This is a genomic window from Streptomyces sp. NPDC049040, assembly GCF_043197715.1.
In the GTDB taxonomy this organism is placed as follows: domain Bacteria; phylum Actinomycetota; class Actinomycetes; order Streptomycetales; family Streptomycetaceae; genus Actinacidiphila.
Genome location: NZ_JBICTO010000002.1, coordinates 455937 through 510836, shown reverse-complemented (window position 1 = coordinate 510836; position 54900 = coordinate 455937). Strand labels below are relative to the sequence as shown.

Annotated in this window: 53 protein-coding genes and 2 pseudogenes; 27 read left to right on the top strand and 28 right to left on the bottom strand. The window is 72.1% G+C overall.

The genetic code is table 11. The features are described from left to right. Positions 1-72: 72 nt before the first annotated feature. From ACGFMP_RS07150 to ACGFMP_RS07125, 6 genes are all read right to left on the bottom strand, one after another. Entirely contained in the window at positions 73-222 is a 150-nt protein-coding gene (locus tag ACGFMP_RS07150) for a hypothetical protein (protein WP_393670839.1), read from the bottom strand. A gap of 146 nt (positions 223-368) precedes the next feature. Next, complete coding sequence (dnaG, locus tag ACGFMP_RS07145; protein WP_393670837.1) at positions 369-2300, bottom strand: DNA primase; 1932 nt, start codon at positions 2298-2300, stop codon at positions 369-371. A 38-nt stretch (positions 2301-2338) separates the two neighbouring features. After that, the gene (locus ACGFMP_RS07140; RefSeq protein ID WP_393670835.1) at positions 2339-2809 is read right to left on the bottom strand and encodes a GNAT family N-acetyltransferase; all 471 of its coding nucleotides are present in this window, start codon (positions 2807-2809) and stop codon (positions 2339-2341) included. A gap of 18 nt (positions 2810-2827) precedes the next feature. Further along, positions 2828-4090 carry an NAD(P)/FAD-dependent oxidoreductase gene (locus ACGFMP_RS07135; protein WP_393670834.1) on the bottom strand — a complete coding sequence of 421 codons (1263 nt, stop codon included), beginning with the start codon at positions 4088-4090 and terminating at the stop codon, positions 2828-2830. 271 nt (positions 4091-4361) lie between these two features. Then, positions 4362-5666, bottom strand: a complete 1305-nt coding sequence (locus ACGFMP_RS07130; RefSeq protein ID WP_393670832.1) for a deoxyguanosinetriphosphate triphosphohydrolase — start codon at positions 5664-5666, stop codon at positions 4362-4364. A 55-nt stretch (positions 5667-5721) separates the two neighbouring features. Further along, the gene (locus ACGFMP_RS07125; protein ID WP_393670831.1) at positions 5722-6528 is read right to left on the bottom strand and encodes a sirohydrochlorin chelatase; all 807 of its coding nucleotides are present in this window, start codon (positions 6526-6528) and stop codon (positions 5722-5724) included. A gap of 277 nt (positions 6529-6805) precedes the next feature. Here ACGFMP_RS07125 and ACGFMP_RS07120 point away from each other — a divergent pair, with 277 nt between their 5' ends. The 3 genes from ACGFMP_RS07120 (at position 6806) to ACGFMP_RS07110 (ending at position 9375) form a co-directional block, all read left to right on the top strand. Continuing rightward, on the top strand, positions 6806-7474 hold the full coding sequence (locus ACGFMP_RS07120; RefSeq protein ID WP_393670829.1) for a vancomycin high temperature exclusion protein: 669 nt from the start codon (positions 6806-6808) through the stop codon (positions 7472-7474). A gap of 783 nt (positions 7475-8257) precedes the next feature. Then, positions 8258-8881: a GntR family transcriptional regulator gene (locus ACGFMP_RS07115; protein WP_393670827.1), complete on the top strand. Its 624-nt coding sequence runs from the start codon at positions 8258-8260 to the stop codon at positions 8879-8881. Positions 8882-8895: 14 nt separating this feature from the next. After that, complete coding sequence (locus tag ACGFMP_RS07110; protein ID WP_393670825.1) at positions 8896-9375, top strand: OsmC family protein; 480 nt, start codon at positions 8896-8898, stop codon at positions 9373-9375. Between the two features lie 13 nt (positions 9376-9388). On the opposite strand, the gene ACGFMP_RS07105 is transcribed toward ACGFMP_RS07110, so the two are convergent. Beyond that, positions 9389-10309, bottom strand: a complete 921-nt coding sequence (locus ACGFMP_RS07105; protein ID WP_393670823.1) for a GlxA family transcriptional regulator — start codon at positions 10307-10309, stop codon at positions 9389-9391. After that, positions 10306-10902, bottom strand: coding sequence for a cysteine hydrolase family protein (locus tag ACGFMP_RS07100; RefSeq protein WP_393670822.1), 597 nt, complete (start codon positions 10900-10902; stop codon positions 10306-10308). Before ACGFMP_RS07100 ends, ACGFMP_RS07105 begins: the two co-directional genes overlap by 4 nt. 207 nt (positions 10903-11109) lie before the next feature. Here ACGFMP_RS07100 and nirB point away from each other — a divergent pair, with 207 nt between their 5' ends. Next, complete coding sequence (gene nirB / locus ACGFMP_RS07095) at positions 11110-13704, top strand: nitrite reductase large subunit NirB (RefSeq protein ID WP_393670821.1); 2595 nt, start codon at positions 11110-11112, stop codon at positions 13702-13704. After that, positions 13701-14087: a nitrite reductase small subunit NirD gene (nirD, locus tag ACGFMP_RS07090; protein ID WP_393670819.1), complete on the top strand. Its 387-nt coding sequence runs from the start codon at positions 13701-13703 to the stop codon at positions 14085-14087. Before nirB ends, nirD begins: the two co-directional genes overlap by 4 nt. A 20-nt stretch (positions 14088-14107) precedes the next feature. On the opposite strand, the gene ACGFMP_RS07085 is transcribed toward nirD, so the two are convergent. Together ACGFMP_RS07085 and ACGFMP_RS07080 are read right to left on the bottom strand one after the other, a co-directional pair. Continuing rightward, positions 14108-15217: an endo-1,4-beta-xylanase gene (locus ACGFMP_RS07085; protein WP_393670818.1), complete on the bottom strand. Its 1110-nt coding sequence runs from the start codon at positions 15215-15217 to the stop codon at positions 14108-14110. A 120-nt stretch (positions 15218-15337) separates the two neighbouring features. After that, positions 15338-16438, bottom strand: coding sequence for a LacI family DNA-binding transcriptional regulator (locus ACGFMP_RS07080; protein WP_393670817.1), 1101 nt, complete (start codon positions 16436-16438; stop codon positions 15338-15340). A 322-nt stretch (positions 16439-16760) separates the two neighbouring features. Between ACGFMP_RS07080 and ACGFMP_RS07075 the strand changes: the two genes are divergently transcribed. The 6 genes and pseudogenes from ACGFMP_RS07075 to ACGFMP_RS07050 all read left to right on the top strand — a co-directional run bounded on the left by ACGFMP_RS07075 (position 16761) and on the right by ACGFMP_RS07050 (position 20886). Continuing rightward, positions 16761-17990: an LPXTG cell wall anchor domain-containing protein gene (locus ACGFMP_RS07075; protein WP_393670816.1), complete on the top strand. Its 1230-nt coding sequence runs from the start codon at positions 16761-16763 to the stop codon at positions 17988-17990. Between the two features lie 279 nt (positions 17991-18269). After that, positions 18270-18596, top strand: coding sequence for an N-acetylmuramoyl-L-alanine amidase (locus ACGFMP_RS07070; RefSeq protein ID WP_393670814.1), 327 nt, complete (start codon positions 18270-18272; stop codon positions 18594-18596). Between the two features lie 48 nt (positions 18597-18644). Further along, positions 18645-18815, top strand: a pseudogene (locus ACGFMP_RS07065) (N-acetylmuramoyl-L-alanine amidase); the annotation flags it as partial. Positions 18816-18857: 42 nt separating this feature from the next. Further along, positions 18858-19235, top strand: coding sequence for a peptidoglycan-binding protein (locus ACGFMP_RS07060; protein ID WP_393671360.1), 378 nt, complete (start codon positions 18858-18860; stop codon positions 19233-19235). Positions 19236-19351: 116 nt separating this feature from the next. Next, complete coding sequence (locus ACGFMP_RS07055; protein ID WP_393670813.1) at positions 19352-19915, top strand: hypothetical protein; 564 nt, start codon at positions 19352-19354, stop codon at positions 19913-19915. A gap of 476 nt (positions 19916-20391) precedes the next feature. After that, positions 20392-20886 (top strand): hypothetical protein, encoded by a 495-nt coding sequence (locus tag ACGFMP_RS07050; protein ID WP_393670811.1) that lies wholly within the window; start codon positions 20392-20394, stop codon positions 20884-20886. Positions 20887-21118: 232 nt separating this feature from the next. On the opposite strand, the gene ACGFMP_RS07045 is transcribed toward ACGFMP_RS07050, so the two are convergent. The 3 genes and pseudogenes from ACGFMP_RS07045 to ACGFMP_RS07035 form a co-directional block, all read right to left on the bottom strand. Then, positions 21119-21616, bottom strand: a complete 498-nt coding sequence (locus ACGFMP_RS07045; RefSeq protein WP_393670809.1) for a tyrosine-type recombinase/integrase — start codon at positions 21614-21616, stop codon at positions 21119-21121. 2 nt (positions 21617-21618) lie between these two features. Further along, entirely contained in the window at positions 21619-21780 is a 162-nt protein-coding gene (locus tag ACGFMP_RS07040) for a hypothetical protein (RefSeq protein ID WP_393670808.1), read from the bottom strand. Between the two features lie 26 nt (positions 21781-21806). Continuing rightward, positions 21807-22229 (bottom strand): annotated as a pseudogene (locus ACGFMP_RS07035) (transposase); the annotation flags it as partial. Between the two features lie 197 nt (positions 22230-22426). Here ACGFMP_RS07035 and ACGFMP_RS07030 point away from each other — a divergent pair. Then, positions 22427-23295, top strand: a protein-coding gene (locus ACGFMP_RS07030; protein WP_393670806.1) for an IS5 family transposase whose coding sequence is annotated in 2 segments (ribosomal slippage) — positions 22427-23210 and positions 23210-23295 — 870 coding nt in all. Because the reading frame shifts where the segments join, the coding sequence is not laid out codon by codon here. Between the two features lie 73 nt (positions 23296-23368). Continuing rightward, positions 23369-23698 (top strand): hypothetical protein, encoded by a 330-nt coding sequence (locus tag ACGFMP_RS07025; RefSeq protein ID WP_393670805.1) that lies wholly within the window; start codon positions 23369-23371, stop codon positions 23696-23698. 8 nt (positions 23699-23706) lie between these two features. Here the strand turns inward: ACGFMP_RS07025 and ACGFMP_RS07020 are convergent, their stop codons facing one another. From ACGFMP_RS07020 to ACGFMP_RS07010, 3 genes are read right to left on the bottom strand one after another with little or no spacing between them, the layout of a single operon-like run. Beyond that, on the bottom strand, positions 23707-23961 hold the full coding sequence (locus ACGFMP_RS07020) for a hypothetical protein (RefSeq protein WP_393670804.1): 255 nt from the start codon (positions 23959-23961) through the stop codon (positions 23707-23709). A gap of 53 nt (positions 23962-24014) precedes the next feature. Further along, positions 24015-24542: a GNAT family N-acetyltransferase gene (locus ACGFMP_RS07015; protein WP_393670802.1), complete on the bottom strand. Its 528-nt coding sequence runs from the start codon at positions 24540-24542 to the stop codon at positions 24015-24017. Next, positions 24539-25804, bottom strand: coding sequence for an XRE family transcriptional regulator (locus ACGFMP_RS07010; RefSeq protein ID WP_393670801.1), 1266 nt, complete (start codon positions 25802-25804; stop codon positions 24539-24541). Before ACGFMP_RS07010 ends, ACGFMP_RS07015 begins: the two co-directional genes overlap by 4 nt. A 253-nt stretch (positions 25805-26057) precedes the next feature. Between ACGFMP_RS07010 and ACGFMP_RS07005 the strand changes: the two genes are divergently transcribed. The 4 genes from ACGFMP_RS07005 to ACGFMP_RS06990 are packed head-to-tail and all read left to right on the top strand — an operon-like array spanning position 26058 to position 28309. Further along, positions 26058-26423, top strand: a complete 366-nt coding sequence (locus tag ACGFMP_RS07005) for an ATP-binding protein (protein ID WP_393670800.1) — start codon at positions 26058-26060, stop codon at positions 26421-26423. Next, entirely contained in the window at positions 26420-26611 is a 192-nt protein-coding gene (locus ACGFMP_RS07000; RefSeq protein WP_393670798.1) for a hypothetical protein, read from the top strand. The genes ACGFMP_RS07005 and ACGFMP_RS07000 overlap by 4 nt, the downstream gene beginning before the upstream one ends. Positions 26612-26629: 18 nt before the next feature. Continuing rightward, the gene (locus ACGFMP_RS06995) at positions 26630-27751 is read left to right on the top strand and encodes an adenosylhomocysteinase (RefSeq protein ID WP_393670796.1); all 1122 of its coding nucleotides are present in this window, start codon (positions 26630-26632) and stop codon (positions 27749-27751) included. A 9-nt stretch (positions 27752-27760) separates the two neighbouring features. Next, entirely contained in the window at positions 27761-28309 is a 549-nt protein-coding gene (locus ACGFMP_RS06990) for an NUDIX hydrolase (RefSeq protein WP_393670795.1), read from the top strand. Between the two features lie 219 nt (positions 28310-28528). Here the strand turns inward: ACGFMP_RS06990 and ppdK are convergent, their stop codons facing one another. Beyond that, positions 28529-31240, bottom strand: a complete 2712-nt coding sequence (gene ppdK, locus ACGFMP_RS06985) for a pyruvate, phosphate dikinase (RefSeq protein ID WP_393670793.1) — start codon at positions 31238-31240, stop codon at positions 28529-28531. A gap of 417 nt (positions 31241-31657) precedes the next feature. Further along, positions 31658-32821, bottom strand: coding sequence for a tRNA dihydrouridine synthase DusB (gene dusB, locus ACGFMP_RS06980; protein ID WP_393670791.1), 1164 nt, complete (start codon positions 32819-32821; stop codon positions 31658-31660). Positions 32822-33179: 358 nt separating this feature from the next. Between dusB and ACGFMP_RS06975 the strand changes: the two genes are divergently transcribed. Then, positions 33180-34598 carry an MFS transporter gene (locus ACGFMP_RS06975; protein WP_393670789.1) on the top strand — a complete coding sequence of 473 codons (1419 nt, stop codon included), beginning with the start codon at positions 33180-33182 and terminating at the stop codon, positions 34596-34598. Continuing rightward, positions 34595-35218 carry a MarR family winged helix-turn-helix transcriptional regulator gene (locus tag ACGFMP_RS06970; RefSeq protein ID WP_393670787.1) on the top strand — a complete coding sequence of 208 codons (624 nt, stop codon included), beginning with the start codon at positions 34595-34597 and terminating at the stop codon, positions 35216-35218. The genes ACGFMP_RS06975 and ACGFMP_RS06970 overlap by 4 nt, the downstream gene beginning before the upstream one ends. Positions 35219-35277: 59 nt before the next feature. On the opposite strand, the gene ACGFMP_RS06965 is transcribed toward ACGFMP_RS06970, so the two are convergent. Next, positions 35278-35877 carry a TetR/AcrR family transcriptional regulator gene (locus ACGFMP_RS06965; protein ID WP_393670786.1) on the bottom strand — a complete coding sequence of 200 codons (600 nt, stop codon included), beginning with the start codon at positions 35875-35877 and terminating at the stop codon, positions 35278-35280. A 28-nt stretch (positions 35878-35905) separates the two neighbouring features. Next, a complete protein-coding gene (locus ACGFMP_RS06960; RefSeq protein ID WP_393670785.1) occupies positions 35906-36796 on the bottom strand; it encodes a helix-turn-helix transcriptional regulator in 891 nt (296 codons plus the stop codon). A 112-nt stretch (positions 36797-36908) separates the two neighbouring features. On the opposite strand from ACGFMP_RS06960, the gene ACGFMP_RS06955 reads away from it, so the two are divergent. Together ACGFMP_RS06955 and ACGFMP_RS06950 are read left to right on the top strand one after the other, a co-directional pair. Next, positions 36909-38435: an MFS transporter gene (locus ACGFMP_RS06955; RefSeq protein WP_393671358.1), complete on the top strand. Its 1527-nt coding sequence runs from the start codon at positions 36909-36911 to the stop codon at positions 38433-38435. A 104-nt stretch (positions 38436-38539) separates the two neighbouring features. Next, on the top strand, positions 38540-38959 hold the full coding sequence (locus ACGFMP_RS06950; RefSeq protein ID WP_393670784.1) for a hypothetical protein: 420 nt from the start codon (positions 38540-38542) through the stop codon (positions 38957-38959). On the opposite strand, the gene ACGFMP_RS06945 is transcribed toward ACGFMP_RS06950, so the two are convergent. Continuing rightward, positions 38929-40311, bottom strand: coding sequence for a glycine--tRNA ligase (locus ACGFMP_RS06945; protein ID WP_393670783.1), 1383 nt, complete (start codon positions 40309-40311; stop codon positions 38929-38931). The two genes, ACGFMP_RS06950 and ACGFMP_RS06945, sit on opposite strands and share 31 nt — an antisense overlap. 161 nt (positions 40312-40472) lie before the next feature. Between ACGFMP_RS06945 and ACGFMP_RS06940 the strand changes: the two genes are divergently transcribed. Genes ACGFMP_RS06940 through ACGFMP_RS06925 form a run of 4 tightly spaced genes read left to right on the top strand, consistent with a single transcriptional unit; the run spans position 40473 to position 43495 of the window. Beyond that, positions 40473-41453 carry a metal ABC transporter substrate-binding protein gene (locus ACGFMP_RS06940; RefSeq protein ID WP_393670782.1) on the top strand — a complete coding sequence of 327 codons (981 nt, stop codon included), beginning with the start codon at positions 40473-40475 and terminating at the stop codon, positions 41451-41453. Continuing rightward, on the top strand, positions 41453-42214 hold the full coding sequence (locus tag ACGFMP_RS06935) for a metal ABC transporter ATP-binding protein (protein WP_393670781.1): 762 nt from the start codon (positions 41453-41455) through the stop codon (positions 42212-42214). The genes ACGFMP_RS06940 and ACGFMP_RS06935 overlap by 1 nt, the downstream gene beginning before the upstream one ends. Next, the gene (locus ACGFMP_RS06930) at positions 42202-43047 is read left to right on the top strand and encodes a metal ABC transporter permease (protein WP_393670780.1); all 846 of its coding nucleotides are present in this window, start codon (positions 42202-42204) and stop codon (positions 43045-43047) included. Before ACGFMP_RS06935 ends, ACGFMP_RS06930 begins: the two co-directional genes overlap by 13 nt. A gap of 22 nt (positions 43048-43069) precedes the next feature. Further along, positions 43070-43495, top strand: coding sequence for a Fur family transcriptional regulator (locus ACGFMP_RS06925; RefSeq protein ID WP_393671357.1), 426 nt, complete (start codon positions 43070-43072; stop codon positions 43493-43495). Between the two features lie 267 nt (positions 43496-43762). Here the strand turns inward: ACGFMP_RS06925 and ACGFMP_RS06920 are convergent, their stop codons facing one another. From ACGFMP_RS06920 to leuA, 7 genes are all read right to left on the bottom strand, one after another. Beyond that, complete coding sequence (locus ACGFMP_RS06920; RefSeq protein ID WP_393670778.1) at positions 43763-44578, bottom strand: isoprenyl transferase; 816 nt, start codon at positions 44576-44578, stop codon at positions 43763-43765. A gap of 13 nt (positions 44579-44591) precedes the next feature. After that, positions 44592-45338 (bottom strand): DNA repair protein RecO, encoded by a 747-nt coding sequence (recO, locus tag ACGFMP_RS06915; protein WP_393670777.1) that lies wholly within the window; start codon positions 45336-45338, stop codon positions 44592-44594. A 59-nt stretch (positions 45339-45397) separates the two neighbouring features. Next, positions 45398-46093 carry a response regulator gene (locus ACGFMP_RS06910; RefSeq protein ID WP_393670776.1) on the bottom strand — a complete coding sequence of 232 codons (696 nt, stop codon included), beginning with the start codon at positions 46091-46093 and terminating at the stop codon, positions 45398-45400. Further along, positions 46090-47988: a sensor histidine kinase gene (locus ACGFMP_RS06905; protein WP_393670775.1), complete on the bottom strand. Its 1899-nt coding sequence runs from the start codon at positions 47986-47988 to the stop codon at positions 46090-46092. The genes ACGFMP_RS06910 and ACGFMP_RS06905 overlap by 4 nt, the downstream gene beginning before the upstream one ends. Before the next feature lie 94 nt (positions 47989-48082). Continuing rightward, on the bottom strand, positions 48083-50203 hold the full coding sequence (locus ACGFMP_RS06900) for an MMPL family transporter (RefSeq protein WP_393670774.1): 2121 nt from the start codon (positions 50201-50203) through the stop codon (positions 48083-48085). 169 nt (positions 50204-50372) lie between these two features. Next, entirely contained in the window at positions 50373-51080 is a 708-nt protein-coding gene (locus ACGFMP_RS06895) for a TerB family tellurite resistance protein (RefSeq protein WP_393670773.1), read from the bottom strand. Between the two features lie 192 nt (positions 51081-51272). Next, entirely contained in the window at positions 51273-53036 is a 1764-nt protein-coding gene (gene leuA / locus ACGFMP_RS06890) for a 2-isopropylmalate synthase (RefSeq protein WP_393670772.1), read from the bottom strand. 304 nt (positions 53037-53340) lie between these two features. Here leuA and ACGFMP_RS06885 point away from each other — a divergent pair, with 304 nt between their 5' ends. Next, entirely contained in the window at positions 53341-54459 is a 1119-nt protein-coding gene (locus ACGFMP_RS06885) for a M4 family metallopeptidase (RefSeq protein ID WP_393670771.1), read from the top strand. Positions 54460-54467: 8 nt separating this feature from the next. After that, the gene (locus tag ACGFMP_RS06880) at positions 54468-54731 is read left to right on the top strand and encodes a protealysin inhibitor emfourin (protein WP_393671356.1); all 264 of its coding nucleotides are present in this window, start codon (positions 54468-54470) and stop codon (positions 54729-54731) included. Positions 54732-54900: the final 169 nt, after the last annotated feature.

The window sequence follows — 54900 nt, the reverse complement described above, 5'->3', positions numbered from 1 at the left end:
GCTGCTTTTTCGTTTTTCGTTACGCTTCGCGTTCGCCCCGACACGCTCACCCCAGGGCATCCCACCCGGCGTCTACAGGGCGCGTGGAACCGATGTCAGGGCGGCGACGGCGAGACCGGCCGCCACCCACGGGTGGCCGGTGACGCCGGCGAAGACCGCGACAGGGACCAGCATCACCAGGGAGACGCGGGTCAGGACCCGGGCCCACTGATTACTCGACATGACGATCGCACCCATCCCGCAGCGCTCGCCGTTCCGGAGGCAGGACTGCCGGCGGACACCCCCGGCGTGAAGAGCGGCCGGCGTCAGTCTGGCACCCGCGGTGGGGCCGGTGCCGACGAACGGGGAACTCCCCCGCACCGGGCGGCCTACAGCGCCGCCGCGCCCTGCTCGCGGAGCCGCTGGCCGTACTGCTGGAGCGCCCACAGCTCGCCGAGCGCCGCCGTCACCTCGGGTGCGTCCGGCGGGACTCCCTGGGCGGTCAGCCGGGCCTGGGTGGCGTGCACCTGGGCGACCCGGCGCTCGACTGCCAGCATCCGGACCCGGACCAGCACCTCGCCCGCGTAGAACTCCGGCGCCTTGTGCATCACGGGCTCGACCGCGAGTTCGGTCACCATCATCCGCACGGTGTCGTCGGGCGCGGCCTCGCGCACCCGGACCAGGAACTCCGCGTCGGCCATCTCCACCCCGCCGACCGCGGCGATCACCCGGCGCACCTCCACGTAGGGCGGCCCGGTGAACTCGTCCTCGCCGTAGGCGTCGAAGGCCGGGGAGACCAGCGCCGGATACTGGAGTGCCAGCTTCAGCAGCTCGCGCTCCACCCGGTGGGCCGGGCTGCGCAGGTCCAGGCGGGGCCCGCGCGGCGCGTTCTGCTGCGGGGTGTCGCCGGGGCGGCGCTCGGTCCTCGCGTCCGGTCGCCTGGCGTAGTCGGGGCGGCCCGCGGTGCTGCCGCCGCCCGCCGCACGGGCGCGGGCCATCGCCCGCACCCGGCGGATCATCGACTGCTCCTCGGCCTGGCTGCCGATGCCCGCCATGCCGACCAGCCGGATCGCGTAACGGTCCCGCAGCGCCTGGTTCTTGATCGCCGCGACCACGGGGACGGCCGCGTCGACGGCCGCGACCCGGCCCTCGTCGGTGTCCAGGTTGTAGCGCGACACGATGGAGCGCAGCGCGAACGCGAACAGCGGGGTGCGCCCGTCGATCAGCCGCTGCACCGCCGCGTCGCCCTCGGCGAGCCGCAGTTCGCAGGGGTCCATGCCGCCCGGGGTCACCGCGATCGACGTCTCGGCGGCGAACTTCTGGTCGTCCTCGAACGCCCGCAGCGCCGCCTTCTGCCCGGCCTCGTCACCGTCGAAGGTGAAGACCACCTCGGAGGTGGCGTTGTCCATCAGCAGGCGGCGCAGGATCTTGATGTGGTCGCCGCCGAAGGAGGTGCCGCAGGTCGCGATGGCGGTGGTGACGCCGGCCAGATGGCAGGCCATCACATCGGTGTAGCCCTCCACGACGACCGCGCGCCCGGTCCTGGCGATCTCCTTCTTGGCCAGGTCGATGCCGTACAGCACCTGGGACTTGCGGTAGAGCGGGGTCTCCGAGGTGTTCAGGTACTTCGGCCCCTGGTCGTCCTCGCGCAGCTTGCGGGCGCCGAAGCCGATCACCTCGCCGGTGATGTCCCTGATCGGCCAGATCAGCCGGCCGCGGAAGCGGTCGATGGCCCCGCCGCGGCGGCTCTCCAGCGCGAGCCCCGCGGTGATCAGCTCCTTGTCGGAGAAGCCCTTGCCGCGCAGGAACCGCACCAGGTGGTCCCATCCTGCGGGCGAGTAACCGACCCCGAAATGCTCGGCGGCGGCCTGGTCGAAGCCGCGGGCGGCCAGGAACTTCCGCCCGATCTCGGCCTCGGCGCCGCCCAGTTGCTCCACGAAGAAGGCGGCGGCGGCCCGGTGCGCCTCGACCAGCCGGATCCGCTCGCCCTGCTGGCGGCCGGGGACGTGGCCGCCCTCCTCGTACCGCAGGGTGATCCCGGCCTGGCCGGCGAGCCGCTCGACGGCCTCGGTGAAGGACAGGTGGTCGACCTTCATCACGAAGGCCAGGGTGTCGCCGCCCTCGCCGCAGCCGAAGCAGTGGAAGAGGCCCTTGGAGGGGCTGACCTGGAAGGACGGGGACTTCTCGTCGTGGAAGGGGCACAGGCCCTTGAGGTTGCCGCCGCCCGCGTTCTTGAGCTGGAGGTATTCGGAGACGACGGCGTCGATCGGGACGGCGTCCCGTACCGCCTTCACGTCGTCGTCCCTGATCCTGCCTGCCACCCGTGAAGTCTACGGCTCGGCTCGGACAGCTTCCGACGTCACGGTCGGGTGCGGTCGGCCCGGTCCAGGTCCTTGGTGACGAAGACGTAGTGCGGGCCGCTCGGCTCGATGACGAATTCCTCGCCGCTGACGGTGAAACCCAGGTGCCGGTAGAAGCCGGTGGCCGAGGTGCGGCCGTTGCACCAGGCCAGCGCGGCGCCGCGGGCCGCGCACTCGCGCAGCCCCGCGGTGAGCGCGGCGGCGCCGAAGCCCTCGCCCCGCACCTCGGGCGCGCTGCCCATGCCACGGAAGCGGTACGCGGGCGCGGCCTCGCCGGGGAGGGCGTCAGGGAAGAAGGTGGCGCAGCCCTGGACGGTGCCGGACTCGTCGTAGGCGGCGATGTGGAAGGTCTCCGGCCGGGCGTCCTCCGGGTACACGGCCGTCTCCCGCGGCAGCCCGGTCCGCAGCACCGCCCACCGCAGGGCGAATATCTCCTCGACGGGTACGACGGCGGTGCGCGAAACGGGCATGTCGGGTGTCCTTCCTGGTCAGTCCAGGAACGAGGTTAGCGGGACCGAGGGGTCGGACAGCGCGTCGGGGTCGAGGCTGCGGCCGGAGCGGATCAGCTGCTGGATCGGCTCCGTGACGTCCCAGACGTTGACGTTCATCCCGGCGAGCACCCGGCCCTCGTGCAGCCAGAAGGCGATGAACTCCCGCTTTCCGACGTCGCCGCGGCACACCACCTGGTCGTAGGAGCCGGGAACGGCGTGCCCCGAGTACTCCATGCCCAGGTCGTACTGGTCGGAGAAGAAGTACGGGATCCGGTCGTAGGAGACCTGGCGGCCGAGCATGGCGCGGGCGGCCGCGGGGCCGCTGTTCAGGGCGGTGGCCCAGTGCTCGACCCGCAGCCTGCCCCCGAGCAGCGGGTGCTCGGCGTTGGCGACGTCGCCGGCCGCGAAGATGTGCGGGTCCGAGGTGCGCAGGCCAGCGTCCACCGCGATGCCGTCGCCCTCCTCCCGCGGGACCAGCGTCAGCCCCGCGACCTCGGCCAGCGCGGTGCGCGGGGCCGCGCCGATCGCGGCCAGCACGTCGTGCGCCGGGTGCTCCTGGCCGTCGTCGGTGAGGGCGGCCAGCACCATGCCGTCCTGGCCGGTGATCTCGGTCAGCTTCGCGCCGAAGTGGAAGCGGACGCCGTGCTCGGCGTGCAGGTCGGTGAAGACGGCGCCCAGCTCGGGCCCCAGCACCTTGTACAGCGGCGTCGGGTCCGGTGCCACGATCGTCACCTCTGCGCCGTAGCCGCGGGCCGCGGCGGCCACCTCCAGGCCGATCCAGCCCGCCCCTGCGATCACCAGGTGGCCGTTCTCGCGGCCGAGGCTCTTCAGCACGTGCTTGAGCCGGTCCGCGTGCGCGAGGCGCCGCAGGTGGTGCACCCCGGCCAGGTCGGTGCCCGGGATGTCGAGCCGGCGCGGCTCGGAACCGGTCGCGAGCAGCAGCTTGTCGTAGATCAGGGTGGAGCCGTCGCCGAGGGTGATCGTGCGGGTGTCCTTGTCCAGGTGCACCACGGGCTGCCCGAGGTGCAGCTCGACGTCGTGCTCCGCGTACCAGCCGGGTTCCTGCACGAAGGCGGAGTCGCGTTCCGCACTGCCCGTCAGATACCCCTTGGACAGCGGGGGCCGTTCGTACGGGTGGTCGCGTTCGTCGCCGATCAGTATCACCCGGCCGGTGAAACCCTCGGAGCGTAGGGTCTCCGCGGCCTTCGCCCCGGCGAGCCCCGCTCCGACGATCACGAAGGTCTGGTGTGCGTCCACCACTGTGCGCCTCCCCTGCCGGTCGTTCCTTATACGCGAGCGTCCCTTACGGCGGGGCCGTCGGGAAGGGCGCCGCGCCGTACGAATATGCCGGACGCCTCCTCCGGCACCCGCCGGTGGCTCTCATCGCGTCCAAGCGGGCGGCCCGGCGGACGCCCCGCCGGCACCCCGCGGAGGGTGCTCCGCACGGCACTCCTGACGCCGCTTCGGGCTTCCCCGGGCCCACCCGGCTCCCCCGGCTCCCCCGGCCTCCCCGGGCTTCCCAGCGCGGCGGTCAGCGGGTCAGGCGGGCGTGCAGCCCCGTCGCCGCGGCGTCGGTCAGCGATGCGATCTGGTCGACGATGGCGCGGCGCCGCCCGCGGTCGTCGTCCGCCGCGGCGAAGATCACCGCGAACTGCGGGTCGAGCCCCGCGGGCGCCCGGGCGAGCAGCGCGGCGGCCAGTTCCGCGATGACGACGCGCTGCTCGGCGCGGCGCCGGGCCTGCGCGGCCCGCTGCATGACGTAGCAGTCGGCGACGGCCTTGAGGACCGCGCACTCGAGCCGCTGCTCGCGCGGCACGACGAGTTCCGCCCCGTAGCGGGTGAGCCGGGCGGTGCCGTACCGCTCACGGGTGGCCCCCTCGGCGGCGAGGCAGAAGCGGCCGATGAGCTGGGAGGCCGCGTCCTTGAGGCGCGCCTGGTCGAGGGCGGTGCCGTCGTAGTGGCCCGGCCACCACGGCTGGGCGAGCAGCCGGTCAAGCGCGGCGGCGAGTTCCGCGGGGCCTGTGCCGTCCGGGGCGTAACGGGCGGCGGCGCACGCGAAGACCTCGCCGCGCTCCGCGCCCGACGTCAGCGCGCGGGGGTCGATGTGGCCGGCCTGCAGGCCGTCCTCGACGTCGTGCACGGAGTAGGCCACGTCGTCCGACCAGTCCATGACCTGCGCCTCGAAGCACTTCCGGCCCTCCGGCGCGTCCTGCCGCGCCCAGTGGAAGACGGGCAGGTCGTCCTCGTAGACGCCGAACTTGGGGCTGCCGGGCGCGCCCGGGTCGCCGCCGCGCGGCCACGGGTACTTCGTCGCGGCGTCCAGCGCCGCCCGGGTGAGGTTGAGGCCGACGCTGACGTCCCCCTCGGCGAACCGCTTGGGCTCGATCCTGGTGAGCAGCCGCAGGCTCTGCGCGTTGCCCTCGAAACCGCCGCAGTCCGCCGCGAACTCGGCCAGCACCATCTCGCCGTTGTGCCCGAAGGGCGGGTGGCCGAGGTCGTGCGCCAGGCACGCCGTCTCCACCAGATCCGGGTCGCAGCCAAGGGCCGCGCCCAGTTCGCGGCCGACCTGCGCGCATTCGAGCGAGTGCGTCAGCCGGGTGCGCGGGCTGGTGTCGGGCACGGCGGCGTCGCTGACACCGGGATCGACGACCTGGGTCTTGCCCGCCAGGCGGCGCAACGCCGCGGAGTGCAGCACCCGCGCCCGGTCGCGCTGGAAAGCCGTACGCCCCGGCCTCTTGTCCGGCTCGGGGACGTAGCGGTCGGTGTCGGCAGCCCCATAGGGGCCGTAGCGCTCGTAAGGCCCCAACCGCAGGTCGTCCCTGTCCTCGCTGTCCATACGCCCGACGGTAGCGGGCGCCACCGACGGCGGGGCGGGCGCGCCCTGCCGCCGGTCAGCCGGCCCGGGCCAGCAGGGCGGGCGTCCTGAGCGCGCGGGCGGCCTCGTCGTAGCGGTGCAGGACGAGCCGGGCCATCGCCTCGTGCGCCCCCAGCGGGGCCGCCGCGATCCAGGGCGCCGCGGCGGACGTCTGGGTGGCGAACCGGCCCGGAGCGGTGAAGTACGAGGCGACCGCGATCCGGCGGCGGTCGATGCCGCGCGCGGCCAGCGCGTCGACCGCGTCCGCCACGGTGGGCGCCGCGGCCGACGCGTAGGCGGGCAGCACCGGTACGCCCAGGCGGGCGGCCAGCAGATCGGCGGTACGGCCGGTGTCGACGGCGGAGTCCGGGTCGCGGGACCCGGCGGCGGCCAGCACCACGGCCTCGCCCGCGGGTGCCGTGTCCGCGCCGCCCCTGGCGCCGGGACGCGCTCCGCCGGGCCAGCCCGCGGCGAGCAGGCGGGCGTGCAGCACATCGGCGAGCAGCGGGTGTGGGCCCAGCGGTGCGGCCACCGTGCCCCGCAGCCAGGGCGCCGCGGCCAGCGCCCCGGGCAGGTCGTGCTTCACGTGGTGGCCGCGGCCCAGCAGCAGCGGCACCAGGACTGCCTCGCCGCGGCCCCGGCCGCCGCGCAGCCCGGCCAGGGTGTCGGCGAGCAGCGGCTCGTCCAGCTCGACATGGCCGAGGCGTACGTCGACGCCGGGGCGCGCCGCGCTGACCCGTTCGAGCAGCGCGCGGACCGCGGGCAGTGCCCGCGGGTCGCGGCTGCCGTGCGCGACGGCCACCAGGGTCGGGCGGAAGTGGCCGCGTACCGGTGAAGACGTCATACCTCGATGGTGCGGGATCGGCGTTGCCACGCCGTTGCACGAAGGTCACGGATCTTTGCCCCGGCATCACACGCCGGGCGTGGCGGCGGTGAGGTCGCCTGCGGCGGCGGGCGTGGGGCGCCCGCGGGGACGCTGCCCTCGCGGTCGGCGGTACGGCTGCCGGCCGTGGGGCGGGCGGGGTCGGCGGTACGGCTGCCGGCCGTGGGGCGGGCGGGGCCGCAACCGCGGGCACGCTCGGGCGCGTCGATCATCGTGACGAGGACGAGGGGGGTACGGCATGCGCCGACCGCGGTTGCCACGGACCCGCACGGAGTGGCGGCGCACCGTCCAGGTGATCGCAGCGCTCTGCACGGTGGCGCTGCTGCCCGCAGTCTGGGTGCAGATCGCCGGCGGCGGGCGGGTGCGGACCCTGGCCGACGTCCCGGCGGAACCCGTCGGCGTCGTCTTCGGCGCCGGTCTCACCGGCGGGCGGCCGACACCGTACCTGGCGCACCGCCTCGACGCGGCGGCCGAGCTCTACCGGGCGGGGAAGGTGCGGGTGCTCCTCGTCACCGGCGACAACAGCCGCACGACGTACGACGAGCCCGGCGCGATGCGGACGTATCTCGTGGCGCACGGGGTGCCCTCCCGGCAGATCGTGATCGACGACGCCGGTTTCGACACCTGGGACTCGTGCAGTCGCGCGAAGCGCGTGTTCGGGGTGCGGCAGGCGATTCTGGTCAGCCAGGGCTTCCACATACGGCGGGCCGTCGCCCTGTGCGAAGCCGCCGGGCTGGACGTGTACGGCGTCGGCGTCGACGAGCCGCACGACGTGACCTGGTACGCCGGGGGCGCCCGCGAGGTGCTTGCCGCGGGCAAGGCGGCGGTGGACGCCGCGGTGCACCCCCCGCCGCGGTTCCTGGGGCCCCGCGATCCCCACGTAGGCGCTGCGCTGGCTTCTCGGTGACGGGGCGGCTCGCTCCGGGGTCTTTCGGCTGACCCGTCGCCGTGGGGGGCGTCTCCCCCCAGAGGGTGCCCCTCCCGGTCGGCCATCGGCTGCCGCGGCGTCGTGGCTGGGCGCGCAGTTCCCCGCGCCCCCAGGGTGAGAGCCCCTTGCCGGCGACGGTCGACTGCTGCGGCGTCGTGGCTCCTCGCGCAGTTCCCCGCGCCCCCAGAGGGTGCCCCTCCCGGACGGCCACCGGCTGCCGCGGCGTCGTGGCTGGGCGCGCAGTTCCCCGCGCCCCCAGGGTGAGTGCCCCTTGCCGTCGACGATCGGCTGCCACGGCATCGTGGCTGGGCGCGCAGTTCCCCGCGCCCCCAGGGTGAGTGCCCCTTGCCGTCGACGCGCCCCCGAGGGGGTGCCCCTTGCCGTCGACGGTCGACTGCTGCGGCGTCGTGGCTCCTCGCGCAGTTCGCCGCGCCCCCCAGGGGGTGCCCCTCCCGGACGGCCACCGGCTGCCACGGCGTCGTGGCTGGGCGCGCAGTTCCCCGCGCCCCCGGGGTGAGTGCCCCTTGCCGTCGACGGTCGACTGCCACGGCGTCGTGGCTCCTCGCGCAGTTCGCCGCGCCCCCCAGGGGGTGCCCCTCCCGGACGGCCACCGGCTGCCGCGACGTCGTGGCTGGGCGCGCAGTTCCCCGCGCCCCTGAGGGGTGCCCCGGGGTCAGGGTGCGGCTCTTCTTGGCGACGCGGGCCAGGGTGGCCGCATCGGGGGCGGGTTGGTATGCACTGCATGCAATGTATGCTGACGGAGTGCAGCAGACGGATGTGGCGCATGCGCGCTTGCGGGAGCTGATCGTGGGGGGTGCTTACGCGCCCGGGGAGCGGTTGACGGAGACGGAGGTCGCCGGGGTGCTGGCGATGAGCCGGACGCCGGTGAGGGAAGCCCTCAGGAGCCTCGTCGCGGACGGCCTGGTGCGGAGCGCGGACGGGCGCGGCGTCGTGGTGACGGGGCTGGACCCGGCCGCGCTGCGGGACACCTATCGCGTGCGGGCGGCGCTGGAGGCTCTGACGGCGGAGCTCGCCGCGGAGCGCCAGGCGGCGGGCCTGATCCCGCCGGCGGAGCTGGCCGCCCTCGCGGCGGACGCGGCCCTGACCGAGGAGGCCACCTCGGACGGCCGACTGGCCGAGGCCGTGGCGTACAACCGCCGCTTCCACACCCGCATCGCGGCCCTGGCCGCGAACGCCCCGGCGCAGGCCGCGCTGGACCGGCTCTGGGACCAGATCGTGGTCTCCACCCGCGCCTCGCTCGACCCACCGCACCGCCCGGCGCAGGTGAACGGCCAGCACCGCGAACTGCTGGCCGCGATCGCCGAGGGCCGGGCGGCGGACGCCGCCGCCGCCGCGCGGCAGCACGTACTCGACACCTGCGGCTGAAAGGACCCCTCCCCATGGCCTCCGCGAACACGCACAGCTACCGCACCGACCTGGTGTGGACCGGCAACCTCGGTTCCGGCACGAGCACTTACCGCTCCTACGAGCGCGCCCACGAGGTGTCCGCACCCGGCGTGCCGGTGCTGCTCGGCTCCTCCGACCCGACCTTCCGCGGTGACGCGACCCGCTGGAATCCCGAACTTCTGCTGCTCGCGGCGCTGTCGCAGTGTCACATGCTGGCGTACCTGCACCTGTGCGCGGTCAACGGCGTGACGGTGACCGGTTATACGGACCAGGCGGCCGGCACGATGACGCAGACCCCTGACGGCGGCGGCCACTTCACCGAGGCGGTGCTGCACCCGGTGGTCGAGGTCGCCGACGCGGCCATGGCGGAGAAGGCGGCCACGCTGCACACCGACGCGCACCGGACGTGCTTCATCGCCAATTCCGTCAACTTCCCCGTGCGGCACGAGCCGACGGTGACCGTCGCGCCGTAGCGCCGCCCCCGGTTCAGCCGGAGCCGACGACCGTACGCGCCCGCAGCCTGCGCAGCATCCTGGCGTCCTGGAAGCCCACCGCGCGTGCCGCGGCCTCCACCGTGGTGCCGTGGCCGATCAGGTGCTCGGCCCGTTCGATCCGCAACTCCTGCTGGTAGCGCAGCGGGGTGAGCCCGGTGGCGGCGGCGAAGCGGCGGGTGAGGGTGCGTTCGCTCAGGCCGGTCGCGGTGGCCAGGTCGGCGAGGGCGAGGCGGGCGTCGTAGCGGGCGTCGATGAGGTCCTGTGCGCGGTGGACCGCGTCACTGACGTGGGAGCGGTGCCGCAGCATCGCGCTGGCCTGCCGCTCGTCGCCGTTGCGGCGGGCGTAGACGACCATCTCCCGGGCGACGCGCGCGGCGGCGGCCGGCCCGTGGTCTGCGGCGACCAGGTGCAGCGCGAGGTCGATGCCGCTGGCGATGCCGGCGGAGGTGACGATCCGGCCGTCGACGACGTAGAGCACGTCGCGTACGACGTGGGCTCGCGGGTAGCGGCGGGCGAGTTCTTCCTGGACGTCGTGGTGGGTGGTGCAGCGGCGGCCGTCGAGCAGCCCTGCCCTGCCCAGCGCGTCGGCCCCGGCGCAGACGCTGGCGACTGTGCCGCCCGCGGTGTGGTGGGCGCGCAGCCAGTCGAGGGTGGCGGGGGCCAGGCGTCCGTTGTCGCGCAGGGTGTGCGAGCGCCAGCCCGGCACCACGACCAGGTCGTCGGCGGCGAGGGCGGGCAGCTCGGGCTCGGCGCGCATCATGACGCCCTGTGCGGTGGGTACGTCCTCCTGCTCGGCCACGTAGTGCAGCGTGTGGCCGAGGCCGTGGTCGGCCGCGGTCGAGAACACCTGGGCCGGCCCGGCGAGGTCGAGCAGGTGCAGCTGCGGGACGAGCAGGAAGACCACCCGGGTCACGATCCGGTCAGCTCCTTGACGGTGGTGACGGTGGCGAAGCGGCCCGCCAGCGCGTATTCGGTTCTGGCGACGATCTCTGCGGGCAGCAGCGTACGCGGGTCGGCGAGCACCTCCGCGAGCGGGCGGCCCGCGGGCGCGTCGCGGTGGGCGATGGGCTCGGTGGCGGTGGCGTCGCTGACGAAGGTCACCTCGTAGCCGAGGTCGGAGGCGAGCCTGGTGGTGGTCTCGACGCACTGCTCGGTGCGGATACCGCAGGTGATCAGGCCGCGGATGCCGCGCTCGGTGAGGAGCTGCTGGAGGTTCGTGGTGGTGAAGGCGTTGTGCGCGGTCTTGGTGAGCACGGGTTCGCCTGCCGCGGGGGTGAGCCCCTCGATGAGCCGCACGTGGCCGAGCGCCGGGTCGAAGACGGTGCCAGAGCCGGGCTCCGCGTGCAGCACCCACACCACCAGGTGGCCCTGCCGCCTGGCGTGGTCGACCAGGAGGCCGACCCTGCCTGCCACTTCGGGATCGGAGGCTGCCTGCCAGCTCTCCCGCTGCCGGAAGGACTCCTGGACGTCGATGACGAGGAGCGCGGTGTTCGTGGTCGCTGTCATACCGGAATCCTGGCTCGGTGTGCGGTGCTCCCACCAGGCACGATCATGCCCTGCTGCGGAACGATCCGGTCAGATGCCGGGGGGCGGTCTCACAGTCCTGCGCGTCCGGGGATGAGCGCACCGTTCCTTCCGGTTAATGGCAGGGATGCGGGTGGGAAACAGCCGCGGCCCAGGCTCATGGCAAGGCCGACGACGGAGGTTCCAAGCATGGCTGTCACCACGGCTGCGAGCCGCAACACCAGGGACAACACGATCGTGCTTGTCGGTCACGGGATGGTCGGGCAGCGCTTCCTCGAAGCCCTCGCCGACCGCGGGGTGACGGAGCACTCGCGGGTCGTCGTGCTCTGCGAGGAGCCCCGCCCGGCGTACGACCGGGTGCACCTGACCTCGTACTTCTCCGAGAACGCCAGCCCCGACGACCTGTCGATGGTCGAGGACGGCTTCATGGCGCGGCACGGCATCGAGCTGCACGTGGGCGACCCGGCGGTCGCCGTCGACCGCGCGACCCGTACGGTGACGGCCCGTTCCGGCCTGACGGTGGCCTACGACACCCTGGTGCTGGCCACCGGCTCATACCCGTTCGTACCGCCGGTGCCTGGCAAGGACGCGGCGGGCTGCTTCGTCTACCGCACCATCGAGGACCTGCTGGCGATCGAGGCGTACGCGCGGGACGTGACGAGCGGCGCGGTGGTCGGCGGCGGGCTGCTGGGCCTCGAGGCGGCCGGCGCGCTCAAGGGCCTCGGCCTCGACACGCACGTGGTGGAGTTCGCGCCCCGGCTGATGCCGGTGCAGGTCGACGAGGGCGGCGGGGCGGCACTGCGGCGCAGCGTCGAGGGCCTCGGCGTGAGCGTGCACACCGGTGTCGGCACCCAGGAGATCGTGGTGGGCGGCGACGGCCGGGTCAGCGGGATGGCGCTGTCGGACGGCTCGGTGCTGCCCACCGGGATGGTCGTCTTCTCGGCCGGTGTGCGGCCGCGGGACGACCTCGCGCGTGCCTGCGGGCTGCCGGTCGGCGAGCGCGGCGGCATCGTGGTCGACGAGCAGTGCCGTACCGGGGACGCGGCGGTCTTCGCGATCGGCGAGTGCGCGCTCGCCTCCGACGGCCGCGTGTACGGCCTGGTCGCGCCCGGCAACGAGATGGCCGAGACCGCGGCGAAGACCATCGCGGGCGACGCGGGCGCCTTCACCGGCGCCGACCTGTCCACCAAGCTGAAGCTGCTGGGCGTGGACGTGGCGAGCTTCGGCGACGCGCACGGCACCACCGACGGCTGCCTGGACGTGCGCTACTCCGACGCCCGCTCCGGGATCTACCGCAAGCTGGTGGTCGCCTCCGACGGCACACTGCTGGGCGGCATCCTGGTCGGCGACGTCGAATCGTACGGTGTGCTGCGGCCGTTGACGGGCTCGGTGCCGCCGGTGGCGCCCGAGCACCTGGTGCTGCCGGCCGGCGCGGGCGCCCCGGTCACCCTCGGCCCGACGGCGCTGCCCGACCAGGCGGTGATCTGCAGCTGCAACAACGTGACCAAGGGCGCGATCCGCGGCGCCGTCACCGACCACGGCTGCACCAGCGTGCCGGACGTGAAGAAGTGCACCAAGGCGGGTTCCAGCTGCGGCAGTTGCGTGAAGGTGCTGGGCCAGCTGGTGACCGCGGAGCTGGAGGCGAACGGCGTCGAGGTCGACAAGGGCCTGTGCCCGCACTTCGCGCAGACCAGGGCGGAGCTGTACGAGATCGTGCTCGCGCTGCGGATCCCGTCCTACCGCGAACTGCTCGACTCGCATGGCCGGGAGGGCGTCAGGGGCAGCGACGGCTGCGAGGTCTGCAAGCCGGCCGTCGCCTCGATCCTGGCCTCGCTGGCCCCCACGGTGGGCGCGAGCGTGCACGTACTGGACGGTGAGCAGGCCGCGTTGCAGGACACCAACGACCACTTCCTGGCCAACATGCAGAAGAACGGCTCCTATTCGATCGTGCCGCGCATCCCCGGCGGCGAGATCACCCCCGAGCGGCTGATCGTGATCGGCGAGGTCGCCCGCGACTTCGGCCTCTACACCAAGATCACCGGCGGCCAGCGCATCGACCTGTTCGGCGCCCGGGTGGAGCAGCTGCCGCTGATCTGGACCCGGCTGGTGGACGCCGGGTTCGAGTCGGGCCACGCCTACGGCAAGGCGCTGCGCACGGTGAAGTCCTGCGTGGGGCAGACCTGGTGCCGCTACGGCGTGCAGGACAGCGTCAAGATGGCGATCGACCTCGAGCTGCGCTACCGGGGGCTGCGCTCGCCGCACAAGCTCAAGTCGGCGGTCTCCGGCTGCGCGCGGGAGTGCGCGGAGGCGCAGAGCAAGGACTTCGGGGTGATCGCGACCGCCGGCGGCTGGAATCTCCACGTCGGCGGCAACGGCGGCGCCACCCCGCGGCACGCGGACCTGCTGGCCCAGGACCTCTCGGACGCCGAACTGGTCCGGCTCATCGACCGCTTCCTGATGTTCTACATCCGCACCGCCGAGCCGCTGGAGCGCACCAGCGTGTGGCTGCAGCGCATCCCCGGCGGCCTCGACCACATACGCGACGTCGTCGTCCACGACTCGCTCGGCATCTGCGACGAGCTGGAGGCCCTGATGGCCGCGCACGTCGCCGGCTACCGCGACGAGTGGGCCGACACCATCAACGACCCGGAGCGGCTGAGCCGTTTCGTGTCCTTCGTCAACGCGCCCGACACCCCCGACCCCACGGTCCGCTTCGTTCCCGAACGCGGCCAGATCAAGCCCGAGCCGATCCTGCTGGCCCTGACAGAAACGGTGACCGCATGACCGCCACGACCGACCTCACCTCCCCCGTACAGACCCCCGCGCTCAGCGGAACTGTCGAACTGCGCGCCGGCGACGACTGGTTGGCGGTGTGCAGGGCCGACGAGCTGCTGCCGGGCCGCGGGGTGGCCGCGCTGCTGCCCGACGGGCGGCAGGTCGCGCTCTTCCGCGACCGCGCAGGACGGCTCTACGCCATCGACAACATCGACCCCTTCACCGGGGCGGGTGTGCTCTGCCACGGGCTGCTCGGCTCCGCGGAGGGCCGCACCTACGTCGCCTCGCCGCTGCTCAAGCAGCGCTTCGACCTGGCCGACGGGCGCTGCCTCGACGACGACTCCGTGGCGGTGGCCAGCCACCCGGTGCGGATGGGGCCGCGGCAGCCCTGAGGGCGGGGCCGCGGGCCGGGTCAGCCCCGGTCGCCGTGCAGGGCGGCCCACATCGCGTCGTAGGCCGGTTTGGGCCGGTAGGAGGCGTCGTACGGGGTGGCCGCGCCCTGGCCGGGGAAGGCGTCGGGCACCCAGGATGTCGCGTCGCTCAGGCCCCACACCGCGATGCCCCGGCAGCGGCTGACGGCCAGGCAGTCCTCCACGACGGCCCGGTAGTCGTCGGCCTGCCGCCGCAGCGCGGCCGCGTCGGGCGGGGTCGGCATCCGTACGTCGAGTTCGGTGACGGCCACGTCCAGGCCGAGGTCGGCGAAGCGCTGCATGGTCGCGCGGAAGGTGGCGGGCACCCGGCCGAGGGCGAAGTGCGCCTGGAAGCCGACCCCGTCGATCGGCACACCCTGCTTCTTGAGCGAGGCCACCAGCTCGTACATGGCGTCGCTCTTGGGCCCCGCGCCCTCGATGCCGTAGTCGTTGACGTAGAGCTTGGCGGCCGGGTCGGCGGCGTGCGCGGCGGTGAAGGCGTCGGCGATGTAGGAGGCGCCGAGCTGCCGGTACCACAGGCCGGCACGGAAGCTGCCGTCGTCGTCGAGCGGTTCGTTGACGACGTCCCAGGCGGCGATCTCGCCCTTGTAGTGGGTGACTTCGTCCGTGACGTGCCGGAGCATGACGTCGCGCAGCCCGTCGGCGTCGAAGTCGCCCGTGGTCAGCCATTCGGGCAGCTGGCTGTGCCAGACCAGGTTGTGGCCGCGGACCTGCATGCCGTGCGCCTTCGCGAAGGCGACGACCGCGTCGCCCGGCGCCCAGTCGTAGCGGCCGCGCTCGGGCTCGACCCGCTCCCACTTCATCTCGTTCTCCGGGGTGACCGAGTCGAACTGGGCGGCCGCGATCCTCCCCGGGATGCCGCCGAGCCGGCCGGCCGCCATGGCGGTGCCCACGTGGACGCCCCTGGCCGCCGCCAGGTCGCGCAGCGGGGCGCCTGAGGCCGCCGGGTGGCCGCCCGCGGACCCCGCGGCCGAGGCCGTCGCCGGGCGGCCGCCGCCGGACGGCCTGGTGGCAAGCAGCACCGCGGTGGCGGCCAGCAGCGCCACGGCCGAACCTCCCGCGACGATTCCCAGCGTTCGCTTCGAGACCATGGGGCCGGCACCTCTCTGCACGGGGACGGGGTCCTGCGGCGCCCCGGCGGGCGCCTTCGCGGACCGGGAGGGCACCGAATGTTTCGGCCACCATCCCGATCTGCGCGACGGCACGGCCTGTCAGGCGTCCTCGGCCGCGGCACTCTCCGCTGGCGAACCCTCGGCCGCTCCGGCCGGCGGCGCGGTGCTGCTGCGCTCGACCAGCCGCGTCGCCAGGTCCACCCGCAGCGTGCTGGGCTCCCGGCCGCGGCTCAGGTCGAGCACCAGCCGGGCCGCCGCCTCCGCCATCTCCGTCAGCGGCTGGCGAACGGTGGTCAGCGGCGGGCTGATCCAGGTGGCGAGCGGCAGGTCGTCGAAGCCGACGACGCTCAGGTCGCGCGGAATCGACAGGCCCAGCTCGCGGGCCGCCTCGTACAGGCCGAGCGCCTGGAGGTCGTTGCCGGTGAAGACGGCGGTGGGCGGGTGGGGCCTGCGCAGCAGCTCCAGGCCCGCCGCGTAGCCGGCCTCGTGGTGGAAGTTGCCCGAGACCACCAGGTCGGGGTCGTAGCGCACCCCCGCGGTCTCCAGCGCGGCACGGTAGCCGTCGATCCTGGCCCGGCTGCACATCATCCCGGCCGGGCCGCCGAGCACGCCGATCCTGGTGTGCCCCAGGTCAAGCAGGTGGCGGGTGGCCGCGAGGCCGCCCTGCCAGTTGGTCGCGCCGATCGCCGGGACGTCCTCGCCGGGGTCGCCTGCCGGGTCCAGCACCACGAACGGTATGTCGCGGCTGATCAGCTGCGCCCGCTGCGCCGGGTCGAGTCCTGACAGCACCAGGATGACGCCGGTCGGCCGCCGGGCGAGCACCCCGTCCACCCAGGTCTGCCCCGGGCTGAGCCGGCCCGCGGACTCCGACAGCACCACGCTCAGGCCCTCCTGCCCGGCCACCCGCTCGACACCCCTGATCACCTCCATCGCCCAGGAGCTCTCCAGCTCGTGGAAGACCAGGTCGAGCAGCGGTGCGGGCTGCATGCTGCCGCGGCGGCGCTGGTAGCCGTGCCGGCGCAGCAGGTCCTCCACCCGGCTGCGGGTGGCGGGGGCCACGTCACCGCGGCCGTTGAGCACTTTCGAAACAGTCGGAGCCGAGACCCCGGCGGCCCGGGCGATCTCGGCGAGCGTCGCCGTGCCCTCGCCGGTGGTTCCCGACTGGTCATCGTGCGAAGGCTGGGGAATCGTGGCACTCATGTCAGCGATCGTAGCCCGGCCGGGTGAGGTCCGTCCGCGCCACGGCGGAGTGGATTCTCAACCTTGAGGCCAAAAAGATTCGGATACCTCCTCGAAATATTCGGAAAGCCTGGCCGGTGGACGACCTCAGGGACCCCCTGCTCCGCCCTCGGGTGGCTGTAGCGGAACCGCGACATATGGCCGGGAACGGCCCGGTGATGGCCGGTGTCTCATCGTGCACAGAGCGTTCACCCGGACAGCTCCTGTCTTCCACCGCGGGCCCGATCGGCCCGTACCGGCACGGGCCCCGGCCCGGCCACACCGCGCATCCTGGGGGGATACGTTGAACCGCACCACGCACCGCCGCGCCCTGCGCGCATCCGCCACCGCCACCGTCTGCGCCGCCCTCGCCCTGTCGGGAGCCGCACTGGCGCTCGCACCGTCGGCGACGGCAGCACCCGGCGACAGCGGGGCACAGAAGGCGACCCTGTCGGTGAAGGCACCGGCGGAGATCGGCTTCGCCGCCGGGCCCGTCGAATTCACCGAGACGATCGGCAACCCCGGCACGACCGACGTGTCCGAGACCCTCAAGCTGGTGGCGGACGCCGGACAGGGCGTGATGTCGGACAGCCTGGCCATCGACTACCGCGCCGCCGACGGCAGCTGGAAGCCGGTCGCCCTGACCTACGCGGGCGGCGCCTTCACCGGGCAGCCGGGCGAGGCCTTCACCGTGCCGCACGGCTCCTCGACCACCGTCCGGCTGCGGATCGGGCTGCCGATGGGCACCCCGCACAAGGGCGACACCAACGGGGGCACCGACCACGTCGACCTGACCTCGGCCGTGGGGGCGGCCGGGGCATCGCAGCCCGACGCGAAGGACACGCACAAGATCAAGGTCACGTCGGTCACGTCGGCCTTCGTGGGGCTGCCCGGGTACGCGGCCCCCGGCGGCGCCCCGATCGAGTTCGGCGCGAAGCTCACCAACCCGTCGCCGTCGCGGTACACGAACCTCTCGTACGTCCTCTACGCCGACAAGTACACCTCCGTGCAGGTCCTCAAGGGCGGCAAGTGGACCAGCCTCCCCGCGAAGCCGAACCCGGAGGGCGGCTACTTCGCACAGGGCTTCTACCTCGTCGGCCCGAACTCCACGGTCGCCCCGGACAGTTCGGCCACCACGCGGGTCAGGATCGCCTGGCGGGCCGACGCTCCGGTGGCCCGGGCACAGCTCTCCGGCTGCGTCATCGTCAACGAGCGGCCCGGTACGCCGGCCTTCGAAGGCACCACCATGTGCCAGGAGCTCAAGTGGCTGAACGTCACAAGGGCGTTCGAGACGACCGCGCCGGCCGGCCCCACGGCCACAGCCGCCGCTCCGGCCGCGCCCAGCGCGTCCGCCTCCGTCTCCGCCTCCGCCTCCGCCACGCCGAGCGCCACGGCCACCTCGAACGCCGGGGCGCAGCTGGCCCACACCGGCTCCGGCACCGGTACGAACGTCGCCGCCGTCGCGGGCATCTCGCTGCTGCTGGCCGGCGCCGCCACCATGGCCTCGGTCCGGCTGCGCCGCCGCGGCCACTGAGCAGCCCTGCCCGAAGCCCCCGCCGCGGTCGACCCCGCGGCGGGGGCTTCGTCGTGGCGACCGCGCCGCGGGGGCGTCGTCGTGGGCGAAGCGCTTCTCCGCGTGGGCGAAGTGCCGCTGCGTCCCTCCGGCTCGGTGAGCTCGGCGACGGGCGGAAGCGGTGGGCGCATCTTGGCGTAATCGGCCACACAGGTGCCACAAGCCGCGCTAGCGTCCATCCATGGAGGAATCACTCTCCTTACCCACCCGGCCGAACACCGACCTCGAAGGAGGTGGCCGGTGGCCACTCCCATGACCGCGGACGAATTGGTGGCCGCCCTCAAGGCCGAGGGCGTCACCCTTGCCGAGCGCTCCGGCTGGCGGACCCACAACCGTGCCGGGCACGGCAGTTGGGGGCCGGTGAACGGCGTGATGATCCACCACACGGGAGGCACCGCGCCCAGCGACGCCGCCATCGTCTGGAACGGCCGCTCCGACCTGCCCGGCCCGCTGGCCCACGGCTACCTCGCCAAGTCCGGCACGGTGACCATGACCGGCAACGGCAGGACCAACCACGCGGGCGGCGGCGACCCCGCGGTGCTGGCCGTCGTCGCCGACGAGAGCTAGGGCAGCAAGCCGCCCGCCACCCATTTCCACGAGGGCTCCCCCGGCGCGACCGACGGGAATGCGCACTTCTACGGCCTGGAGATCTCCAACTTCGGGGACCGGAAGGACCCGTATCCGGCGGTGCAGTACGACGCGGCGGTGAGGTGGGCGGCGGCCATCTGCCGCCACCACGGGTGGAGCGAGAAGTCCGTCATCGCGCACGGCGAGTGGAGCGACTGGAAAAGCGACCCGTCGTTCGACATCGTCCGCTTCCGCAAGGACGTGAAGGCCCTGCTCGCCGAGCACCCCGGGAAGACACCCGGCTCGAAGACCACCGTCCCCGCCCCGCCGAAGGGCACCAAGTCCCCCAACACCCCCGCCGGGCACGCACACCAGCCCTTCCCCGGCGCCTCGTGGTTCACCGAGGGCCGCAGGTCGCCCATCGTGGCCGCGATGCACAAGCGACTGGTCGCCGTCGGCTGCGACCACTACCGGTCCCACGCCCACGCCGACGTCATCGGCAGCGGGGACATCGCCTCCTACAACGCCTGGCAGCGCAAATACAACACCGACCACCACAAGGGCTGGACCGGCTCCGCCCTGACCTGGCCCCCCGGCAAGGAGACCTGGGACGCGCTCCGCGTCCCGAAGGTCGTCTGACACCCCGCTGCCGGGGCCGTAGCGCACGGACGTGAAAGTGCCCCAGGGCGTCGCCGCCGGCGCCCACCGGGCCGGCGTGCAGAGCCCCTCCCCCGCCCTTTCGGCAAAATGACGCCGTGCAGACAGAGACCTTGGCGGGGCTGATCGGTTTCGGTGGAGCGGTCGTCGGCGCTGGAGGTGCCCTGTTGGGTGGCTGGCTCCAGCAACGGCACCAGGCAAGGGTGACCCGCGAACAACAGGCGGCAGCACGAGCCGCCCTCTTGGAGGAGCGCGGCAGAGCCGCCGGCGAAAAGGCGCTGTCGGCGCTGTACGCCCTCCGCAGGCACTTGAACGACTGCGCATCGAGGCCCGTCCCTGAGGAACGCCAACCCTGGCGCGTCATCGCGCGGGCCTTCATCGACGACGCAGAGTTGGCGGTCATGTTGATGCCGCACGCGGCACAGGTGCAGTCCCGGATCGCGGACGCTGCCGGGCTGATCACCGAGACCCTGGTGATCGGACGGGAGGAGGCACGGCAGATGACGGACCGGGAGCACATCTCGCACATCCACAGGTGCCTTGCCGGGACTCTCGAGGCGATCCAAGCACTGTCGGCCTTCATGCGGGCAGACCCCCTTCCTGAGCCGGGCCCGCTCCTGCGCAGGCACCTCTCACGAGACCAGGAACCCACCCGTTCGTGATGACGGTCGTCCAGCGGATCCGGCAGCATCGACCTCATGGACGCGACGGTGGCAGCGGGGTGGACCGGCGGCCTGGCAGGACTGGGCGGAGCAGTGGTCGGTGCCGGTCTGCGTCCGGGTGACTCGGATCAGTCAGCGCGAACAGGCCGGCGAAGCAGAAAGGCGACACGCCGGAACTTCAGCCCCTCACGTCGGCCAGGCCGAGCCGACCACCCGCGCTCAGGGCGAAGCACACTTCATGGGCCATGTCGTCACGAGTTGTGATCTACCTTCCGGTCCGGGCAAACTGACCGACCCGAGGTCCTGCCCGAGCCGAAGCCTGAGAGCCATCGCATGCCCGAACCTGGCGAGCCCGACCCCCCGACGACTCCCCGTCGACGGCCGTATCCGCCGATCACCGGGCGCCCCGTGTGGGATTCGATTGCCGAACTCGTACAGACGGCCTGGCACGTCATCAGGAATCTCCTGAGGTCACTGTGACGGCTGCCGGTGAAGTGATCAGCGACTTCATCACTGATCAGCTCGAAACGGTACGGGCCAGGCGATCTTCCCTGGAGAACCGTGGCATCACCGTCGTCACGTCCTCAGGTGTTCTCGTGACGCTTCAGTTCGCCTTCGCCTCGACCTTGTACAAGTCGTCGAGCGACCCGGGCCTGTCGACGAAGATCCTTGTCGCCATATCCGGGATCTTCTTCCTGGCGGCAGCCGTAGCGGGCGTTCTTTCCAATGTGCCCCGCAGGATTTTCCACATGAACCCTCAAAGCCTCAGCGAGCAGGTGTCCGACGCGTTCTGGGACGCCCCTGACGTCGAGGCCCGCAAGGCTGTTGCGGCGATCCGACTCCAAGTGCTCACGAGTCTGGACGAGGCCACAGCCCGCAAAGGGCGCGTCGTGCTGATCGCCTTCGGCCTGGAGATCGCCGCCATCGCGTGCCTGGCGTCTTCCGTCATCATCACCGTCTTCGCCGCTTAGCGGGACCCGGCAGCACCTGACTCGCCGGGTGCCGGTCGTCGGCCGTCCACGTGGAGATCCGGAACGTGTACGGCGCCCCGATGAGGACGATGACTTCGCGGCCTGGAAGACGGGCCGCGGGCAGACTCTTTTCGCAGGTCAGATGCCATGCCGGGGCAGCTGTGCAGACGAAAGTGCCGGGGGCGGCGCTTCCGCACGAAGCGCCGCCCCTCGGCTCTGACCAGGAAGTATGTCAGCGGACGGCTGCCACGGGGCACAACTGGGGCACACTGCCGAGGACCGACTCGACGACGGATGCCGTCTCGTCCTCCTCCTTGGGCCACAGGTGGGTGTAGGTGTCGAGGGTGATCGACGGCTTGGAGTGCCCCAGGCGCTTCTGGACAGTCTTCGGACTCTGACCGTCCTTGATCAGCAGCGAGGCGTAGAAGTGCCGGAGGTCGTGCATCGTGGCGGCCTCCGGTACTCGCACGACGGTGCCGGAGGCCTCCAGGGCGGTATTCGCACGCTTGACCGCACGCGCCCAGACCTTTGTCCACGACCCCCGTAGTATCGTGTCCGAGCGCTCCGAGAGGAACACCAGCCGGGCCGTACGCCACGTCGGCTTCTGCGGATCCGTCCGGTCCTCCACCCGTAGCCCGCGAGCGGAAAACTGCGCGAGGTGCGCGGCGAGGGCGTCCATGGCCGACTTCGCGAGCGGCACCATCCGGTAGGACTCGTGCGTCTTCGGCACACCTATATACCCCTGTCAGGGCCGACGAGCTGCTGGGCGACGCGCACCGTGCGCCGCAGGAAGTCGATGTGTCCAACCTCGATGCCGAGCACCTCGCCCTGCCGTAGCCCGGAAGCAGCGGCGAGCAGCACCGCCGCTCTGTACCGATCGGAGAACTCGGCCACCAGGGCACTGACCGCAGCCGGCTCCAGTGGTAGTAGGGCCAGCCGGGAACGGGAATGTGCTGGTCCTTGCCCCGCCCGTAGGTGTGGCACAAGATCCGCTGCGGAGAGGTGTGAGCGTCCGGCCGTAGCCAGCAGGTGATGTCGGCGGCCAGGACCAGCCGGCCGTCGGCCGCCCGCGGCAGCGGCACAGCCGCCAGCGCCCACCGCAGCCGGGCCACATCGACCCTGCCCGCGGCCAGAGCGTCGTAGAGCCCGCCGTGCCCACGGCGATGTTCACCCACCAGCGAGAGCTCCACGAGCGAGCGGATCGGGCCGTCGGCGCACAACACCGCATCCGTGAGTTCGAACAGCGCATCCGCACGCCTGGTCAGGCAGGAGTAGAACTCACCCCGGAAGCGTGACAGTTCCGCGAACGAATCCGCCCGGACAGCAACATGCGACAGACTCATCCCCACGGCCTTCGTGCTGAGCTTGTGTGTTCCTTGGTCGGATCACATGCTCAGCCGAAGGCCGCCCCCACGTACCGCAGATCCCGGTCCGAGTGATCAAGTACGACACCTCGTTCGGACCACGAGGTTAAAGATCAAGCTAGGCCGTGTTTTGAAAGATGGCTTCGTTACCTGCTCTGCACCGCGATGATCGCTGTGTGGGGCGGGGAGATCTTTCAGGTGATCAGTGGGCAGTGCTGTGGCCGTTGTTGCCGGTCGCGGTTATGGGCAGGCCGTCGCCGGGACGGAGGCGGTTGATCGACGGGATCCGTTGGCGGGTGCGGACGGGTGCTCCGTGGCGGGATCTGCCTCCCGAGTACGGTCCGTGGCAGACGGTCTACGGACTCTTCCGTCGCTGGCAGCGCGGTGGGGTTTGGGCAGCTGTCCTGACCGGATTGCAGACCCGTGCGGACGCCGCCGGCCTGATCACGTGGGACGTGAACGTGGACTCCACGATCTGCCGGGCACATCAGCACGCGGCCGGCGCCCGGCGCGACGGCCGAGCTCAGAAGGAACCCCCGGGCGGCCACCGGGCCGAACCCGACGATCACGGCCTGGGCCGGTCCCGCGGTGGCTGGACCACGAAGATCCACCTGGCCTGCGAGCAGGGGCAGAAACCGTTGTCCGTGCTGGTCACCGCAGGCCAGCGGGGTGACAGTCCGCAGTTCACCGCCGTGCTGGAAGCCATCAGGGTTCCCCGTTCCGGGATGGGTCGGCCGCGGGTCCGGCCCTTGCGGGTGCGAGGCGACAAGGCGTACTCGTCGCGGGCGAACCGTGCCTACCTGCGCCGGCGCGGGATCCGCTGCACGATCCCCGAACCTGCTGATCAGGCCGGGCACCGCAAGCGCCGGGGACGGGCTGGCGGGCGGCCTCCGGCGTTCGACCGCGACGACTACAAGGCGCGGCACGCGGTCGAGTGCGGCATCAACCGGCTGAGCGGAACCGGGCGGTGGCCACCCGTTTCGACAAACTCGCGGTCCGTTTCGAAGCGACCGTCCTGATCGCCGCGATCAACGAATGGCTGTGACCTGACGGACGAGTCGGTCCCGCATGTCATCCTGACCGCGATCAGGTCAGCGGGGTGAGGGGAGCCAGAGCCGATGGGGGCTACGTACTACCGGGCCGAGAGCGAGAGCGGCGACCACGTCGACGACCCGTCCGAGGACGTGCTGTTCATGCTCATCGACGACCTCAACGACTCGGACAACACCTTCGTCGTCATCCAGCCCGACGAGGACGACCCGGCCTGGTTCACCTCCGTCGCCGTCCTCGACGAAGGCGGCTACGAGATCGTCCGCCGCGACACCACCCGCCGCGAACACGACGTCTCCACCGAGACCAGCATCGACCGGATCGCCCTCGACCTCACGGTCTGGATGGCCGCCCGCGACTTCCCCGGACGGCCCACCAGGCAGGACAGCCAGATCTAAAACACGGCCTAGTCCCGGGCCTTGCTTTCCAGCCACTCGACGTAGTTGTACGACGCGCTGGACCCCTGCTTGCCGGGCGACAACTTGATGATCGCCTGGTTCTTCTCGGGGTTGCCGCTGAGGTACGCCTCGGTCAGCACGTAGGGCAGACCGTCGACACGGAAGCGGATGCTGCCGTCGGGGTACGCCATGACGCGCACCTTCCGACCGTCAGGGATCTCGACGGTCTCCGAGAAGTGCGCCTTGAGCGGTTGATCAGCCATACAGACCTCCTGGTCATACAGGCATATTTGGGCCACTCACTCTAAGACTGGGCTCACGCCAGCGGAAGATTCGCCACCATCACCGCGTACACCGGGGAGTCGGGGAAGGGCTGACGCTCGCCGACCTTGCGGAAGCTCCAGGTCTCGTACAGGGCCTGCACCTTGGGGTGCTCGACGTCCACCAAGAGCACCGCGAGATCCTCGCCCCGGCCATCCATCAGGGCTCGGGAGAGGCAAGACGCGACTCCCTTCTTCCGCCAGTTCCGGCGGACGGCCAGTTCGGAGTAGGAGAACGTCCTGTGCTTTTCCGGGGCGGGGTCGAGGTGCTCGCGCCACCACTCGCGCTCGGGGGTCGCCGGGGCGCCGTACGCGAAGCCGACCGCTTCGTCCCCGTCGTATGCGATCACGCAGGCGTAGCCGGGGTTGCCGCCCCAGTGGTCCACGAACCACGGGAACCGCTCGTCGAACTCCGTCATGTTGTCCGCGTAGGCGTCCGCGTGGATGTCGAGGATCGTCTGTCGAATCTGCGCCAGGTCATCGTGGGTGTAGTGACGAAGGTCGAGAGCAGCGGCGGTCGTCATGCACGGCTCCATTCGAGACGGTAGCGGTCTCCCCACTCTCGCGTGACCGGGGCCTTCGGCGCCAGGGTGATCAGGTCACGGTAGTAGTCGCCGAGTAGGGAGCGCATTCTGCCGGGGATCGGGTTGCTGGACATCATCGGAAAGACGGTGGCAGCCGTGGCGCACGCCTGTTCGATGTCGCGCTGGTGGAGCTGGGCGAGAGCGAGCCGGGTGGTGGCCAGCGCGCGATTGCGGCGGAACTGCTGGGGGATCGTGGACAGCGCCTGGTGCGAGGCGGCCTCGGCTTCCGCCGCATCGCCGATGCGGTCCCGGACGATGGCCGTGATGGCGTTCAGCTCAGCCGGCCCGTAGAAGGCGATCCAACTCGGGCGCGGCTGCTGGGGTTCCGCCTTCTCCAGGGCCTCGGCGGCATACCCCAGGGACCGCAGGGCGGCCTGCCGGTCGCCGAGGTTCGAATGCCCCACGGCAGTGCGCGCGTGCGCCAGGGAGGCGAACAGGGGATCGCGGCGGGTGATGGCGGTGGCCTGTGCTGCCTGAGCCGAGTCCACGGCCTGGGTGAAGTGCTGCCGCTGGTGGGCGAGCATCGCGTACGAGTTCCACACCCGCAGCTCGACGACCGGATCCTGGGCCATCCCCGCCAGGTACAGCGCCTGGTGGAGGTGCTGCTCCGCTCGGTCGGAGTGCCGGGCATCCAGAGCCGACCAGGCTGCGGTGGCCGTGTAGTCGGCGGCGACGGAGAACAGCCGCTGGCGGATCCGCTGGGAGGCGGCTTGGTGCTGCATGTCGAGGGCTTCGGTCGCCCCGGAGAGCGCGGCTCGCTCCAGCGTTTCGTGGCCGCCCCTGGTGTCGTCGATGAACATCAGCGCATCGAGGCCGCTTCTCAGGCGGATGACGTCGGAGATGCCGACCGTTGACGGCCGCGCCGACAGAGGGGAAACGACGGTCGCTGCCGTACCGGTGGTGGCGATCAGGAAGTTGCGGCGCCTCAAGGGTTGCTCCGGTTCACTGGTCGGGCTGCTTCGTCCCGCCGGTCGGATGAAGCCCAAGTCCTCGGCGGTACTGCCGAATACTGCCTCCAGCGCTTCCCGCTGCCGAGGGTGCGGCCAGCGAGTTTTCCCAGTCAGCCAGTGCCGGACTGTCCGGTCGCTGACGGTTCCTTCGTGTCCGTGGTCCCGTAAGTACTCGTTCACGACGTCGGCCAACTCGGCCTGTGTGAACCCCGCCTCGGTCAAGGCGCTGATGAGGTCTTCGTTCGCCTCCACTGACCAAAAGTAGCCATCCCGTGCGCCTCAGTAGGAGGGATCGACCGGAAATTTCCGGTTGCCGCGACTGCACGGTGGAGCAATTTTTCCTCCTGCGCAGGGCACGGTCGTCGTTCACTCAGCAACGGATGCCGTCTCCGGGACGGCCCAATGGACCGGCTTCTCCGGCCGCCGACCGCGCCAACCGACCGAGGTCTTGATGCCTGTGATCAGCGTCGTAAGCCCTACGGGACACCCCAAATACTCCGAGACCATGCCTTGCGCGGCGGAGAGTGCCGAACCCGCCCGCCAGCTCGTCCGGACCGCCTTATCCACCTGGGGCCTGAAGAGCCTGGAGGACGACGGCGCCTTGGTCGTCACCGAGCTGGTGGCCAACGCCGCCCACCACACCAAGGGCCGCCTGATCCGGGTGTCCGTCAGCCGGCCAGCGGAGGGCCGCGTACGCATCGATGTCGTGGATCGCTCCAAGATCCGCCCTCAGCACCGCGACCCCGACGAGTACGCCGAGCGCGGACGCGGCCTGTTCCTCATCGAGCTGCTGACCGACCGCTGGGGCACCGACCTGCTGCCGTTCGGCAAGCGGGTCTGGGCCGTCCTGACCGAGGAGCCCGCCATATGACCCGCGACGGCAAGGCGTGGCTCGGTGACCAGGTCCGCGATGAGGTGGCCGAGCGCGACGGCATCGTGACCGACATCCGGCAGGGCCTGTTCGTGCTCCGCCCGCTCTACAGGAGCACGGAGGAGTGGACCGCCGACTCGGACGAGCAGCTCACCGTCACCGTCCCTCGCGAAGACCGCCAGTTCTAGTAACCCGAGAGGTGAATCGTGGAGTCGTTCGAGGTCGCCCGCTTAGACACCTACTTCAGCAAGATCACATCGCACTTCCGCCCCGATGACCTGCCCGCGTCCGTCCTGGTCACCCACCTGCTCCCCGAGCGCCCGAGCTTCGTCCGCGCGGTCAACGCCGCGTCCACGCTGAAGGCCGTGCTCCCCAAGCCGAAGTCCATCGCCCCGGCCGCCAAGCGCGAGGTGGAGACCATCGCCCAGTGCGACGACCTCAGCCGGGAGCTGTTCGGCGACGCCGACAAGACCGTCGAGTACTTCGAGAACCGCGCCGCTGGCGAGCGCCTGGTCCTGCTCGACGTCGGCGGCTACTTCGCCCCTACTCTCACCGCCCTCCAGGACCGCTTCTCCGGGACGATCCTCGGGGTGATCGAGGACACCGAGAACGGCCACAAGCGGTACGCCGAGCTGGAGAAGCTCCCCTGCCCCGTGATCTCGGTGGCCAGGTCTCCGCTGAAGGACCCCGAGGACTTTCTCGTCGGCCAGTCCGTGGTCTTTTCCACGGAGGCGCTCATGCGCGGGCGGGGCGACATCCTGCATGGCCGGCCCGCCCTCGTCATCGGCTTCGGAAAGCTCGGCTCAAGCATCGCCCGCCTCCTGCACGCCAAGGGTGTGCAGGTCACCGTGTACGACATCGACCCCATCAGGCGCACCCAGGCCCTCTCCCAGGGCTTCACCGTCGCCCGCGACCGGGACAGGGCACTGCGCAACGCGGGCCTGGTCCTGTGCGCCACCGGGGCGCTCTCCCTGCGTGCCGAGGACTTCTCGACGCTCCGCAACGGGGCGTACGTCGCCACGGTGACCAGCAGCGAGGACGAACTCGATCTGGCCGCTCTCCCGGCGGTCTACCAGCGCAACGCGGACGGCGCGCACATCATGCGCTACCAGACCACGGGCCACTACTTCTATCTGCTGAACGGCGGCAACGCCGTCAACTTCCTGCACGGCGCCAGCGTGGGGCCGTTCATCTTCCTCGTGCAGGCCGAGATCCTCGCCGCCATCCGCATGCTCACACGCGGAAACCTGGATCACGGTATGCACGAGGTGTCCGCCGCCGACCGGGCTGTCATCGCCGATACCTGGCTGACGTACTTCAACCGCTAAAGGGGACCTGTGACCATCACCGAGCAGCACATCCGCGACACTCTGACCGCGTACCTGGACCAGCGGCCGGAGGACAAGGACTCCCTGTCCGTCCTGCTCCCGGTACTCGACGAGGTGGGCGGCCACATCGTCGGGCGGGGTGAGTACCGGGGACACGTCACCGCCGGGGCACTGCTGCTGCGCCCTGACGGCCGCATCCTGCTCGTGGAGCACAAGGCCCTCGGGAAGTGGCTCTTCCCGGGCGGGCATCTGGAGGACGAGGACGAGACGCTCATGCTCGCGGCCCTGCGTGAGCTGGCCGAGGAGACCGGCATCGACCCGGGCCTGGTGACCCCGGTCAGCCCGATCCCCCTGCACATCGACGTGCACCCGATCCCGGCCAACCCCGCCAAGGGCGAACCGGACCATCAGCACTTCGACTTCCGGTTCCTCTTCCGCACGGACGCCCAGGTCTCCGCTCTCCAGGCCGAAGAGGTCCTCGCCTACACCTGGCAGTTCGCGGACACGCTCACCGGAGAGCCCCTGCGTTCCCGGCTTCTGGCCGTCCCGATGCTCTGACCCCCATACGGCCCCGGTCGCCCGCGTCCCCGTCGCCGCGACCGGGGCCTTGCGTGCCCGGGTCCTCCCGAGCGCGGATGAAGATGCCGGGGGCGGCGCTTCCGCACGAAGCGCCGCCCCCGGCGGGGAAGGGCCGGGGCTGGTCCACCGGTCGGTGAGGGTTCGGCTCCCAGGGCAAGGGGCCGCCGGCGGTGGACCGGGGCCGGCCCGGTCAGGGGGTCAGTGGGGTCGGGCGGCCGCGCGGCCTGCCTCCAGGCGGGCCACGGGGATACGGAAGGGGGAGCAGGAGACGTAGTCGAGGCCGACGTCGTGGAAGAAGTGGACGGACTCCGGGTCGCCGCCGTGCTCGCCGCAGATGCCGAGCTTGAGGTCGGGGCGGGTGGCGCGGCCGGCCTCCACGGCGCTGCGGACCAGCGCGCCGACGCCGTCCCTGTCGATGGTCTCGAAGGGGGACACGCCGAAGATGCCCTTCTCCAGGTAGGCGGTGAAGAAGGATGCCTCGACGTCGTCGCGGGAGAAGCCCCAGACGGTCTGGGTGAGGTCGTTGGTGCCGAAGGAGAAGAATTCTGCGGCCTCGGCGATCTGGCCCGCGGTCAGTGCGGCACGCGGCAGTTCGATCATCGTGCCGATGGCCAGCCTGAGCCGGGTGCCGGTCGCGGCCTCGACCTCGGCGACGACCCGGTCGGCCTCGTCGCGGACGATCTCCAGCTCCTGGACGGTGCCCACCAGCGGGATCATGATCTCGGCCCGCGGGTCGCCCTTGGCCGCCTTGCGGTGGGCGGCGGCCTCGGCGATGGCACGTACCTGCATGGCGAAGAGGCCGGGGATGACCAGGCCGAGGCGTACCCCGCGCAGGCCGAGCATCGGATTCTGCTCGTGCAGCTTGTGGACCGCCTGGAGCAGCCGCAGGTCGTTCTCGTTGGCGTCCTCGCGGGACTCGGCGAGCGCGACCCGTACCGACAACTCGGTGATGTCCGGCAGGAATTCGTGCAGCGGCGGGTCCAGCAGCCTCACGGTCACCGGGAGTCCGTCCATCGCCTCGAACAGCTCGATGAAGTCGGCCTTCTGCAGCGGCAGCAGGGCGCCGAGGGCGTCCTCGCGCTCGGCGTCGGTGTCGGCCAGGACCAGCCGCTCGACCATCTCGCGGCGCTCGCCGAGGAACATGTGCTCGGTGCGGCACAGGCCGATGCCCTGGGCGCCGAAGCGGCGGGCGCGCGCGGCGTCCTCGGCGTTGTCGGCGTTGGCCCGCACCCGCAGCCGGCGGACCCGGTCGGCGTAGGCCATCACCCGGTGCACGGCCTGCACCAGGCCGTCCGCCTCGTCGGCGCCCGCGTGCATCCGGCCCTCGAAGTACTCGACGACCGGCGACGGTACGACCGGCACCTCGCCGAGGTACACCTTGCCGGTGGAGCCGTCGATCGAGATGAGGTCGCCCTCCTCTATGACCACGCCACCGGGTGCGGTGAGCCTGCGCCGCTTGGTGTCGACCTCCAGCTCCTCCGCCCCGCATACACAGGTCTTGCCCATGCCGCGGGCGACGACGGCCGCGTGCGAGGTCTTGCCGCCGCGCGAGGTGAGGATGCCCTCCGCGGCGATCATGCCGTTGAGGTCGTCGGGGTTGGTCTCCCGGCGGATCAGGATGACCTGCTCTCCCGAGCGCGACCACTTCACCGCGGTGTACGAGTCGAAGACCGCCTTGCCGACCGCGGCGCCGGGCGAGGCGGCGATGCCCCAGCCGATCCGCTTGACCGATCCGCTGTCGGCGACCGTGTCGTCGAACCGCGGGAACATCAGCTGGCTGAGCTGCGCGCCATTGACCCGCTGTAGCGCCTCGGCCTCGGTGATCAGGCCTTGGTCGACCAGCTGCGTCGCGATGCGGAAGGCCGCCGCCGCGGTCCGCTTGCCGACCCGGGTCTGGAGCATCCACAGGTGGCCGCGCTCGATGGTGAACTCGATGTCGCACAGGTCCCGGTAGTGCGTCTCCAGCGTCTGCATGATCGTCATCAGCTGGTCGTACGAGGTCCTGTCGATGCCTTCGAGGTCGGCGAGCGGCACCGTGTTGCGGATGCCGGCGACGACGTCCTCGCCCTGCGCGTTCTGCAGGTAGTCGCCGTAGGTGCCCTGCGCACCGCTGGCCGGGTCGCGGGTGAAGGCGACGCCGGTGCCCGAGTCGGGGCCGAGGTTGCCGAAGACCATCGAGCAGACGGTGACGGCGGTGCCCAGGTCGCCGGGGATGCGCTCCTGGCGGCGGTAGAGCTTGGCCCGGTCGGTGTTCCAGGAGTCGAACACCGCGCGGACCGCGAGGTCCATCTGCTCGCGGGGCTCCTGGGGGAATTCCCTGCCGGTCTCCTTGACGACGATCCGCTTGAAGTCCTCGACCAGTTGCCGCAGGTCGGCCGCGTCGAGGCCGAGGTCGCTGTCGGCGCCCCTGGCCTGTTTGGCCGTTTCGAGCGCCTCCTCGAAGAGGTCGCCGTCGACGCCCATCACGGTCTTGCCGAACATCTGCACGAGGCGGCGGTAGGAGTCCCAGGCGAACCGCTCGTTGTCGGCCTGGGCCGCGAGGCCTGCCACCGAGGCGTCGGACAGGCCGATGTTGAGGACGGTGTCCATCATCCCCGGCATCGAGAACTTCGCACCGGACCGCACGGACACCAGCAGCGGGTCGTCGGCCTGCCCGAGCCGCTTGCCCATCCGCTGCTCCAGCGCGTCGAGGTGCGCACTCACCTCGTCGCACAGCGCGGCGGGCTCCGCGCCGGACTCCAGATACTCCCTGCACGCCTCGGTGGTGATGGTGAATCCGGGAGGGACCGGAAGCCCGAGGTTGGTCATCTCGGCGAGGTTCGCACCCTTCCCGCCGAGCAGATCCTTGAGGTCTTTGTTGCCCTCAGTGAAGTCGTAGACGAATTTCTGCTGCTTCTGCCGTGCCGACACTGGGCCTCGACTCCTCGCGACCGGGTTGCCCTGACGGCGGGGAGCGTACCCATCTCCAAGGCTCCGCAGTGCGTCCATCGGCACGACACACGGCTTTAACCGCTCGTCTGCCGACCAATCGAAAGTATTCGGGTCGCCGTCGGGACTTCACCTTTCGTTCACGAATCGAAGTCAACTTGCCGCTCCGCGAGCTTCGGCGCTTCCGGCATCGACGGAGAGTGACGACTGACGTGACCCTGTGGACGATCGGCAGGCGCCGCCCCCTCTTCCGCATTCGAGAGGTACACCGCTCGAATGCGCGCTCATCTGAGCAGAGAGGGCATCAGACGTGGCGTGAATCACGCCCCTGGTCTCACCCTCCGGACGTACTCCCGGATACGCCCGCGGCCGGTCCCCCGCGGCCGGTGCGACGGACGGTCAGCCGCCGGAGGTGTCGGACTCCGCGTCGTCCGAGGGTGCGGCGCAGTCGTACGGGTCGTTCAGCCAGCCGTCCGGCAGGACCACCCGCTTGCCGGCGGCCGTCCGGCCCCGAGGGCCGTCCGCGTGCGCCGGCCACGGCTGGGAGTGGTCGAGAGCGCCGAGGTGCTCGTCCAGCTCGGCCAGCGAGGACGCCGTGGCCAGGGCCCGGCGCAGGTCGGACCCGACCGCGAAGCCCTTCGTGTACCAGGGCACGTGCTTGCGGAAGTCGACGACACCGCGGGTCTCGTCGCCGAGCCAGAGCCCGAGCAGTTCCGCGTGCCTGCGCATGACGGCGGCGACCCGGCCGAAGTCGGGCGCGGCCGGGGCGGCCTGCGGGGCCTCGAAGGCGGCCACCAGGTCACCGAACAGCCAGGGCCGCCCGAGGCAGCCGCGCCCGACGACGACACCGTCGCAGCCGGTGGCCCGCATCATCCGCAGCGCGTCCTCCGCGCACCAGATGTCGCCGTTGCCGAGCACCGGGATCTCCTGGACGTGCTCCTTGAGCCGGGCGATGGCGTCCCAGTCGGCGGTCCCGCCGTAGTGCTGGGCGGCGGTACGGCCGTGCAGCGCGACCGCGGTCACGCCCTCCTCCACGGCGATCCGGCCCGCGTCCAGATACGTCAGGTGGTCGTCGTCGATGCCCTTGCGCATCTTGATGGTGACCGGCAGGTCCCCCGCGTTGCCGACCGCCTCGCGCAGGATCGACCGCAGCAGGTTGCGCTTGTACGGCAGCGCGGAGCCGCCACCCTTGCGGGTGACCTTGGGCACCGGGCAGCCGAAGTTGAGGTCGATGTGGTCGGCCAGGTCCTCGTCGACGATCATCCGCACGGCCTTGCCGACGATCACCGGGTCGACGCCGTAGAGCTGGATGGACCGCGGGGTCTCGGCGGCGTCGAAGTGGATGAGCTGCATGGTCTTCTCGTTGCGCTCGACCAGCGCGCGAGTGGTGATCATCTCGCTGACGAACAGCCCCTTGCCACCGCTGAACTCCCGGCACAGCGTGCGGAAGGGGGCGTTGGTGATACCGGCCATCGGCGCGAGGACGACCGGCGGCCACGCGGTGTGCGGGCCGATCCGGAGGGCGCCGGGCACGGGCGGGGCCAGGGTGGCGTCAGCGGTCATGCCGTCCATTGTCCCGTACGCCCGCGGCGGCCACGAAAAGCCCGTGCCCTGAGGCCCTGGCCGAAGCCCGCTGGCCGGGTGCGGGCCGGGCGCGGGCCGGGGGCTTCGGGCAGGGCGCGGACCGTGGCGCGGGCCGGGGGCGGGTCCTGCGCGGGCCCGTCGCACGCCCGGTACGGGCCCGTCGCACGCCCGGTACGGGCCCGTCGCGCACCCGGTACGGGCCCGTCGCGCACCCGGCGCGGGTGCGTGCTCGACGCGCCGCCGCACCGGAAAGCCCGCCGCACGCGAGCAGTCGTAGCGTGACGATCGTTGTAGAGTAATAATCGTTCTACTCGCACAATCATTGGATGCACCATCGATGTCGGACCCGACCGCGCGGCGCCGCACCCTCATCCTGGCGATCTGCTGTATGAGCCTGCTGATCGTCAGCCTGGACAACACGATCCTGAATGTCGCGCTGCCGTCCCTGCAGCAGGACTTCCACGCCTCGGTCTCCGGACTCCAGTGGACGATCGACGCGTATCTGCTGGTCATCGCGTCGCTGCTGCTGCTGTCCGGGTCGACGGCCGACCGGATCGGCCGCAAGCGGGTCTTCCAGACCGGCCTGGTGCTCTTCACCGCGGGATCCCTGCTGTGCAGCCTGGCGCCCAGCCTGGGATGGCTGATCGTCTTCCGGATGGTGCAGGCGGTCGGCGGTTCCATGCTCAACCCGGTGGCGATGTCGATCATCACCAACACCTTCTCCGAACCGCGTGAGCGCGCGCGGGCGATCGGGGTGTGGGGCGGGGTCGTCGGGATCAGCATGGCGGCCGGGCCGATCGTGGGCGGCGCCCTGGTGGAGTCGGTGGGCTGGCGGTCGATCTTCTGGATCAACCTGCCGATCGGGCTGGCCGCGCTCGCCCTGACCGCCCGCTTCATCCCCGAGTCGCGCGCCCCTCGGGCCCGCCGGGTGGACCCGGTCGGCCAGGTCCTGGTCATCGCGCTGCTCGGCAGCCTGACCTACGGCATCATCGAGGGCGCGGACGCGGGCTGGACCTCGCTGCCGATCGTCGGCTGCTTCGTGGTGGCCGCGCTGGCCGCGGCGGCTCTCGTGGCGTACGAGAACCGGCGGGTGGACCCGCTGATCGACACCCGCTTCTTCCGCAGCGCCCCCTTCAGCGGCGCGACCGTCATCGCGGTCAGCGGCTTCGCCGCACTCGGCGGCTTCCTCTTCCTCAACACGCTCTACCTGCAGAACGAGCGCGGCCTCTCGGCGCTCGACGCGGGCCTGTACATGCTGCCGATGGCCGCGATGGCGCTGGTCTTCGCGCCGATCTCCGGGCGCCTCGTCGGCACCCGCGGGCCGCGGATCCCGCTGGTGCTCGCGGGCACGGCGATGACGGCAAGCGGCGTGCTCTTCGCGGCGCTGGACGCCCAGTCGTCCGATGTGCTGCTCTTCACCTCCTACGTGCTCTTCGGCATCGGCTTCGGCCTGGTCAACGCGCCGATCACCAACACCGCCGTGTCCGGCATGCCGCGCGCGCAGGCCGGGGTGGCGGCGGCCGTCGCCTCGACCAGCCGCCAGGTGGGCCAGTCGCTGGGCGTGGCGGTGCTGGGCGCGGCCCTGGCGGCGGGCCTGCACGACGGGGCCTGGTGGATCATCGCGGGCTGTGGTGCCTCGGTGCTCGTGCTCGGTACTCTCACTACCGGCCGGTGGGCCAAGGCCACCGCGGCGCGTACGGCGGGACTGCTGCTGACTCCCGAGGCGGAGGACAACCGGACGGCGGTGAAGGTGTGACGACGGCACGGCAGAAGACGGCCCGAACCGGGCACGGCACGCGCTCGGCGTACGGCACGGACACGGGCACGGACCGGGACATCGACCACGGCTCGGGCACGGCGTACGACACAAGCACGCCGTACGACGACGGCACGGCGTACGGCGACGGCACGGCCGGCGGTAGCGGCGGCGGCGAGGAGGCCGAAACCCCCGCTCCGCCGCAGGAGGCGGCCGAGCGGGTGTGGCGCAATCTGCGCGCCCTCGTCCTCGAGCGCAACGAGCGCCGCAAGGAGGTCGCGGAAGCCCTCGGCATGAGCTTCTTCCGGGTCAAGGCGCTGCGCAGGATCGCCGCGCGGCCCTCCAGGATGAGCGAGCTGGCCACCGAACTGTCCTCCGACCGGCCGTATCTGACGCTACTGGTGGACGACCTGGAGAAGCGCGGCCTGGTGGAGCGCAACCAGCACCCCACGGACCGGCGCTGCAAGATCGTGTCGGCCACCGCCGCGGGCCTGGCGACCGCCGCCCGGGCGAATGCGATCCTCGGCACCCCGCCGCCCGCGCTGCTGGAGCTGTCCGCGGCGGACCTGGCGGCGCTCGACCGGATCACCACGGCGCTGGCCGCGCTCCCCGAGGACTGAGAGGGCCCGCCGGCCAGGGGCGGCCACGCGGGCCGGAACTGCCGGTCAGGGCCGCCCTGTCAGCCCCGCACCGCCGCGATCGCGATGTCCAGCAGCTCTTCGATGCTGCCCGTGCCGCCCGCCTCCGACCACTCGGTGATGGACACGTCGACGCAGCCGAGGACCGCCGTGGTGATGGCCGCCGCACGCAGTCCACGCGTCTCCTCCGGCCCGTCGAGCCTGGGCAGGATGCAGGGCACCAGCAACTCCCGCCACTGGGCGTGCTTCTGCTGCCTTGCCGCCCGCAGCGACGGTGTGCTGGCGAACATCCGCGCCCGGGCCAGCGCGCCGTCCCGGTCCTCGGCGATCGCGCCCAGCACCACGCCGAGCGCGCCCCGCAGCGCCTGCCACGGGTCCTCCTCCGCCGGGCGGTCCGCCACCATGCGCGCGAGCCTGGCCCCCGACTCCTGCATGCTCCCGACGACCATGTCCTCCTTGGTGTCGAAGTAACGGAAGACGCTGCGCGCGGACATGCCGACCTCGGTCGCGATCTGCTCGACCGTGGTCTCCTCGAAGCCCTGGGTGATGAACAGTGCGATCGCCTGCTCGGCGATCTGGGCACGTACGGTCTTGCGGGTCAGCTCGCGCAGACCTGAGCCCCTGGAGCGGGAGGATGTCATCCGAGCATTTTAGGCCGTGGCTCGGACATCAGGCCGCGACCGCCTGCTGCTCCGCCAGCACGATCCGGTGCAGCCGTTCCAGCCGCTCCCTCGTCACCTCGTCCACCGGCGAGTAGGTGGTCAGCCGCGGCCCGTCCTGCGGGCCGAGCCACAGGTGCGTGAAGTCGAAGGCGAGCAGGCCCACTTCGGGGTTGAGGTAGCGCTTCACGTGGCCGCCGGGCTGGAGCACCTCGTGCCGCTCCCAGGCCTGGCGGAATTCCGGCGAATTCTGCTGGAGCCGCTTGAGCAGTTCCTTCCACGCGGGCTCCGCGAGGTGCTTGGCCATCGAGGTGCGGAACTTCGCCGCCATCATCCGGGTGTTCTCCTCCCGGTCGAGCATCCGCTCCCGCCACCGCGGGTCGGTGAAGGCCAGCCACATCACATTGCGGTCCTCGACCGGCATGGCGTCCAGGTCGCAGACCAGCCGACCATAGGTGCGGTTGTACGCGATGATGTCGTAGCGGCTGTTGAAGACCGCGGCGGGCAGCGGCTCCAGTTGGTCGATCATGCCGCGGATCGCCGGGGACATGCCGGGGCAGTCCAGATGCGGATGCGGGTCGGCGGTGCCGGCCAGGGTGAAGAGGTGGCGGCGCTCGGTCTGGTCGAGCAGCAGCGCGCGGGCGATGGCGTCGGCCACCTGGCCCGACACCTGGATGTCCCTGGCCTGTTCGAGCCAGGTGTACCAGGTCACACCGACCGCGGCGAGTTGCGCGACCTCCTCGCGGCGCAGCCCCGGGGTGCGGCGCCTGCGGCCGGGCGCGAGGCCGACCTGCTCGGGCGGGATGCGCTCGCGGCGGCTGCGCAGGAAGGACGCCAGCTCCCGCCGGCGGCTCGCGGTGGACTCGGCGCCGGCCGCGGGGGATTCGCTGGGAGCGGTCATGCTCCCAGCATGCCGGATCCGGCAAACGGTTGCCAGGTGCTCGGTATACCTGGATAAACGCTCTCTGGTACCCCCTTGGGGAGAGGTCCAGTGTGTACACGTGAACGACCGAATGGACCAGACCCTTCCTTCCCGGGCGCAGGTGCTGCCCCGCGTCACCCGCATCACGGCACCTTCCCCGTCCCGCTCCGCTCCGTCGAAGTCCCCGTCCCACTCCCCGTCCCCGTCCCCCTCCCCTTCGTCGACCCCGGCCGCCGCACCGGCGCTCACCACGCTCGGCCTGCTGACCGTGCTGCTCGGGGCGGCACTTCCGATGGTGGACTTCTTCATCGTCAACGTGGCCCTGCCCACCATCGACCGCGACCTGGACGCCGGTCCCGCGGTCTTGGAGATGGTCGTCGCGGGCTACGGCGTCGCGTACGCCGTCCTGCTGGTGCTCGGTGGCCGCCTCGGCGACATGTTCGGCCGCCGCAACCTCTTCCTGTGGGGGCTCGGCCTCTTCGCCGCGACCTCCCTGGCCTGCGGCGTCGCACCCACCGCCTGGACCCTGGTCGCGGCCAGGGTCGCCCAGGGCGCGGCCTCCGCGCTGCTGCTCCCGCAGGCACTGGCCACCATCCAGGCCGCGACCTCCGGCAGCAGCCGCGGCAAGGCGCTCAGCTACTACGGCGCCACCGCAGGCATCGCCAGCGTCGTCGGGCAGGTGCTCGGCGGTGTGCTGGTCTCCGCGGACATCGCGGGCAGCGGCTGGCGGGCGATCTTCCTGGTGAACGTGCCGGTGGCGGCGCTCGCCCTGGTGCTCGCGCTCACCTCGGTACCGGAGACCCGCTCGGCGAACCCGGCGCGGATCGACCGGGCCGGCACGGTGCTGCTGGCACTGACGCTGATCGCCCTGCTGCTGCCGCTCACCGAGGGCCGGGCGGCCGGCTGGCCGGTGTGGTCGTGGGTGCTGCTCGCGGCGTCCCCGTTCGCCGCCGCGGCCTTCGTCGCCGTCGAACGGCACGGTGAGCGCACCGGCGGGAATCCGCTGCTGCCGCCGTCGCTGCTCCGCATCCACAGCGTACGCAGCGGGCTGCTGCTGATCGTGCCGTTCTGCCTGGGCTTCGGCGGCTTCATGTTCGTGCTCGCGGTCGCCATGCAGGACGGGCTGCACCTCGGTGCGCTCGCCGCCGGCGCCGCGCTGGCACCGCTGTGTGCCGCCTTCTTCGTGGCCTCGCTGCTCGGCCCGCGGATGGTGGCCCGCTTCGGCCGCCGTACCGTCACCGCGGGCTCGCTGATCCAGGCGGCCGGCCTGGTGGCTTTGGCGGCGACCTTCCTCTGGGGCTGGCCGCACGTCGGGATCCTGCTCCTCGCCCCGAGCATGGCGGTGCTCGGCTTCGGCCAGGGACTGGTGCTGCCGGTCGTCTTCCGCATCGTGCTCAGCGAGGTGCCCGCGGCGCAGGCGGGGGTGGGCAGCGGTGCGATGGCGACCACCCAGCAGTCGAGCCTGGCGCTGGGAGTCGCGACTCTGGGCACGCTCTTCTTGACGCTGTCCACGTCGGTGGGCTTCCGTGACGCCCTGGTCTGGGCGCTGCTGGCCCAACTGGTCGCGGTGGCGGCGGCCGCGGTGCTGAGCGTGCGGCTCCCGCGTGCCGTGAAGTGACGGCTCCGCCGGGCGCGCTCACGGGGGTGCGCCCGGCGGGGCGCAGGAAGATCGGACGGCGCGGGGGCGTTGGTGTCCGAGCAGGGTTCGGAAGGAGGCACGGGATGTCCGTCAGCGGTTTGCGGGCGGCCGGTCCTGGCGCACCGCCCCGGCCGAGGGAACGGCAGGGCCTCGCTTATCTGCCGCTGGCATGCGGGCTGCTGCTCCTGCCGTGGCTGGTGGTGCTGGCCGACAGCGGCACACCGCAATGGGTGGCACTCGACTCGCTGGAGGCCGTCGGCCTGGTCTCGACCGGGCTGCTCGCCCTGCGGGGACCGCACCGCGCCCTGGCGCCCGCCGCAGCGGGCACCGCGACCCTGCTCCTGCTCGACGCGTCTGTCGACCTCGCGACCTCCCACGGCGCGGCCCTGCTCGCCGCCGTGGCGATGGCCGTGCTCGCGGAGCTCCCGCTGGCGACAGCCTGCGGGAGCCTGGCCCTGCGCGGGGCGATGGCTCAGCAGCCCAGCAGCCGGCTGCCCAGGTAGGCCTCGACCTGGTCGAGCGACACCCGCTCCTGGACCATGGTGTCGCGCTCCCGCACGGTCACCGCGTTGTCGGTGAGCGTGTCGAAGTCCACCGTCACGCAGAACGGCGTGCCGATCTCGTCCTGCCGCCGGTAGCGCCGGCCGATCGCGCCGGCGTCGTCGAACTCGATGTTCCAGTTCGCCCGCAGTGCGGTGGCCAGGCCCTTGGCCTTCGGGGACAGCTCGGCGTTGCGGGACAGCGGCAGGACCGCGACCTTGACCGGGGCGAGCCGCGGGTCGAGGCGCATCACGGTCCGCTTCTCCATGGCGCCCTTGGCGTTGGGCGCCTCGTCCTCGTTGTACGCGTCGAGCATGAAGGCCAGCATGGCGCGGTTGACGCCTGCCGCCGGCTCGATCACGTAGGGGAACCAGCGCTCGCCTGCCTCCTGGTCGAAGTAGGCCAGGTCCTGGCCCGAGGCCTTGGAGTGGGCGCTGAGGTCGAAGTCGGTGCGGTTGGCGACGCCCTCGAGCTCACTGAACTCCTGGCCGCCGAAGTTGAAGCGGTACTCGATGTCGGCGGTGCGCTTCGAGTAGTGGGACAGCTTCTCCTTCGGGTGGTCGTACCAGCGGATGTTCTCCTCGCGGATGCCGAGGCCGGTGTACCAGTTCCAGCGCTCCTGCATCCAGTACTCGTGCCACTTCTCGTCCTCGCCGGGCTTGACGAAGAACTCCATCTCCATCTGCTCGAACTCGCGGGTGCGGAAGATGAAGTTGCCCGGGGTGATCTCGTTGCGGAACGACTTGCCCATCTGGGCGATGCCGAACGGCGGCTTCTTGCGCGAGGTGGTCTGCACCTGGGCGAAGTTGACGAAGATGCCCTGCGCGGTCTCGGGCCGCAGATACGCCACGGAGCCGGCGTCCTGGGTGGGGCCGAGGTGGGTCTGGAGCATGCCGGAGAACTGCTTGGGCTCGGTGAAGGCGCCCTTGGTGCCGCAGTGCGGGCAGTTGATGTCGGCCAGCCCGTTGGCCGGCGGCCGGCCGTGCTTGGCCTCGTACACCTCCTCCAGGTGGTCGGCGCGGAAGCGCTTGTGGCAGGAGGTGCACTCGGTGAGCGGGTCGGAGAACGTGGCGACGTGACCCGAGGCGACCCACACCTCGGGGGCGAGGATCACCGACGAGTCGAGGCCCACCACGTCCTCACGGGAGGTCACCATCGCGCGCCACCACTGGCGCTTGATGTTCTCCTTGAGCTCGACGCCCAGCGGCCCGTAGTCCCAGGCGGCCTTCGAGCCGCCGTAGATCTCACTGCTCGGGAAAACGAAGCCACGGCGCTTGCTCAGGCTGACGATGGTGTCGATCTTGTCGGCGGCCACGGTGCTCTCTTCAGTACGACGAAGGGGTCAGTTGTCCCAGATTACCGGCGGGGACGGGGCGCATATCAAATCCGTTCCGCCGGCGGCAAGGACACGCCCGTACCTGGCGGCCACCCCAGCGCAATTGACAATCGTTTCCATCTAAGTTGAAAATGACTGTCATGAACAACAGTCGCCGGACGATACCGGCCGCCGCACTCGCCGTCGCCGCCCTCACCCTCCCCGCCCTCACCGCCTGCTCCGGCTCCGCCGGCGCGGCCGACGACGCCAAGGCCGGCGGGAAGCTCAGGGTCACCGCGTCCTTCTATCCGCTCGAATTCCTCGCCGACCGCATCGGCGGCAGCAACGTCCAGGTCACCGACCTGACCAAGCCCGGCGTCGAACCGCACGACCTGGAGCTGGCACCGCAGCAGATCGCCGCGCTCGGCAAGGCGGACGTGATCATCTCCCTGCACGGCCTGCAGCCCGCCGTCGACGACGCCATCGGCCAGTCCGGCGTCAAGCACACCGTGGACGCCGCCAAGCTCACCGGCCTCGAGGACCACGGCACCGAGGTGGACGGCCGCCACCACACCACGGGCGACAACGGCAGCGGCGGCCAGAGCGAGGAGGACGCCGGCGCCGACCCGCACATCTGGCTCGACCCCGTCAGGTACGCCGAGGTCGCCAAGGGCGTCGGCAAGGCCCTCGCCCAGGCGGACCCGGCGCACTCGGCCGCGTACGCGAAGAACACCGACACGCTGGTCGCCCAGCTCGGCGCGCTCGACACCGCGTTCCGCGACGGCCTGAAGAACCGCGCCACCGACACCTTCATCACCACGCACGCCGCCTTCGGCTACCTCGCCGAGCGCTACGGCCTGGTCGAGGAGGCCATCAACGGCATCGACCCGGAGAGCGAGCCGAGCGCCACCCGCATGAAGGCGCTGCTCGACCTCGCCAAGCGCGAGCACGTCACCACGGTCTTCTTCGAGACGCTGGTCAGCGACAAGACCGCCAAGACCGTGGCGGGCGACCTGCACCTGCGGACCGACGTGCTCGACCCGATCGAGGGCATCACCCCGAAGTCGAAGGGCACCGACTACTTCGCGGTGCAGCGCAGCAATCTGGCGGCGCTGCAGACCGCCCTGGGGGTGCCCCGCTGATGGACACGGTGGTGAGTCTGCGCGGCGCGACGGCCTCGCTCGGCGCCCGGCAGGTGCTGCACGGCGTCGACCTGACGGTGGACCGCGGCGAGGTGGTCGCGCTGCTCGGTGCGAACGGCTCCGGCAAGTCGACGGCGGTCCGTGCGGTCGTCGGCCGGGTGCCGCTGACCGCGGGCACCCGGGAGCTGTTCGGCACCCCCGGCGACCGCTTTCGGCAGTGGGCGAGGATCGGCTACGTGCCGCAGCGCACCACCGCGGCCGGCGGGGTGCCCGCGACCGTACGCGAGGTGGTCGCCGCCGGGCGGCTGGCCAGGACCGGGCTGCGGCCGCCGGGCCGGGCCGACCGGGCGGCGGTCGCCCGCGCGATCGACCTGGTCGGCATGGCGGACCGCGCCGCCGACTCCGTCGACGCCCTGTCCGGCGGCCAGCACCAGCGGGTGCTGATCGCCCGCGCGCTCGCCACCGAGCCTGACCTGCTGATCATGGACGAGCCCATGGCGGGCGTCGACCTGCCGTCGCAGGACGTGCTCGCCGAGACCGTACGCACCCAGGTCGCGGGCGGAACCACCGTGCTGCTGGTGCTGCACGAGCTCGGCCCGCTGGCGCCGCTGATCGACCGGACGGTGCTGCTGCGGGACGGCCGCGTCGCCGACGACGGCCCGTCGGGCCCTGCCGTGCTGCCCCTGCGCGACCACGTCCACCCGCACGCCGACCCCGCGACCGCACCGGTGAAGGGACACCTCGACCGATGGATCTCCTGAACTACGCCTTCATGCAGCGCGCTCTGCTCGCCGCGGTGCTGGTCGGCATCACCGCGCCGGCCGTCGGCATCTTCCTGGTCCAGCGGCGGCAGGCGATCATGGGCGACGGCATCGGCCATGTCGCCCTCACCGGTGTGGCCCTCGGCTTCCTGCTCCAGGTCAGCCCGGTCTGGACGGCGGTGGGAGTGTCGGTCGCGGGCGCCATCGGCATGGAACTCATCCGCTCCTACGGCAAGGCCCGCGGCGACATCGCGCTCGCCATGCTCTTCTACGGCGGCATCTCCGGTGGCGTGATGATCATCTACCTGGCGCCGAACGGCTCCAACGCCAACCTCACCACGTATCTCTTCGGGTCCATCAGCACCGTCTCCCCGCAGGACATCCCGCCGATGATCGCGCTGGCCGCTTTCGTGCTGCTGGTCGTGCTCGGCCTGCGCAGGCAGCTTTTCGCCATCTGCCAGGACGAGGAGTTCGCCCACGTCGGCGGGCTGCCGGTGCGGGCGCTCAACCTGCTGCTCGCGGTCACCGCGGCCGTCACCGTGACCGTCGCCATGCGGGCGGTCGGACTGCTGCTGGTCAGCGCCCTGATGGTGATCCCGGTGGCCGCCGCCCAGCAGGTCACCCGCGGCTTCGCCTGGACGCTCGCGGTGGCTGTCGCGGTCGGCGTGACCGTCTCCCTGTCCGGCACGGTCTTCTCCTACTACGTCGATGTGCCCCCCGGGTCCAGCATCGTCCTCGCGTCGATGGCCGTGTTCCTGCTCTTCACCGCGGCGGCCGGACGGCTGCGGGCCGCGGGCTGGCACAATGGGGGCGTCAGAGCGCGCAGGCCGTGATGAGGAGGCACCGGTGACCACGATGAAGCACCCCGGGCCCTCAGGGCCGCCGGTCGCGGGCCGGGCCACCCGGCAGCGGGCCGCGGTCGCGGCGGCCCTGGAAGAGGTCGACGAATTCCGCAGCGCGCAGGATCTGCACGACATCCTCAAGCACCGGGGCGACTCGGTCGGCCTGACCACCGTCTACCGCACGCTGCAGTCCCTCGCCGACGCCGGCGAGATCGACGTGCTGCGCACCGGCGAGGGCGAGTCCGTCTACCGCCGCTGCTCCGGTGGCGGCCACCACCACCACCTCGTGTGCCGCAGCTGCGGCAAGGCCGTCGAGGTCGAGGGCCCCGCCGTGGAGAGCTGGGCCGAGGCGGTGGCCTCCGACCACGGCTTCGTGGACGTGGCCCACACGATGGAGATCTTCGGCACCTGCGCCGACTGCGCGGCCGCGCAGCGCTGACCACCTCGCCCCCACCGTCCTGACCCCGGCCGCCGGCCGCGCGCGGGTCGCCACCGGCCAGAAGGGGCTCCTCCTGCCGGAGACGGGCCACCGGCCGGTGGCGGGCCGATCGCGCCGGCCACCGGTGGTGGCGGGGTGGTCGCGCCCACCACCGGTGGTGGCGGGGTGGTCGCGCGGTTGCCCGCGCCCTGTCGGCCCCCCCTCACAGAAGGGCTGCCCCCGGCCGCCGCGGCCCGAGCCGGTGGACCTTCCCGGTCACGGCACCAGCTAGAGGGCGGCATCCTCGTTGGGGAGGGCGCCGCCGAAACGACGGTCGCGGCGGGCGAATTCGTGGCAGGCCCGCCACAGGTCGCGCCGGTCGAAGTCCGGCCACAGGACGTCCTGGAAGACCATCTCCGCGTAGCTGCTCTGCCACAGCAGGTAGTTGGACGTGCGCTGCTCGCCGCTCGGGCGGAGGAAGAGGTCGACGTCCGGCATGTCCGGGTAGTAGAGGTATTTGGCGAAGGTCTTCTCGTTGACCTTCGACGGGTCGAGCCGCCCCTCGGCCACGTCCCGCGCCAGCGCCTGGGCGGCGTCGGCGATCTCCGCACGGCCGCCGTAGTTCACGCAGAAATACAGCGTCATCGCGTCGTTGTCGACGGTCTGCTCCTGGGCCACCTGGAGCTCCTGGACCACCGACTTCCACATCTTCGGCATCCGCCCGACCCACCGGATGCGGATGCCCAGCTCGTCCATCTCGTCACGGCGCCGGCGGATCACGTCCCGGTTGAAGTTCATCAGGAAGCGCACCTCGTCGGGCGAGCGCTTCCAGTTCTCGGTGGAGAAGGCGTAGAGCGACAGGTTCTTGACGCCGATCTCCAGGCAGCCCTTGAGCACGTCGAGGACGACGCCCTCGCCGACCTTGTGGCCCTCGGTGCGCGGCAGCCCGCGCTCCTTCGCCCAGCGGCCGTTGCCGTCCATGATCACGGCGACGTGCTTGGGCACCAGCTCCGCCGGGAGCTTCGGCGGCTGGGCACCCGAGGGGTGCGGATCGGGCGTCCGGTAAGAGGTCCGGTTCCGGCCCAGAATCCCGCGACGTGCCATGGTCGTACTTCTCCTACTTCTCGACGAACCGCAGGGAGCGCAGGCCGCGCTCCAGGTGCCACTGGAGATACGCCGCGACCAGCCCGCTGCCCTCACGGCAGTGCCGCGGCTCGCAGGCGTCCGCGGTCTCCCAGTCGCCGCCGAGCAGCGCACCCAGGAGATCCAGTGCCTCCCGTGAGGGTACGACGCTTCCCGGTACGCGGCACTCGCCGCATACGACTCCTCCCGCGCCGACCGAGAAGAACCGGTTCGGCCCGGTCATCCCGCACTTCGCGCAGTCGTCGAAACTCGGCGCGTAGCCGTTGACCGCAAGCGAGCGCAGCAGGAAGGCGTCCAGCACCAGCCGCGGGTCGTGGTCGCCGGCGGCGAGCGTGCGCAGGGCGCCGACCAGCAGCAGATACTGCTGCACCGCGGGCTCGCCCTCGTGGTCGGTGAAGCGCTCGGCGGTCTCCAGCATCGCGGTGCCCGCGGTGTAGCGGTCGTAGTCGGCGACGATGGGACTGCCGTAGGGCGCGATCGTCTCGCTCTGGGTGCACAGCGGCAGCCCGCGGCCGACCAGCTCGCCACCGCGGACGAAGAACTGCACGTCGACGTGGGTGAAGGGCTCCAGGCGTGCACCGAACTTCGACTTCGTCCGCCGCACCCCCCTGGCCACCGCGCGGACCCTGCCGTGCCGCCGGGTGAGCAGGGTGATGATCCGGTCCGCCTCACCGAGCTTCTGGGTGCGCAGCACGATGCCGTCGTCGCGGAACAGACTCATGCGGCCCATTCTCGCCTACCCCGGTGCCCCCGGGGGCGCGGCCCGTGACTCCGCCCCGCTCAGCGCTCGGCGCCGGGTGCCACCAGGCCCGACTCGTAGGCCGCGATGACCAGTTGGGCGCGGTCCCTGGCGCCGAGCTTGCCCATGATCCGGCTGACGTGGGTCTTCGCGGTGAGCGGGCTCAGGCCCAGCGCCTCGCCGGCCTCCGTGTTGTTCAACCCGCGGGCCACCAGCGTCAGCACCTCGCGTTCCCGGTCCGACAGGCAGGCCAGCCGGCCCGGCCCAGGGGACGTGGTGGCCGGCGGCCGGTCGGGCAGCCGCAGCACCCGGGCGATCAGCCGGGCCGTCGGGCCGGGCGACAGCAGCGAGTCGCCGGCCGCGACCGTGCGGATCGCGTCCAGCAGCTCCGCGGGCCTGGTGTCCTTGACCATGAAGCCGGAGGCGCCGGCGCGCAGCGCCGCCACCACGTGCTCGTCGTCGTCGTACGTCGTCAGCACCAGGATGCGCACCCCTGCGAGGTCGTCGTCCGCGGCGATCCGCCGGGTGGCCTCGATGCCGTCGAGCTCCGGCATCCGGATGTCCATCACGATGACGTCGGCCCTGGCGCTGCGGGCCCGTTCCACCGCCTCCAGGCCGTTGGCCGCCTGGCCCACCACCGCCATGTCGCGGGCGGACTCGACCAGCATCGCGAAGGCGGCGCGGACCAGCGTCTGGTCGTCGGCGAGCAGCACCCGGATCGGCTCGGGTGTGGTCATGTGCGGTCTCCCTGGGGGTCGGCGCTGGGCACGGGGTCGGGACGGTCGGCGCCGGCGGCGCGGACCGTACGGTCGGCGGCCGCAGCGGTACGGGCGGCGTCGGCTCGGGCGAGGCGCTCGGCCGGGGCCGCGGCGGGGGCGGTGCGGTCGGCGGCGGTGCGGTCAGCGGCGGGGGCCGCGGCGGTGCGGTCGGCCGGGGCGGGGGCGGCGGGGCCGGCCGGGGCCGCGGCGGGGGCGGTGCGGTCGGCGGCGGTGCGGTCAGCGGCGGGGGCCGCGGTGGTGCGGTCGGCCGGGGCGAGGGCGGCCGGGATGCGGTCGGCCGGGGCTGCGGTGCGGTCGGCGGCGGTGCGGTCAGCGGCGGGGGCCGCGGCGGTGCGGTCGGCCGGGGCGAGGGCGGCCGGGATGCGGTCGGCCGGGGCTGCGGCGGGGGCGGTGCGGTCGGCGGCGGTGCGGTCAGCGGCGGGGGCCGCGGCGGTGCGGTCGGCCGGGGCGAGGGCGGCCGGGATGCGGTCGGCCGGGGCGGCGGTGCGGTCAGCGGCGGTGCGGTCAGCGGCAGGGGCCGCGGCGGTGCGGTCGGCCGGGGCGGGGGCGGCGGGGCCGGCCGGGGCGGCGGGGTGGGCAGTGCGGTCGGCGCCGACGCCGGTGCGAGCGGGGTCGGTGGCGGACCGGGCGGCAGCGTCGCGGTCGCTCGGGTCGGAGGCGCAGGGCAGGACGGCGGTGACCGAGAAGCCCGCCTTGCCGTCCGTCCGCGGCCCCGCCGCGAAGGTCCCCCCGACGCTCCTGGCCCGCTCCCGCATCCCGACGATCCCGAAGCCCTCGGGCCGGTCGGCGGCGGGCGGCTTGACCGCTTCCGGCCCCTCGTCCTCGACGCACACGTGCAGGGCGACGCCTCTGTGCCCGACCGCCACCCGCACCCGCGGGTCGGGGGCGCCGGTGTGCCGTACCGCGTTGGTCAGCGACTCCTGGACGATGCGGTAAGCCGCCGCGCCCACCGCGGCCGGCACCGGCTCGCCGTCCGTGTCCAGGACCAGCGTGACCCTGGCGCCCGCCGCCTCCGCCGCCCTGGCCAGGGCCGGGATGCCCGCCAGGTCGGGCAGCGGCCCGTCGCTGTCGGCGCGCAGCACCCGCAGGGTGGTGCGCAGCTCGGAACGCGCCTCCCGGCAGGTCTCCGCGATGTTGTCCAGCGCGCCGGCCACCGCGGTCCGGTCGAGCCGTTCGGGGTCCGCGAGCAGGATGTGCGCGGCCACCGAGGTCTGCACACCGATCAGCGTGATGCTGTGCGCCAGCAGGTCGTGGAGGTCTCGGGCTATCCGCAGCCGCTCCTCCGCGACCCGGCGCGCCGCCTCCTCCTCCCGGGTCCGCTCGGCCCGCTCGGCACGCTCCATGATCGCGGCGATGTAGTTGCGGTGCATCCGTACGAGCTCGCCTGCCACCGCGACCGCCACCACCCAGCCGGCGCCCTGGAGTATCGGGGTGCCGGAGGTGGGCTTGCCGATGGCCGACATCACGACGGCCATGGTGCCCACCATGGTCGGCACCACCAGGAAGGTCCTGATCGGCGGGCCCGCCACGGCCAGGGAGTACAGCGCGATCATGCTGGACAGCACCGGGGCATCCTGGATGTTCTCCAGGTAGTGGTAGGGCGCCACGACCGCGATCATGGCCAGCACGCACCACATGGGGGCCCGGCGGCGCCATGTCAGCACCGCTGCGCTGGACGCCAGCCAGATCCATCCGGCCGCGTCGGGGCGGTGGCTCCGTGCCGCTTCCGGCAGCGTCAGGGCCAAGGTGGCCTGGACCGCGAAGACCGCTGCGGCCAGGGCCACGTCCTGGTACGTGACCCGCGGGGCTTCGGTCTCGGCCGCTGCGCGGCCGGGCGGTGGTCGTCTGCGCACGGCTCCATCTTCCGGGACAGGGGTGCCTCTGCGTGAGGTGATGCCGCACAGGGGCACGCGGGTCGGTCCCCCGCGTGCCCCAGGGCGACAGGCCCTAGGCGGCGCCCACCGCTGCGGGGGCCGGGGTGCCCTCCTGCGGGGTCGGGGTGGCGGGGCCGGGGCTGCCCGGGTACCAGACGCGCTCGCCCAGCAGCGTCGTGGCCGCCGGGACCAGGAAGGTGCGGACGACGAAGGTGTCGAGCAGCACACCCAGGGCGATGACCAGGCCCATCTCGACCATCATCACCAGCGGGAGCGACGCCAGGACCGTGAAGGTCGCCGCGAGGACGATGCCGGCGGAGGCGATCACGCCGCCGGTCGACTCCAGCGCGGCCACCGTCGAGCGGCGCGGGCCCGCACCGGCGCGGGCCTCCTCCCGCATCCGGTGCATCAGGAAGATGCCGTAGTCGACACCGAGTGCGACCAGGAAGACGAAGCTGAGCAGCGGCAGCCCGGGGTCGATCCCGTGGAAGCCGAGGACGGGGCCGAAGATGAGCCCGCCTATGCCGAGGGCGGCGGCCCAGACCCCGACCATCGCGGCGGTGAGCAGCAGCGGTGCCACCAGGCTGCGCAGCAGTGCGGCGAGCAGCAGGAAGACGGCAGCCAGCACCAGCGGGATGACCAGGCGGCTGTCCCGCGAGGACGTGTCGGCGGTGTCGATCCGCTGGGCGCTGGCCCCGCCGACCAGGCCGTGGTCAGGGGCGGTGACGACCCGCAGCCGCTTGATCGTGTCCTTTTCCGCCGCGGTGTCGGGCGCCGCGGCCGGGTAGGCGGAGATCTCGGTCCAGCCGCCGCCCGACCGTCCGGCTGCGGCGCCCGCGACCCCTCTGGTGCTGCTGACCGCGACCTGCGCGGCGTCCGCGCGGGCGGTCGGCACGGCTATGACGATCGCCTGGGTGCTGCGCTCGGGGAAGGCCCGGTGCAGGATGTGGTCGGCGGTGACGGACTCGGGCGTACTCGTGAAGGTGTCGTCCTGGTGCAGGGCTCCGGGCAGATTGCCGATGCCCAGGGCGAGGGCGCCGACGGCGACCGCGGAGGCGGCGAGCACGGCCACCGGGCGGCGCACCACGAACGCGCCGATCCTGCGGTAGACGCCGCGGCCGGCCCTGGACTCGCTGCCGTGGGCCGGGATCAGCGGCCAGAAGACCCGGCGGCCGAGCAGCACCAGCACGGCGGGCAGCAGCGTCGTCATGGCGGCCAGCGAGCACACGATGCCGATCGCGCCGACCGGGCCGAGACCGCGGCTGCTGTTGAGGTCGGCGGCGAGCAGGCAGAGCAGTCCCGCGACGACGGTGGCGGCCGAGGTGAGCACGGCGGGGCCGACGCCGCGCAGGGCGGCGCGCATCGCCTCGTACGGCTCGGGGACGCGGCGCAGCTCGTCCCGGTAGCGGGAGATCAGCAGCAGCGCGTAGTCCGTGCCCGCGCCGAAGATCAGCACGGTCATCACCGAGGAGCTCATGTCGGACACGGTCAGCCCGAAGACCCGCACCATGCCGTAGACCAGGGCCATCGCGGTGCCGGCGGCGACGCCGACGACGGCCAGTGGCACCAGCCACAGGAAGGGGCTGCGGTAGGTGAGGATGAGCAGCAGGGCGACGATGCCGGCGGTGGACATCAGCAGGGTGCCGTCGATGCTGGCGAAGACCTCCTTGGCGTCGCCCTGTGCGGCGCCCGGCCCTCCGACGTCGATCGTCAGCCCGGCGGGCCGGTCGGCGGCGAGCCGGTCGCGTACGGCCTTGACGACGTCCTCCGGCTTGCCCGCGCTCTCGGCGACGGACACCGGCACGATCAGGGTGCGGCCGTCCTTCGAGGCGACCGCGGCGGGCTTGGCGCCCGCCAGCGGGTAGGCCTTCTCCAGTGCCGCGGTCTGCCGGTCGGCTGCCGCCCTGTCGGCGGCGGTGAGGCCGCCCGCCCGGTCGTAGACCAGCACCATGTCGGTGGCGCTGCCGCCGGACATGTCCTTCTGGATCTTGGCGACCTGGGTGGATTGCGCGCTTGCCGGAAGGTAGTCGACGGCGTCGTCGTGCTTGACGCCGTCGAGCTTGCCCGCGAAGACCGCGGAGACGGCGAGGACCACGATCCACAGCCCGATCATCGCCCAGGGCAGCCTGCGCCGTCCGGTGCCCGCTCTCGTGCTCGCGGTGTCGCTGCCTGGGGTGGTGCCGGTCGGCCTCATCGGGGTCCCCCCTCGGGATTCGCTGATGTCACTCCACCAGCGTCCCGGGGCGGGAGGCGCGAATCGTCGGGCTCACGGCCGAACCGTGCCCTACTCCGTGGGACTGCCGCGGCCCCCCGCTACTCCCCCCGGAGTATCCGCGGGGAGTGCCGTCGGCGAGGCCGCCGGGTCAGCTCGTGGTGGCCGCGGCGGCCGCGAGCAGCCGGTCGATGTCGTCGGTGTGCAGCGACAGGCAGCGGCCGACCGCTTCGAGCACCTCGCGCTCGGCCGGCAGGTAGGGGCCGTCGGCGAGCGCGATGTGGGCGCCCTGGAGCAGCACCCGCTCGCGGCCCTGCTGGGCGAGGTGGTCGGCGAGGGGTTCCAGTGCCTCGTGCAGCTCGATCGACAGCCAGCTGCCGCAGCCGTCCACGCAGTCCGCGAAGGAGTGGTGGCCGAGCTCCTGTGAGGCGGTGTAGCGGCCCTCGTCGGCGACGATCGCGGCGAGCAGGCCGAGCAGCTGGTCCTCCGTGCAGTCGCTGAAGCCGGCCGAGCGGACCGCGCCGACTGCGGCCTCGCGGGCCGGGCGCCCGCTGGAGCCGCCCGCGGTGAGCACGGCGAGGGCGATGGTGTGGACGGCGTCGCGCAGCATCGCGGAGAAGCGGGTGGTGGTCGGGCAGAGCAGTACCTGCGAGTCGTACTGGCGGTGGCAGGCGGCGCACTCGATCACCGAGCCCGCGGTTCCGCGGTTGAGCAGCGGCACGTTGAGCACGGTGAGCCTGCGGGTGCCCGTTCTCCGGTGGTAGCTGCGGTCGCCGCCGCAGTCGGGGCAGAAGAACTCACCGTCGTCCTCGGTGTGCCAGGCCGTTCGCACACCCCAGATCCACAGCCCCAGCTTCATCACGCTGCACCCTCCGGCCGTCTTCGTCCCGGTACGTACCCGCATCGGCCCGTACGCGCGCGAAGACGCCCCGGCAACGGTGCCGTACGCCGTGATGTTAGCCACATCAGAGAGGCCCAGTCAGTACCGCGTACGGGGGCAATTCCGCACCGCCCCCGTACGCCTGGGGTGATTCGTACTGGTTTGCCCCGCTCAGCGGTCGGCGCGGTTCACTGCCGAGACGACAGCCTGGAGTGCGGCGCGGGTGGTGTTGGGGTCGATGCCGATGCCCCACAGCACGCGGCCGCCGATGGCGCACTCGATGTACGAGGCGGCCTGCGCCGAGGCGCCCTCGCTCATGGTGTGCTCGCTGTAGTCCAGCAGCCTCGCGTCCACGCCGGCCTTGGCCAGCGCGTCGAAGAAGGCCGAGATCGGGCCGTTGCCGCTGCCGCTCAGCACCGTCTCGACGCCGTCCACGACAGCTTCCACCGTGAGGGCGTCGGTGCCGTCGCTCGACGTTGACGCCTGGGCCGAGCGCAGGGCGATCCGGCCCCAGGGGTTGTCGGGGGTCGGCAGGTACTCGTCCTGGAAGACCGACCAGATCTGGGCCGGTGTGACCTCGCCTCCCTCGGCGTCGGTCTTGGTCTGGATGATCTTCGAGAACTCGATCTGCATCCGGCGCGGCAGGTCCAGCTTGTGCCCGTTCTTCAGCACGTAGGCCACGCCGCCCTTGCCGGACTGCGAGTTCACCCGGATCACGGCCTCGTAGGAGCGGCCGACGTCCTTGGGGTCGATGGGCAGGTAGGGCACCGCCCACTCGATGTCGTCCACGGTCTTGCCCGCGGCGGCGGCGGTGGCCTCCATCGCCTCGAAGCCCTTCTTGATGGCGTCCTGGTGGGAGCCGGAGAAGGAGGTGTAGACCAGATCGCCCGCGTAAGGGTGGCGCGGGTGGATCTCCATCTGGTTGCAGTACTCGGCGGTGCGGCGGATCTCGTCGATCTGCGAGAAGTCGATCTGCGGGTCGACGCCCTGGCTGAACAGGTTCATGCCCAGCGTGACCAGGTCCACGTTGCCGGTGCGCTCGCCCTGCCCGAACAGGCAGCCCTCGATCCGGTCGGCGCCTGCCATCAGCGCCAGCTCGGCCGCGGCCACCGCGGTGCCGCGGTCGTTGTGCGGGTGCACCGACAGGCAGACGTACTCGCGCCGCGACAGGTTCCGCGACATCCACTCGAAGCGGTCGGCGTGCGTCGACGGGGTGGAGCGCTCGACGGTCGCGGGCAGGTTGAGGATGATCTCGCGGCCCTCCTCGGGCTGCCAGACGTCCATCACGCCCTCGCAGACCTCCAGCGCGAAGTCCAGCTCGGTGTCGGTGAAGATCTCCGGGCTGTACTGGTAGCCGAAGACCGTCTCGTCGCCCAGCAGCTTGTCCGCGTACTCCATCACCAGCCGGGTGCCGTCGACCGCGATCTGCCGGACCTCGTCACGGGTGCCGCGGAAGACCACGCGGCGGAAGACCGGCGCGGTGGCGTTGTAGAGGTGCACGGTGGCCCGGGGAGCGCCGCGCAGCGCCTCGACGGTGCGCTCGATCAGCTCCTCGCGGGCCTGCGTCAGGACGGAGATCGTCACGTCCTGCGGGATCGCGCCCTGCTCGATGATGGAGCGCACGAAGTCGAAGTCGGTCTGGCCCGAGGCCGGGAAGCCGACCTCGATCTCCTTGTAGCCCATCCTGACCAGCAGGTCGAACATCTCCCGCTTGCGGGCGGGGGACATCGGGTCGATCAGCGCCTGGTTGCCGTCCCGCAGGTCGGTGGACAGCCAGCGCGGTGCCTTGGTGACCCGGGCGTCGGGCCAGGTGCGGTCGGGGATGTCCACCTGCTCGTACCGGCCGTACTTGTGGACCGGCATCGCGGTGGCGCGCTGGGTGACCGTCGCGGCGGTGATGGGCGTGGCGCGGCCGACACTGTTGGGGCTGGTCATGGGGGCTCTGGCTCCTCGGGAGTCCGTTCGGGGAACGGCCGACGGCTGGAAACGCCGAACTCCGCGGGGAGGGGGTCGGCCTACGACTACAGACCCTCGCCGCGGCAGCTAAGGAGAAGCAGCCCGAAACGCATGATGCCAAGACCATAGCCGAGGGCGGCGGAATCACGTAGCCGGTGCGTAGTCCCTCTCAGTATGCAAGATGTACGGTTCTGTCCACCAGAATCCTGATCCTTCCCTCCTTCTCGTCAATTCCGGTGCCGACCTGGTGACACTGTGTGTCTGCCGTGCCACAGTGCGTGGCATGGACTCGACTGCCTCGACCCCCGTCTTCTGCACCATCGTCCCGCCGCACGTCCTGGACCGGCTGGCCAGGACCGACGACGCCGCGGTGTCCGCCGCCGCCCGCCACACCCTGGAACACGACGCCCGCGAGCGCACCCGGCGCACGCTGAACAGCCTTCTCGGTCCGACGGGACCGACCGCCGACGCCGACGCCGCCGCCCCCGACCACCCGCAGCGCACGATCTACGACGCGGGCCACCACGACGCACTGCCCGGCCACAAGGTGCGCGCCGAGGGCGCGCAGCCGACCAAGGACGCCAGCGCCAACCGCGCCTACGACGGGCTCGGTGCCACCTTCGAGACCTACCTGCGGGCCTACGGGCGGCACTCCATCGACGGCGCGGGCCTGCCGCTGAAGGCGTCCGTGCACTACCTCAAGGGCTACAACAACGCCTTCTGGAACGGCGAGCAGATGGTCTTCGGGGACGGCGACGGCCGGATCTTCCTGGACTTCACCATCCCGCTCGACGTGATCGGCCACGAGCTGACGCACGGGGTCACGCAGTACACCGCCAACCTCGACTACCAGGGGCAGTCCGGGGCGCTCAACGAGTCGGTCTCCGACGTCTTCGGCAGCCTGATCAAGCAGTACACCCTCGGCCAGACCGCCGACCGGGCCGACTGGCTGATCGGCGCCGGCCTGCTCGCCCCCGGCATCCACGGCGCCGCGCTGCGCTCCATGAAGGCACCGGGCACCGCCTACGACGACCCGCGACTCGGCAAGGACCCGCAGCCGGCCTCGATGTCCGGCTACGTCAAGACCAGCCAGGACAACGGCGGCGTCCACCTCAACTCCGGCATCCCCAACCGGGCCTTCTACCTCGCCGCCACCGCGATCGGCGGCCACGCGTGGGAGAAGGCCGGGCAGATCTGGTACGACACCCTCACCGGCGGCCGCCTGTCCTCGCGGGCGCAGTTCGCGGACTTCGCGGCGGCCACCGTCGCTGCGGCCGTGGCCCGCTACGGTGAAGGGGAGCAGAGCCAGGCGGTGCGCGCCGCCTGGACGGAGGTCGGCGTGACCCCGGCGGCCGGCGCCGAAGTCCCCCGCCAGCAGCCGGGCCAGCCACAGGAGGTGTGAGCAGCCCCATGCGTATCGAGGTGACCCGCTCGGGCGGCTTCGCGGGCCTGACCAGGCATGCCGCCCTGGACACCGGCGACCGCCCCGACGCGGGCCGCCTCCACGCGCTGGCCGAGGCCGCCCTGGCGCCCTCCGGCGCCAACCGCGGCCCGTATCCGGACGGCTACTCGTACACGATCACCGCGGACGGGGGCACCGTCCACTGCGCCGACGGCGACCTCACACCGGCCCAGCGGGAACTGATCGCGGAGGTGCTGGGCGAGGGCGCGTAGGCCGAGCCCGCGCGCCTGATCCGGGCACCTGCGGGCCCTGGTCCGGTTGCGGGGACGCCGAAGGGGGGGGGGGGGGGGGGGGGGGCCCCCCCCCCCCCGGGGGGCCCCCCCCGGGGGGGGGGGGGGGGCCCCCCCCCGCCCCGCGGGGGGCGGGGGCCACGCGGGAGGC

Bases quoted from the DNA above. Each gene is read 5' to 3' on its own strand.
- ACGFMP_RS07150 (WP_393670839.1), bottom strand. From the start codon at position 222: ATGTCGAGTAATCAGTGGGCCCGGGTCCTGACCCGCGTCTCCCTGGTG.
- ACGFMP_RS07140 (WP_393670835.1), bottom strand. From the start codon at position 2,809: ATGCCCGTTTCGCGCACCGCCGTCGTACCCGTCGAGGAGATATTCGCC.
- ACGFMP_RS07130 (WP_393670832.1), bottom strand. From the start codon at position 5,666: ATGGACAGCGAGGACAGGGACGACCTGCGGTTGGGGCCTTACGAGCGC.
- ACGFMP_RS07125 (WP_393670831.1), bottom strand. From the start codon at position 6,528: ATGACGTCTTCACCGGTACGCGGCCACTTCCGCCCGACCCTGGTGGCC.
- ACGFMP_RS07120 (WP_393670829.1), top strand. From the start codon at position 6,806: ATGCGCCGACCGCGGTTGCCACGGACCCGCACGGAGTGGCGGCGCACC.
- ACGFMP_RS07110 (WP_393670825.1), top strand. From the start codon at position 8,896: ATGGCCTCCGCGAACACGCACAGCTACCGCACCGACCTGGTGTGGACC.
- ACGFMP_RS07100 (WP_393670822.1), bottom strand. From the start codon at position 10,902: ATGACAGCGACCACGAACACCGCGCTCCTCGTCATCGACGTCCAGGAG.
- nirB (WP_393670821.1), top strand. From the start codon at position 11,110: ATGGCTGTCACCACGGCTGCGAGCCGCAACACCAGGGACAACACGATC.
- nirD (WP_393670819.1), top strand. From the start codon at position 13,701: ATGACCGCCACGACCGACCTCACCTCCCCCGTACAGACCCCCGCGCTC.
- ACGFMP_RS07085 (WP_393670818.1), bottom strand. From the start codon at position 15,217: ATGGTCTCGAAGCGAACGCTGGGAATCGTCGCGGGAGGTTCGGCCGTG.
- ACGFMP_RS07080 (WP_393670817.1), bottom strand. From the start codon at position 16,438: ATGAGTGCCACGATTCCCCAGCCTTCGCACGATGACCAGTCGGGAACC.
- ACGFMP_RS07025 (WP_393670805.1), top strand. From the start codon at position 23,369: ATGGGGGCTACGTACTACCGGGCCGAGAGCGAGAGCGGCGACCACGTC.
- ACGFMP_RS07020 (WP_393670804.1), bottom strand. From the start codon at position 23,961: ATGGCTGATCAACCGCTCAAGGCGCACTTCTCGGAGACCGTCGAGATC.
- ACGFMP_RS07015 (WP_393670802.1), bottom strand. From the start codon at position 24,542: ATGACGACCGCCGCTGCTCTCGACCTTCGTCACTACACCCACGATGAC.
- ACGFMP_RS07005 (WP_393670800.1), top strand. From the start codon at position 26,058: ATGCCTTGCGCGGCGGAGAGTGCCGAACCCGCCCGCCAGCTCGTCCGG.
- ACGFMP_RS07000 (WP_393670798.1), top strand. From the start codon at position 26,420: ATGACCCGCGACGGCAAGGCGTGGCTCGGTGACCAGGTCCGCGATGAG.
- dusB (WP_393670791.1), bottom strand. From the start codon at position 32,821: ATGACCGCTGACGCCACCCTGGCCCCGCCCGTGCCCGGCGCCCTCCGG.
- ACGFMP_RS06975 (WP_393670789.1), top strand. From the start codon at position 33,180: ATGTCGGACCCGACCGCGCGGCGCCGCACCCTCATCCTGGCGATCTGC.
- ACGFMP_RS06965 (WP_393670786.1), bottom strand. From the start codon at position 35,877: ATGACATCCTCCCGCTCCAGGGGCTCAGGTCTGCGCGAGCTGACCCGC.
- ACGFMP_RS06960 (WP_393670785.1), bottom strand. From the start codon at position 36,796: ATGACCGCTCCCAGCGAATCCCCCGCGGCCGGCGCCGAGTCCACCGCG.
- ACGFMP_RS06955 (WP_393671358.1), top strand. From the start codon at position 36,909: ATGGACCAGACCCTTCCTTCCCGGGCGCAGGTGCTGCCCCGCGTCACC.
- ACGFMP_RS06950 (WP_393670784.1), top strand. From the start codon at position 38,540: ATGTCCGTCAGCGGTTTGCGGGCGGCCGGTCCTGGCGCACCGCCCCGG.
- ACGFMP_RS06940 (WP_393670782.1), top strand. From the start codon at position 40,473: ATGAACAACAGTCGCCGGACGATACCGGCCGCCGCACTCGCCGTCGCC.
- ACGFMP_RS06935 (WP_393670781.1), top strand. From the start codon at position 41,453: ATGGACACGGTGGTGAGTCTGCGCGGCGCGACGGCCTCGCTCGGCGCC.
- ACGFMP_RS06930 (WP_393670780.1), top strand. From the start codon at position 42,202: ATGGATCTCCTGAACTACGCCTTCATGCAGCGCGCTCTGCTCGCCGCG.
- ACGFMP_RS06925 (WP_393671357.1), top strand. From the start codon at position 43,070: ATGAAGCACCCCGGGCCCTCAGGGCCGCCGGTCGCGGGCCGGGCCACC.
- ACGFMP_RS06920 (WP_393670778.1), bottom strand. From the start codon at position 44,578: ATGGCACGTCGCGGGATTCTGGGCCGGAACCGGACCTCTTACCGGACG.
- recO (WP_393670777.1), bottom strand. From the start codon at position 45,338: ATGAGTCTGTTCCGCGACGACGGCATCGTGCTGCGCACCCAGAAGCTC.
- ACGFMP_RS06910 (WP_393670776.1), bottom strand. From the start codon at position 46,093: ATGACCACACCCGAGCCGATCCGGGTGCTGCTCGCCGACGACCAGACG.
- ACGFMP_RS06900 (WP_393670774.1), bottom strand. From the start codon at position 50,203: ATGAGGCCGACCGGCACCACCCCAGGCAGCGACACCGCGAGCACGAGA.
- ACGFMP_RS06895 (WP_393670773.1), bottom strand. From the start codon at position 51,080: ATGAAGCTGGGGCTGTGGATCTGGGGTGTGCGAACGGCCTGGCACACC.
- leuA (WP_393670772.1), bottom strand. From the start codon at position 53,036: ATGACCAGCCCCAACAGTGTCGGCCGCGCCACGCCCATCACCGCCGCG.
- ACGFMP_RS06885 (WP_393670771.1), top strand. From the start codon at position 53,341: ATGGACTCGACTGCCTCGACCCCCGTCTTCTGCACCATCGTCCCGCCG.
- ACGFMP_RS06880 (WP_393671356.1), top strand. From the start codon at position 54,468: ATGCGTATCGAGGTGACCCGCTCGGGCGGCTTCGCGGGCCTGACCAGG.